Annotated in this window: 46 protein-coding genes and 1 pseudogene (1 of these 47 running past the window's edge); 23 read left to right on the top strand and 24 right to left on the bottom strand. The window is 43.6% G+C overall.

Annotation, left to right across the window (positions count from 1 at the left end):
* Window positions 1-152 precede the first annotated feature (152 nt).
* Both Aso01_RS11155 and Aso01_RS11150 read left to right on the top strand, forming a co-directional pair.
* Window positions 153-827, top strand: a complete 675-nt coding sequence (locus tag Aso01_RS11155) for a hypothetical protein (RefSeq protein WP_004941895.1) — start codon at window positions 153-155, stop codon at window positions 825-827.
* A 33-nt stretch (window positions 828-860) separates the two neighbouring features.
* Window positions 861-1,172: an ankyrin repeat domain-containing protein gene (locus Aso01_RS11150; protein WP_004941891.1), complete on the top strand. Its 312-nt coding sequence runs from the start codon at window positions 861-863 to the stop codon at window positions 1,170-1,172.
* A 256-nt stretch (window positions 1,173-1,428) separates the two neighbouring features.
* Here Aso01_RS11150 and Aso01_RS11145 read toward each other — a convergent pair whose 3' ends face one another.
* The 4 genes from Aso01_RS11145 to ribF all read right to left on the bottom strand — a co-directional run bounded on the left by Aso01_RS11145 (window position 1,429) and on the right by ribF (window position 6,339).
* Entirely contained in the window at window positions 1,429-1,911 is a 483-nt protein-coding gene (locus tag Aso01_RS11145; RefSeq protein WP_004941888.1) for an FKBP-type peptidyl-prolyl cis-trans isomerase, read from the bottom strand.
* On the bottom strand, window positions 1,904-2,443 hold the full coding sequence (gene lspA / locus Aso01_RS11140) for a signal peptidase II (protein WP_004941885.1): 540 nt from the start codon (window positions 2,441-2,443) through the stop codon (window positions 1,904-1,906). Before lspA ends, Aso01_RS11145 begins: the two co-directional genes overlap by 8 nt.
* A complete protein-coding gene (gene ileS, locus Aso01_RS11135; protein WP_004941882.1) occupies window positions 2,436-5,273 on the bottom strand; it encodes an isoleucine--tRNA ligase in 2,838 nt (945 codons plus the stop codon). Before ileS ends, lspA begins: the two co-directional genes overlap by 8 nt.
* A 64-nt stretch (window positions 5,274-5,337) precedes the next feature.
* Window positions 5,338-6,339, bottom strand: coding sequence for a riboflavin biosynthesis protein RibF (ribF, locus tag Aso01_RS11130; RefSeq protein WP_004941880.1), 1,002 nt, complete (start codon window positions 6,337-6,339; stop codon window positions 5,338-5,340).
* A gap of 417 nt (window positions 6,340-6,756) precedes the next feature.
* Here ribF and rutD point away from each other — a divergent pair, with 417 nt between their 5' ends.
* Window positions 6,757-7,572, top strand: coding sequence for a pyrimidine utilization protein D (gene rutD, locus Aso01_RS11125; RefSeq protein ID WP_004941876.1), 816 nt, complete (start codon window positions 6,757-6,759; stop codon window positions 7,570-7,572).
* A gap of 1 nt (window position 7,573) precedes the next feature.
* Here rutD and Aso01_RS11120 read toward each other — a convergent pair whose 3' ends face one another.
* Window positions 7,574-8,188 carry a TetR/AcrR family transcriptional regulator gene (locus Aso01_RS11120; protein WP_004941873.1) on the bottom strand — a complete coding sequence of 205 codons (615 nt, stop codon included), beginning with the start codon at window positions 8,186-8,188 and terminating at the stop codon, window positions 7,574-7,576.
* A 449-nt stretch (window positions 8,189-8,637) separates the two neighbouring features.
* On the opposite strand from Aso01_RS11120, the gene rutA reads away from it, so the two are divergent.
* From rutA to rutG, 5 genes are all read left to right on the top strand, one after another.
* On the top strand, window positions 8,638-9,747 hold the full coding sequence (rutA, locus tag Aso01_RS11115; protein WP_004941870.1) for a pyrimidine utilization protein A: 1,110 nt from the start codon (window positions 8,638-8,640) through the stop codon (window positions 9,745-9,747).
* Window positions 9,744-10,478, top strand: coding sequence for a pyrimidine utilization protein B (rutB, locus tag Aso01_RS11110; protein ID WP_004941866.1), 735 nt, complete (start codon window positions 9,744-9,746; stop codon window positions 10,476-10,478). The genes rutA and rutB overlap by 4 nt, the downstream gene beginning before the upstream one ends.
* 11 nt (window positions 10,479-10,489) lie before the next feature.
* Window positions 10,490-10,876 (top strand): pyrimidine utilization protein C, encoded by a 387-nt coding sequence (gene rutC / locus Aso01_RS11105; protein ID WP_004941863.1) that lies wholly within the window; start codon window positions 10,490-10,492, stop codon window positions 10,874-10,876.
* A 69-nt stretch (window positions 10,877-10,945) separates the two neighbouring features.
* Window positions 10,946-11,512 (top strand): NADH-dependent FMN reductase RutF, encoded by a 567-nt coding sequence (gene rutF, locus Aso01_RS11100; RefSeq protein WP_004941860.1) that lies wholly within the window; start codon window positions 10,946-10,948, stop codon window positions 11,510-11,512.
* A gap of 27 nt (window positions 11,513-11,539) precedes the next feature.
* Window positions 11,540-12,904, top strand: coding sequence for a pyrimidine utilization transport protein G (rutG, locus tag Aso01_RS11095; protein WP_004941858.1), 1,365 nt, complete (start codon window positions 11,540-11,542; stop codon window positions 12,902-12,904).
* A gap of 62 nt (window positions 12,905-12,966) precedes the next feature.
* On the opposite strand, the gene Aso01_RS11090 is transcribed toward rutG, so the two are convergent.
* The 11 genes from Aso01_RS11090 to ubiG form a co-directional block, all read right to left on the bottom strand.
* Complete coding sequence (locus tag Aso01_RS11090) at window positions 12,967-13,761, bottom strand: ABC transporter ATP-binding protein (RefSeq protein ID WP_004941855.1); 795 nt, start codon at window positions 13,759-13,761, stop codon at window positions 12,967-12,969.
* 12 nt (window positions 13,762-13,773) lie between these two features.
* Complete coding sequence (ssuC, locus tag Aso01_RS11085; RefSeq protein WP_004941853.1) at window positions 13,774-14,574, bottom strand: aliphatic sulfonate ABC transporter permease SsuC; 801 nt, start codon at window positions 14,572-14,574, stop codon at window positions 13,774-13,776.
* Window positions 14,571-15,755 carry an FMNH2-dependent alkanesulfonate monooxygenase gene (ssuD, locus tag Aso01_RS11080; RefSeq protein WP_004941849.1) on the bottom strand — a complete coding sequence of 395 codons (1,185 nt, stop codon included), beginning with the start codon at window positions 15,753-15,755 and terminating at the stop codon, window positions 14,571-14,573. Before ssuD ends, ssuC begins: the two co-directional genes overlap by 4 nt.
* Before the next feature lie 27 nt (window positions 15,756-15,782).
* Window positions 15,783-16,778 carry an aliphatic sulfonate ABC transporter substrate-binding protein gene (locus Aso01_RS11075; RefSeq protein WP_004941847.1) on the bottom strand — a complete coding sequence of 332 codons (996 nt, stop codon included), beginning with the start codon at window positions 16,776-16,778 and terminating at the stop codon, window positions 15,783-15,785.
* Window positions 16,779-16,795: 17 nt separating this feature from the next.
* Window positions 16,796-17,770, bottom strand: a complete 975-nt coding sequence (locus Aso01_RS11070) for a sulfonate ABC transporter substrate-binding protein (protein ID WP_004941844.1) — start codon at window positions 17,768-17,770, stop codon at window positions 16,796-16,798.
* 401 nt (window positions 17,771-18,171) lie between these two features.
* Window positions 18,172-19,524, bottom strand: a complete 1,353-nt coding sequence (argA, locus tag Aso01_RS11065) for an amino-acid N-acetyltransferase (protein WP_004941842.1) — start codon at window positions 19,522-19,524, stop codon at window positions 18,172-18,174.
* A 109-nt stretch (window positions 19,525-19,633) separates the two neighbouring features.
* Window positions 19,634-19,939, bottom strand: coding sequence for an RcnB family protein (locus Aso01_RS11060; RefSeq protein WP_004941838.1), 306 nt, complete (start codon window positions 19,937-19,939; stop codon window positions 19,634-19,636).
* Between the two features lie 182 nt (window positions 19,940-20,121).
* Window positions 20,122-20,523, bottom strand: a complete 402-nt coding sequence (locus tag Aso01_RS11055) for an RcnB family protein (protein ID WP_004941836.1) — start codon at window positions 20,521-20,523, stop codon at window positions 20,122-20,124.
* Window positions 20,524-20,831: 308 nt separating this feature from the next.
* A complete protein-coding gene (locus Aso01_RS11050) occupies window positions 20,832-21,578 on the bottom strand; it encodes a YciK family oxidoreductase (protein ID WP_004941833.1) in 747 nt (248 codons plus the stop codon).
* A 31-nt stretch (window positions 21,579-21,609) separates the two neighbouring features.
* Window positions 21,610-22,320: an HAD family hydrolase gene (locus tag Aso01_RS11045; RefSeq protein WP_171063775.1), complete on the bottom strand. Its 711-nt coding sequence runs from the start codon at window positions 22,318-22,320 to the stop codon at window positions 21,610-21,612.
* Window positions 22,320-23,030 (bottom strand): bifunctional 2-polyprenyl-6-hydroxyphenol methylase/3-demethylubiquinol 3-O-methyltransferase UbiG, encoded by a 711-nt coding sequence (gene ubiG, locus Aso01_RS11040; protein WP_004941828.1) that lies wholly within the window; start codon window positions 23,028-23,030, stop codon window positions 22,320-22,322. The genes Aso01_RS11045 and ubiG overlap by 1 nt, the downstream gene beginning before the upstream one ends.
* 179 nt (window positions 23,031-23,209) lie before the next feature.
* On the opposite strand from ubiG, the gene Aso01_RS11035 reads away from it, so the two are divergent.
* Window positions 23,210-23,830, top strand: coding sequence for a thiol:disulfide interchange protein DsbA/DsbL (locus Aso01_RS11035; protein ID WP_004941825.1), 621 nt, complete (start codon window positions 23,210-23,212; stop codon window positions 23,828-23,830).
* 80 nt (window positions 23,831-23,910) lie between these two features.
* Here Aso01_RS11035 and Aso01_RS11030 read toward each other — a convergent pair whose 3' ends face one another.
* Window positions 23,911-24,546 (bottom strand): TetR/AcrR family transcriptional regulator, encoded by a 636-nt coding sequence (locus Aso01_RS11030; protein WP_004941821.1) that lies wholly within the window; start codon window positions 24,544-24,546, stop codon window positions 23,911-23,913.
* A gap of 129 nt (window positions 24,547-24,675) precedes the next feature.
* Window positions 24,676-25,311, bottom strand: coding sequence for a TetR family transcriptional regulator (locus Aso01_RS11025; RefSeq protein WP_004941819.1), 636 nt, complete (start codon window positions 25,309-25,311; stop codon window positions 24,676-24,678).
* A gap of 191 nt (window positions 25,312-25,502) precedes the next feature.
* On the opposite strand from Aso01_RS11025, the gene Aso01_RS11020 reads away from it, so the two are divergent.
* From Aso01_RS11020 to Aso01_RS10975, 10 genes and pseudogenes are all read left to right on the top strand, one after another.
* Window positions 25,503-26,525, top strand: a complete 1,023-nt coding sequence (locus Aso01_RS11020) for a flavin reductase family protein (RefSeq protein WP_039910158.1) — start codon at window positions 25,503-25,505, stop codon at window positions 26,523-26,525.
* A gap of 32 nt (window positions 26,526-26,557) precedes the next feature.
* Window positions 26,558-27,712, top strand: a complete 1,155-nt coding sequence (locus Aso01_RS11015) for a fatty acid desaturase family protein (protein WP_004941814.1) — start codon at window positions 26,558-26,560, stop codon at window positions 27,710-27,712.
* Between the two features lie 111 nt (window positions 27,713-27,823).
* Window positions 27,824-28,540 carry a ribonuclease PH gene (gene rph, locus Aso01_RS11010; protein WP_004941812.1) on the top strand — a complete coding sequence of 239 codons (717 nt, stop codon included), beginning with the start codon at window positions 27,824-27,826 and terminating at the stop codon, window positions 28,538-28,540.
* Window positions 28,541-28,752: 212 nt separating this feature from the next.
* Window positions 28,753-29,196, top strand: coding sequence for a PAAR domain-containing protein (locus Aso01_RS11005; RefSeq protein WP_004941810.1), 444 nt, complete (start codon window positions 28,753-28,755; stop codon window positions 29,194-29,196).
* Window positions 29,189-29,785 (top strand): PAAR domain-containing protein, encoded by a 597-nt coding sequence (locus Aso01_RS16030; RefSeq protein ID WP_004941809.1) that lies wholly within the window; start codon window positions 29,189-29,191, stop codon window positions 29,783-29,785. The genes Aso01_RS11005 and Aso01_RS16030 overlap by 8 nt, the downstream gene beginning before the upstream one ends.
* A gap of 2 nt (window positions 29,786-29,787) precedes the next feature.
* Window positions 29,788-30,333: a type VI secretion system amidase effector protein Tae4 gene (locus tag Aso01_RS10995; RefSeq protein WP_004941806.1), complete on the top strand. Its 546-nt coding sequence runs from the start codon at window positions 29,788-29,790 to the stop codon at window positions 30,331-30,333.
* Window positions 30,330-30,707: a T6SS amidase immunity protein Tai4 family protein gene (locus tag Aso01_RS10990; protein ID WP_004941804.1), complete on the top strand. Its 378-nt coding sequence runs from the start codon at window positions 30,330-30,332 to the stop codon at window positions 30,705-30,707. Before Aso01_RS10995 ends, Aso01_RS10990 begins: the two co-directional genes overlap by 4 nt.
* 44 nt (window positions 30,708-30,751) lie before the next feature.
* A pseudogene (locus Aso01_RS10985) lies at window positions 30,752-31,078 on the top strand (hypothetical protein); the annotation flags it as partial.
* Window positions 31,075-31,563 carry a hypothetical protein gene (locus Aso01_RS10980; protein ID WP_004941801.1) on the top strand — a complete coding sequence of 163 codons (489 nt, stop codon included), beginning with the start codon at window positions 31,075-31,077 and terminating at the stop codon, window positions 31,561-31,563. The pseudogene Aso01_RS10985 and the gene Aso01_RS10980, both read left to right, overlap by 4 nt.
* Window positions 31,564-31,783: 220 nt before the next feature.
* Entirely contained in the window at window positions 31,784-31,966 is a 183-nt protein-coding gene (locus Aso01_RS10975; RefSeq protein WP_004941799.1) for an ABZJ_00068 family colistin stress protein, read from the top strand.
* Here Aso01_RS10975 and nadC read toward each other — a convergent pair.
* The gene (gene nadC, locus Aso01_RS10970) at window positions 31,963-32,808 is read right to left on the bottom strand and encodes a carboxylating nicotinate-nucleotide diphosphorylase (protein WP_004941797.1); all 846 of its coding nucleotides are present in this window, start codon (window positions 32,806-32,808) and stop codon (window positions 31,963-31,965) included. The two genes, Aso01_RS10975 and nadC, sit on opposite strands and share 4 nt — an antisense overlap.
* Window positions 32,809-32,985: 177 nt before the next feature.
* Here nadC and ampD point away from each other — a divergent pair, with 177 nt between their 5' ends.
* Together ampD and murJ are read left to right on the top strand one after the other, a co-directional pair.
* Entirely contained in the window at window positions 32,986-33,576 is a 591-nt protein-coding gene (ampD, locus tag Aso01_RS10965; protein ID WP_004941796.1) for a 1,6-anhydro-N-acetylmuramyl-L-alanine amidase AmpD, read from the top strand.
* Window positions 33,577-33,628: 52 nt separating this feature from the next.
* Entirely contained in the window at window positions 33,629-35,176 is a 1,548-nt protein-coding gene (gene murJ / locus Aso01_RS10960; RefSeq protein WP_004941795.1) for a murein biosynthesis integral membrane protein MurJ, read from the top strand.
* Window positions 35,177-35,275: 99 nt separating this feature from the next.
* Here murJ and bamJ (Aso01_RS10955) read toward each other — a convergent pair whose 3' ends face one another.
* The 5 genes from bamJ (Aso01_RS10955) to Aso01_RS10935 form a co-directional block, all read right to left on the bottom strand.
* Window positions 35,276-35,968: a BamJ family beta-barrel-assembly machinery protein gene (gene bamJ, locus Aso01_RS10955; protein WP_039910156.1), complete on the bottom strand. Its 693-nt coding sequence runs from the start codon at window positions 35,966-35,968 to the stop codon at window positions 35,276-35,278.
* A 64-nt stretch (window positions 35,969-36,032) separates the two neighbouring features.
* A complete protein-coding gene (gene bamJ, locus Aso01_RS10950; protein WP_004941793.1) occupies window positions 36,033-36,740 on the bottom strand; it encodes a BamJ family beta-barrel-assembly machinery protein in 708 nt (235 codons plus the stop codon).
* A gap of 181 nt (window positions 36,741-36,921) precedes the next feature.
* Window positions 36,922-39,114: a polysaccharide biosynthesis tyrosine autokinase gene (locus tag Aso01_RS10945; RefSeq protein ID WP_004941792.1), complete on the bottom strand. Its 2,193-nt coding sequence runs from the start codon at window positions 39,112-39,114 to the stop codon at window positions 36,922-36,924.
* A 23-nt stretch (window positions 39,115-39,137) separates the two neighbouring features.
* Entirely contained in the window at window positions 39,138-39,566 is a 429-nt protein-coding gene (locus tag Aso01_RS10940; protein WP_004941791.1) for a low molecular weight protein-tyrosine-phosphatase, read from the bottom strand.
* A gap of 1 nt (window position 39,567) precedes the next feature.
* A complete protein-coding gene (locus tag Aso01_RS10935; RefSeq protein WP_004941790.1) occupies window positions 39,568-40,671 on the bottom strand; it encodes a polysaccharide biosynthesis/export family protein in 1,104 nt (367 codons plus the stop codon).
* Between the two features lie 465 nt (window positions 40,672-41,136).
* Between Aso01_RS10935 and rfbB the strand changes: the two genes are divergently transcribed.
* A complete protein-coding gene (gene rfbB / locus Aso01_RS10930) occupies window positions 41,137-42,219 on the top strand; it encodes a dTDP-glucose 4,6-dehydratase (protein WP_004941787.1) in 1,083 nt (360 codons plus the stop codon).
* A gap of 13 nt (window positions 42,220-42,232) precedes the next feature.
* Window positions 42,233-42,382, top strand: the 5' end (the start) of a protein-coding gene (gene rfbD, locus Aso01_RS10925; protein WP_004941785.1) for a dTDP-4-dehydrorhamnose reductase. 759 nt of this gene lie beyond the right edge of the window; 150 of the gene's 909 nt are visible here — the first part of the coding sequence; the start codon lies at window positions 42,233-42,235; its stop codon lies off the right edge, out of view.

Raw genomic sequence — 42,382 nt, 5'->3', positions numbered from 1 at the left:
GAAAATAAGTGGAAAAACGTATATAAAAATTAGCTTTGTAATTCAGAAACTGTCTTATTTTGTATTCTTGATTTGAAGTTTAGACTTTTATATAAACGATAAGCGGTTTAAAGTTTTATATACTAATTCCTTATTAATATTATTTAATCTCTATGAAAGAATTGGATTGGAAAGATGAGGCTAAATTTTTCGCTAAGATAAAAGATCGCTATGTTGATGGATTAGACTTTTGTAGAATAGCCTATGATCTATTTGAATATGTTAAAGAGCATGACCAACATGGTTATGAATTGAGAAAAAGGCCTCGTAACATAAAGGAATTAATAGAAGAAATTCTTCCAATTTCAGTATATATAAAAACTAAATATAGATTAGGGAATTACATTCAAGTATGTTGGACATCGCGCACTGCATGTTTTGATGCAGAAATTAAAGTACTTGAGGATACTTATTTTTTAGAAGTAACTTGTGCTGTACATCCTAAGGAATATCTAGTGAGAGAACTACTAGATAAACAAGGATATTGTTATGCAGCTGATGGAGTTGATAAGTCTAACAAAGTTATAAAATCAGAATGTATTAGCTATAATAATTCAAGTTTCATTGAACATTTTATAGATTTAATTGCTCTAAGAATTCATAAGAAAAACAGTAAAAACTACCCAAAAAATACTATTTTAATTATTTGTTGTGAGTTAGATATTATATATTTTTCAAGAGAATGGAGCATCTTAGAAGAAAAAGTTAAAGCTTTAAATATTAAACATAATTTCGAAGAGATTTTTATATATGATAACTTAACTGAAAAATCATTTACTATAAATTAAATTGATTCAACTTATAATACTAGGATAATGATAATGAAGCTCAACTCTTTCTCTCCAATTCCCAAAGAAGATGACGAAATCAATCTACCTGAACTCGTGTACTGGGCATCACTTGGTGATACAGCGCGGGTAAGGCAATTACTCGCAGACGGTATCGATCCGAATCAGAGCGATGAAGAAGGTTACAGTGCCCTTCAGGCTGCTGCTGAAAATGATCATCTGGATGTTGTAAAGCTTTTGGTCAGTAAAGGTGCCGATATCAGTTTTAAAGGCCAATATACGGCACTGGAACTGGCAGAAATGGCACAAAATACACAGATTGTGCAGTACCTAAAAGATTTATAACCATATATAAAAATAACAGCCAAAAAAGAACCCCCTATCATCCTGACAGGGGGTTCTTTGTATTCCGATTATTGTGTCGTTAATGTCCTATTCACGACCACGTCCTGTGTATTTTTATTTTCAATGAGACTTCCTGTCTCTCTATGTTTTGTATCTTAGTTAAAAATTCTTAATCACAACATGGGTGATTCACCATGATGCGTGTAGGCTTTTGCTGACAACGTGATAAAAAAGCACTCCGAAGAGTGCTTTTGATTTACATCAGTTTAATGCCTTGCTGGCCAGCAGGTGTTACCTTAAAGATTTCAACTTCGAAAGTAATATTTTTTCCTGCAAGTGGATGATTAAAGTCGATTTCGGTAATACTGTCGTCGACCGATTTCACCACACCAAATAAGGTGGCTTTCGCTTTATCTTCAAACTCGATCATATGGCCGACAATCGGTCGTTGCTCGAATTTGACCGTATCAAACTTTTGTATGTTTTCTGGATTCCATTCACCAAAAGCGTCTTCTGGTGGTAAATGTACCGTGCGGCGATCACCAGCACGTAATCCAAACAGCGCTTTTTCGAAGCCTGGCAGTAAGTTGCCATCGCCAATGGTAAGGCTAACAGGCGCTTCACGACTGCGGGTATTATCAATTTCAACGCCATTTTCAATGGCCACTGAAAAGTGCAAATCGACTTTTGCACCTTCTTCAATACGAATTTCTTCGTTAGGTTGGATAATCTCAGTCATGTTTGGCTTCTGCACGTTGGATGCGTTGCTTTTCTAGAAAGAACGTATCGATTAACAATAAAATAGTACCCAGAGTGATCGCACTGTCGGCAATATTAAACGCGGGAAAGTGGTGATCTTGATAGAACACATGGATAAAATCGACCACATAACCTAAGGTCACACGGTCAATCAGATTGCCCAATGCACCACCCAAAATCAATGCAATCGCAGCAGGCAGCACAACGGTCTGTTTAGGCATGCGCATCAGCCAAAACACAAAAATGATGGATACAATGCCTGCTAAACCTGTAAATAGATAGTGCTGCCAGCCTCCTGCATCGGACAGAAAGCTAAATGCTGCGCCATAATTATGCAGTAAGGTCCAGTTTAAAAAGGGCAAAACTGGCACCGGATCTGCATAATTTAGATGGGTGCTGGCAATCCACTTGGTCCACTGATCCACCACAATGGCCAGCACAGAAAGTGCGAGCCAAATCAGGTTATGAGGATAAAACTGGAATAAGCCCTTTTTTGCTTGAAGCTTAGGCATATTTTCTCACTTCGCCACTGCCCGTGACGTTAATAATACAACGACCACATAAACCTGGGTGATCTGCATGTGTATTGACATCTGGAAGTACGTGCCAGCAGCGCACACATTTTTCACCTTCAGCCGCAGTCACTTTGACACGTAGGCCATCAAGCTCTGTCGCTTCACCGTGCTCTGCATAGGCATAAACATGCACTTGCGATGTAATCAGTACAAAACGGAGTTCATCACCCAACTGGTTTAAAACGCTTTGAATGTCATCTTTGGCCCAAATTTCAACTTTGGCAGAAAGATTACTTCCCACGATCTTAGCGTTACGTGCCGCTTCAATCTGCTTATTAATTGCTGATTTTACGTTAATTAATGTTTGCCAGTCGGCCTCAGACACCAAGTTTGCACTGCTTGCGACAGGAATATCGTACCACTCGGTAGTAAAGACATATTGCTCGCTTTGCTCTGGAATTAACGGCCATGCTTCTTGTGCAGTGAAGCTTAAGATTGGTGCCATCCAGCGTACAAATGCCTGAACCAAATGATACAAAGCGGTTTGTGCAGAATGACGTGCTTGTGAGTCTGCTTTGGTGGTGTACTGACGATCTTTGATGATATCAAGATAGAAACCACCCAAGTCATTGATACAGAAGTTAGTCAATGCACTGCACACGATATGAAAGTTCATATCTTCGTAAGCTTGCTGAATGGTTTTTTGAACCTCAGCAGCACGTTGCAAGATGTATTGATCCAGTGCAATCAATTGATCGACAGGCAATGCATCTGTAGACGGTTTGAAGCCATTGAGGTTGGCCAGCAAGAAACGCAAGGTATTACGAATACGACGATAACCATCTGAGGCACGGCTGAAAATTTCTTTACCTGCGGTCATCTCATAACGGTAATCACTTGACGCAATCCAGAAACGTAAGCCATCTGCACCCATGTCTTTGATGATGTCTTGAGGGGTAATGATATTGCCTAAAGACTTCGACATCTTACGGCCTTTTTCATCGACCACGAAACCGTGCGTCAGTAAGCCTTTGTAAGGTGCACGCTGATTAATCGCGACAGAAGTGAGCAGAGATGACTGGAACCAGCCACGATGCTGGTCAGACCCTTCAAGGTACAAATCTGCTGGATCGGTTAATTCTTCACGCTGGCGCAAAACCGCATAATGTGTTGTACCTGAGTCAAACCAGACGTCTAGTGTGTCTCGGACTGCATTGTAGTGCGCTGCATCTTCACCAATGAAGTCTTTGGCATCACGGTTGTACCATGCATCGATGCCTTCTTGTTCGATCAGTTTGGCAACTTCTTCGATGAGTTCAGCGGTGCGCGGATGCAATTCATTGGTATCTTTATGTACAAAGAATGGAATTGGAACGCCCCATGTACGCTGACGTGAGATACACCAGTCTGGACGACCTTCAATCATAGATTGAATACGGTTTTTACCCCAATCAGGTACAAAACTGATCTCATTTTCGATAGCATTCATTGCACCGTCACGTAAGCCTTTTTGGTCCATACTGATGAACCATTGCGGTGTTGCACGGAAAATGATTGGTGTTTTGTGGCGCCAGCAATGTGGATAGCTGTGTTTGATCGGTTGATGTGCCCACAAGCGTCCAACACTGCCCAATGCCTCAATGATTTGCGGATTGGCTTTGTAGATGTGCTCACCGGCAAAAATAGGTGCGCTTGGTAAATAAACCCCGTTTCCACCCACTGGGTTATCTACTTTTAAGTTGTATTGCAAGCCAACTTTGTAGTCGTCTGCACCATGGCCCGGCGCGGTATGCACTGCACCCGTACCGCTCGTGGCAATGACGTGTTCGCCCAAGATCACAGGAACCTGACGATCCACCAGTAATGGATGTTGCAGCTTGAGATGCTCAAGTGCTGCACCTTTAAAGTCTGCCAGTACGACTGGATTTTCAAGCTTGTAACGCTCAATCGCCGATTCGACCAGATCTTTGGCCAGAATAAAGTTTTGCAAACCACGTTCGCCTTGAACTTGTACCAGTTGGTAATCAATCTCGGCGTTCAGTGCAACCGCCTGATTGGCAGGTAATGTCCATGGAGTAGTTGTCCAGATCACAATATCGGTTGGTGCGGTGACATCTGCATTGACACGTTGTGCTAAATCGTGAAGATCGACCACGCCAAAACCAACGTCAATGGCGTCGGATTTTTTATCTTCGTATTCCACTTCAGCTTCTGCCAATGCAGAACCACAGTCGATACACCAGTTCACAGGTTTTAAACCAGGTTCGATATGGCCTGCTTTTTGAATTTCACCCAAGGCACGCACAATATCAGCTTCTTGTTTGAAGTTCATGGTCAGGTACGGATCATTCCAGTCACCAAAAACGCCCATCCGGATAAAGTCTTTACGCTGTAAGTCGACCTGACTCATGGCGTAGTCACGGCAGGCTTTACGGAAGCTCGATGCATCGATTTTAACGCCGACTTTACCGACTTTTTCTTCAACTTTAAGTTCGATTGGCAAGCCGTGGCAGTCCCAGCCGGGTACATACGGCGCATCAAAGCCGTCCATCACGCGGCTTTTAATAATGATGTCTTTGAGTACCTTGTTGACTGCATGACCCAAATGAATCTGACCGTTGGCATACGGAGGGCCATCGTGTAATACATATTTTTTCTTGCCAATACGCGATTCACGAATCTTCTGATAAATGTTGTCGGCGTACCACTCTTCTAACCATTTTACTTCGCGTACGGCCAAGTTTGCTTTCATTGCAAATTCGGTGCCCGGTAGGTTTAACGTGGCTTTGTAATCCACTGCATTTTCAGGAGTTTGCTTATCGCTCATGCAAGTCGTCTTCCAGTTCAATCAGCTCGAACGCTGACGTGTTTTACTATCAAAAAATTCGAAATTAAAAAGGGTGTTGTGAATGTTGCTCACGATATTCGAGCAAATCTTCAACATCTTGGTCAATGCCGGCCTTGAGTGCTTCAAGCGAAGGGTAAGGTCGTTCACCATGTAAATAGTGCAAAAACGTCACCCGCATCAATAAGCCATACAGATTAGCAGAAACTTGTGGAAAGTGTACTTCCAATCGCCATTCGGGATGAGTTTGCGCAATGGCAGGACGGGTACCCATATGGCCTGCGCCAAACAGGCTGTCACTTCGATAACCAGCTACGCCGGGTTGCTCCGGATTTTGCGCACGAACTTTTTCATTTAAGGCGGTGGTTTCGCAGACCACGTCTACGGCATAAATGCCACTTAAACAAGGCTTATGGCGCCCAAGACGAACATTGATGGTCGGAAAGTTTAGGGTACGACCAATCTGGTCACCATACTGAACCCGACCAATAATACTATACGGACGCCCCAAAAGCTGCGCAGCCAGTGCCAGATCGCCTTCGGCCAGAACCTGACGGATACGGGTAGAACTGACGCGGTCACCTTCAAAATTGATGGTGTTTAAGTTGGTTACATCAAAGCCGTAATCGCGTAAAAACTCGCTATTGCCTTGACGGTTTTTACCAAAATGAAAATCGTCCCCCAAGACCAGATGCTGGGCATTGAGTTTAAATTTGAGCAAATCTGCAAATTCGGTGGCATTTAGGCTGCGAAAGAACTGATCGAATTTAGCAACCGCAATATAATCGACACCCAGTTCAGTCAAATATTCGACTTTTTCGCGAAGAGAACTGATACGTGGCGGAGCATCGTAGCCTTTAAAATATTCAAGCGGTTGAGGCTCAAAAATCATGACCAGCGTTTTTAATCCCTCAGCCTGAGCCAATGCTTTAAGCTGTGAAATCATCGCTTGGTGTCCCAAGTGAACACCATCAAAATTGCCGATCGTGACCGCAGTTGGAGCTAACTGAAAATCTGGCGATAATGCGTTAAGACGAAGCAACTTCATGAGCGTTAAATACTGAGAATTTTGCAGAGGCTTTATATTGCCATAATCTAACGCATTCGTCTTGTTGTTGTGTTTTTATGCAAAGGAAAACTTTCTCTTTTTATTGTTATAGATCAGTATTTCTAATGTTTTTATGAGTCATTAATCAGTTTTCCTGTTTTTCATGATAAATATACGCACTGCATCGGGTCAATCTGAATCGATCCCATCGGCATATACATAATCCAATACTGCTTGTGATGAAAAAGGATAAATACGTATTTCTATGATCTGATGGATAGGTGATCCTTCATAAAACAGTGTAGTGCACGATTTTTGATATTTCGATTAGGCTTGCTCATAAAAGATTTTCATATGCTATAAAACGGCATAAATTTTGCTGATCATTTCAATCATGATTTTACCAAATGGTTGAAAATGTACTATCAGGTTTATCCAAATATGACCAAAGAGGCCGATTATGTGGTGCTGGCCTCGGGTTTAGGTGGTCATGCCAGTTTCTGGCAACCGCAAATACAGGCCTTGCAAGCATACTTTCATGTGGTGGTCTACGATCAGGAAGGCTGTCATGCCGACAGCGCGGCTTTGCCTAAAGACTATTCTTTTTTTAATCTTGCCGAGCAGGTCGAGCAGTTACTCTGTCATTTGCAGATCAAACGCTTTCATTTTATTGGTCATGCCTTGGGTGGTTTTATTGGCGTGGAATGGGCATATCGATTTGCGCAAACCAGCGCCCAGATGCTCAGTCTGAGTCTGATTAATGCCTGGCAATCTCTCGATGCGCATACGCGGAGATGTTTTACCACTCGGCGCACCTTACTTGAGCAGGCCGGGGCTGAGGCTTACTTACATGCCCAGGCCCTATTTTTATATCCACCCACTTGGATTTCCAGTCATAGCGCGATACTGATTGAACAAGAAGCCAAGTTGCAGCAAGATTTTCCACCACATGGCAACGTTCTGGCGCGCCTAAATGCCTTGATGCACTATGTTTTGGATAAACCGCGCTGTACCGCTCTAGACTCACTTCCGATTTTACTGTTGTGCAATCAGGACGATATGCTGGTGCCCTATACACAATCTTTGCAATTGTATCGGGCGCTGTGTCATGCAGAGCTGGTGATTTTGCCGCAAGGCGGTCATGCCTGTACGGTCACGCAAGCTGGACAGGTCAATACTTGTCTGGTTGAGTTTTTGAATCAAACAGATAATGCTCAGCTCAAATCAGCTTGAATCAGGTACGCGGCAGTACACCATAGAGCATCATGTGCACGGTATGTTCGATCGCGCGCTGATGCATACTTTTATTTTTCAGAGTTTTGCCGGTGACCATGTCCATTTGCGTGCTGAAATCGGCATAGTTTTGGGTAACGGCCCAAATATTCAAGATCAGTAATTCTGGGTCGATCTCTGCCGAGATTTTGCCTTGTTCCTGCCAAGTCTGGATGACTTTGGCTTTACGCTTAAATAGTTTTTTCAGCGGCCCTTTTAGAATTTCCAGAATATGCGGCGCACCCTGAATAATCTCAAGCGCAAACAGTTTGGATGCCTTTGGCTGGGTACGTGAAACTTCAATTTTTTGAATCAGATAATGAGCCAAAGCCTCGGTTGGCTCCAGCTCAACTTCAAGCGTCTGTAAAGGCGCCAGCCATTTTTGTAAAACAGTGGTCAGCACCTCAACGTAAAGTGCTTCTTTATTTTCATAATAATAAAAGATGTTGGACTTATGCATTTGTGCCAATTGTGCAATTTCGTCCAGACTCGCCCCACTAAAGCCATACGTAGAAAAGACATCCAGAGCGGCATTGAGAAGCTGATTACGTTTTTGCGTACTCTTTTTTTGTTCCATTGATTTAACAAACTGGGGAAAGTCAGCTCATTGTAAGGGAAATCGAATGATTTGTGCACAGTTCTTGGCGATTTTCTTTCGCTTTATGTCCGCTTAAGTCGCTCATCTGTTTAGAGATTATCTAGTTTGATTAGGAAGTAAACACATGCTGCATACAACGGGTTGTAGTCGGCTATTTCGCAGCCAGATTTTCTGCTGCGCGATTTTTGCACACTATTGAATCGCTGTACACAAAAACAGTGCATCTGAATGCCACATTATTTTACTAAATGGTAAAAACTGTTTGACCGTATGTTTTTATTAAATATATGAAAAATAATATTTATTTAAAGTTGGCACGTTGTATGCAATATAAAAAATTAAGAATTGGCCATTCTGCGTACCACGATTATTAATCTAGGCGATCACGCACAGCGTGACCTATTGCCGTCATAAGAAGGATGGGTAGTATGAAAATTGGTGTTTTTTGTCCTATCGGAAATAACGGCTGGCTGCTTTCGGAAAATGCGCCTCAATATATGCCGACATTTGAACTGAATAAAAAAATTGTACAACGCGCTGAACATTACGGCTTCGATTTTGCGCTCTCTATGATCAAGCTTCGTGGTTTTGGCGGAAAAACTGAATTTTGGGATCATAACATGGAGAGCTTTACCCTCATGGCAGGGTTGGCTGCGGTCACCAGTAAAATCAAAATTTATGCCACTGCTGCAACACTGGTGATGCCACCAGCCATTGTGGCGCGAATGGCATCAACCATTGATTCGATTTCGAATGGTCGTTTTGGACTTAATGTCGTGACGGGCTGGCAAGCACCTGAATATAGCCAGATGGGAATGTGGCCAGGCGATGAGTATTTTGCCAAACGCTATGACTATCTATCTGAGTATGTACAGATCCTGCGTGAACTCTGGGCGACAGGACAATCCGATTTTAAAGGGGAACACTTCCAGATGGACGATTGCCGCGTGAGCCCTGCGCCGCAAGCCGATATGAAAATTATTTGTGCGGGTCAATCCGATTCGGGGCTGGCATTTTCGGCACAACATGCCGACTACAATTTTGTGTTTGGCAAAGGCCTCAACACCCCGACTGCCTATGCCGCAATTAATGACCGTTTAAAGCAGTTTACCGATCAAACCGGGCGTGATGTACAAACTTATGTGCTGTTTATGGTGATTGCGGCAGAAACTGATGCTGAGGCCATGGCCAAGTGGCAACATTACAATGCCGGTGCAGACGTTGAGGCGATTAACTGGCTGATGAATCAAGGCAGTAAAGATACACGCTCAGGCGCAGATACCAATGTACGTCAGATGGCTTCGAGTGTTTCACCAGTCAATATCAATATGGGCACATTGGTGGGCTCGTATGCCAGTGTGGCTGCCATGCTCGATGAAATTGCCCAGATTCAGGGGACTGAAGGCATCTTGCTCACCTTTGATGATTTTGTCCAAGGTGTTGAAGATTTTGGTGAGCGCATCCAACCGCTGATGATGTCGCGCCAAGATGCAGTTGCTGAATATCGTCCACTCACCGCATTGGAGAAAAGCGCATGAATACCGTTGTTGCTGATTTTACCGAACGTGCCGGAACGGGATGTGTACTTAAAGCCGAGCCAGAAGCCATCCAATTGGCACCTGAGCATACCGCGCTGATTGTGATTGATATGCAAAACGCTTACACCTCGATTGGCGGTTATCTGGATTTGGCCGGATTTGATGTCTCGAAAACCAAACCTGTGGTCAAGAATATTCAAAAAGCCGTCGCGGCTGCGCATGCTGCGGGTATACAAGTCATTTATTTTAAAAACGGTTGGGACAAGGCCTATGTTGAGGCAGGGGGTGCTGGATCTCCGAACTTTCATAAATCCAATGCCTTAAAAACCATGCGCAAACAACCCGAATTACAAGGCAAATTACTGGCAAAAGGTGGCTGGGATTTTGAGCTCATTGATGAACTGACACCGCTGGCACAAGACATCGTGATTGAAAAGCCTCGCTATAGTGGCTTTTTCAATACCGCGCTAGACAGCATGCTACGTGCACGCGGCATACGCAATCTGGTTTTTGTGGGTATTGCCACCAATGTCTGTGTGGAATCGACTCTGCGAGACGGCTTCTTTTTAGAATATTTTGGTGTTGCACTGGAAGATGCCTGCTATCAGGCTGGGCCAGTCGAGATGCAACAGGCCAGCATGTACAACATTAAAACCTTTTTTGGCTGGGTATCGGATACCCAGACCTTTGTCGAAACTTTCGATCAATCTCATTTAGCCAAAACTGCCTAGCGAGTCGCCGTATGCCAAAAGAAATTATTTTACCCACCGGAACACCAGCCCCACTGGCACCTTATGTACCTGCCACCAAGGCAGATCATATTGTCTATGTTTCCGGTATTTTACCGCTCGATGCACACAACAACGTGGTACATGTCGGCGATGCCGCAGCCCAAACCCGACATGTGCTTGAAACCATTCAAGGCATTGTCAGTCATGCTGGAGGAACGCTCAAAGACATCACCTTTAACCATATTTTTTTACGTGACTGGTCTGACTATGCGGCGATTAACGCCGTATATGCCGAATTCTTTCCAGATGAGCGTCCAGCACGCTACTGCGTACAGGTGGGTTTGGTTAAGCCCGAAGCCTTAATCGAAATTGCATCGGTGGCTCATGTGGCCCCTTAAAGTATTAAAATCTTAAAGCGAACGGCGTATGAGATACCGCGCTAAGCCCAGTGAGGCAGGAGATAGGTTATGACCGTATTAGAAGATACTGCAAAACATATTGAAACGTTGATTCGTCACAGTTCACCACTTGAACGTTCGACCACTTTACACGTCGACTCACAGGTTTTTCGACAGGGAATGTCTAATTTGGGTGCCGCCGTCCACGTGATTACCACCGATGGCATTGCAGGAAAATCCGGCTTTACAGCTTCGGCCGTATGTAGCGTCACCGATTCTCCACCGACCTTACTGGTATGTCTGAATCGGGGGGCATCGGTGTTTAAAACCTTTGAGCAAAATAAGGTGCTCTGCGTAAATACACTGGCAGCTCATCAGGCACATCTGTCAAATTTATTTGGTGGTAAAACCCCAATGAGCGATCGCTTTGCGCAGGGGGAGTGGGATTGTTTGCTTACGCAATCACCCGTATTGCAAGATGCGCTGGTGTCGTTTGATTGTGAGGTCGTGAACAGTGTTTCGGTGGGCAGTCATGATGTACTGATTTGTGAGGTTCGTGCCATACAGCAATGTCAGGGCAAAAATCCCTTGATGTATTTTAATCGTCACTATTGTGAACCACATGCTGTGGCTTAAAGCAGCTAAAGAGCAGGAGTAATCGTCATGTCGCAACATGAATCGTGGTTTACCAAATTTAAACCTTATCGAGGCGACCTGAATCATCAGCCGGTTCAAATCGATGAATATCTTCCCGCAGGAAAAAGTGTGGTTTTAGGTATGCAGCATGCCTTTGCCATGTTTGGTGCCACGGTGCTGGCACCCATGTTGATGGGTTTTGATCCCAATCTGACCATCTTGATTACCGGATTTGGCACCATCTTATTTTTTCTGCTCACTGGCGGGCGGATGCCCAGCTATTTAGGTTCAAGCTTTGCCTTTATTGCGGCGGTTGCTGCTGCCACAGGATACAATGGGGTGGGTGCCAATCCCAATATTGCATTGGCACTGGGTGGTACAGTGGTATGTGGTCTGATTTATGCTGCGATTGGTCTGATCGTGATGCGAACAGGAACAGCATGGATTGAAAAACTGATGCCACCGATTGTCACGGGTGCGATTGTGATGATTATTGGATTAAATCTGGCACCTGTCACCATCAAAAGTGTCTCTGCTAATGGCTTTGATACGTGGATGGCGGTCCTGACCATTTTGTGTATCAGTGCCGTTGCCGTCTTTACGCGAGGCATGTTGCGGCGCTTATTGTTACTGGTCGGGCTATGTTTGGCGTATCTGGCTTACTTTGTTTTGGCCAACCTAATGGGATTGGGTAAAGCCATCGATTTTGCGCCAATTGCTCAAGCCGCGTGGATAGGTTTGCCCACATTTCATCAGCCTGTATTTCAGGCAAATGCCATTTTGTTAATTGCACCTGTCGCCTTAATTTTGGTGGCTGAAAATCTGGGACATTTTAAAGCAGTTTCGGCCATGACTGGTCGTAACCTTTCGCCGTATATGGGGCGTGGCTTTTTTGCCGATGGAGTCTGTACCACCTTGTCGGCTTCTGTAGGCGGCACCGGCATGACCACTTATGCAGAAAATATTGGTGTGATGGCGGTGACCAAGGTTTATTCCACCACCATCTTTTTATTTGCAGGTGTCTTTGCGATTTTACTGGGTTTATCTCCAAAATTTGGCGCGATTATTCATACCATTCCGGTAGCACTGCTGGGTGGTGCATCGATTGTGGTATTTGGCTTGATTACAGTGGCCGGAGCCAAAATCTGGATTGATCATCGAGTTGATTTTAGTCAAAACAGCACGCTGATTATCGCGGCGGTCAGTTTGATTATGGGGGCCGGTAACTTTAGTTTGCATATTGGAGCATTTGATTTGGGCGGTATTGGCACGGCTACGCTGGCGGCGATTGTATTGAATTTGCTTTTAAACCGAACTCAGCAGCAGCCTGTCGCAACAATGAATGCATCGACCGAAAAAACGATTCATCCTGCAACACCGCATTCCTCCTAAAAAGAAAAATAAAAAAAACAGCGTGCCAGATGACACGCTGTTTTTTATTTGGGCAGTAGTATTTAGGTGGCTAAAACGGCTTCAAGCACCTGTTGCTCAAGCTGGGCAAACTCTAGACTTTTCTGGCGCGGACGCGGCAATTTCACCTCAAAACTTTGTGCAATATGGCCTTTATCGAGCAGGATGATGCGGTCTGCCAGTTGCACCGCCTCACTGACATCATGTGTAACCAAAATAGCCGTAAAGCCTTGCTCAGTCCATAAACGTTCAATCAGGCTTTGCATCTCAAGGCGCGTCAGGGCGTCGAGCGCGCCAAGTGGCTCATCTAGCAATAAGATGCGTGGGGAATGTGAAAGCGCGCGTGCCAAGGCTGTACGCTGGCGCTGACCACCCGAAAGCTGCGACGGCCATTGTTCTGCTTTGTCTTTTAAGCCGACTTTTTCAAGCAAGGTAGCGGCATGATGCTGCTGTTCTTTCTTTAAACCCAACTGCACATTATGCACAATACTTTTCCATGGCAACAGGCGTGGATCTTGGAACATGACCCGAATGTCGTCTGATGTAATGCCTTCACGGAAATTGCGTGCCGATTTAAATTTGATTTCACCGTAACTGGTGTCTTCAAGCCCTGCAATGAGGCGTAGCAGGGTGCTTTTACCACAGCCGCTACGCCCAACAATCGCAATAAACTCGCCGGGTTGAATGTGTAAATCCAGATCTTCGAGTACTTTAACTTGACCATAAAACTTATGCAGTTGTTCGATTAAAATTTCTGCACCGATAGGCGCTTTTGTATCATCTGGAGTGGCTGCTGTGTTTGACTGATCTAGATACAGCGGGACATTTAAATTGCTCATGATCATGACCTCTTATTGTTGATAGCCTGCATGCCAGCGCAGCAAATAACGTTCTAGGCTTTGTGCCAGCACATCTGCCAATTTGCCCAGTAAGGCATAAAGTAAAATGCCTACTAGCACGACATCAGTCTGCAAAAATTCACGTGCGTTCATGGTCATATAGCCAATACCTGCTTGTGCAGAGATGGTTTCAGCCACAATCAGCAATACCCAAACCAGACCTAAAGAAAAACGTAAGCCCACCAAAATCGATGGCATTGCACCCGGTAAAATAATTTCTTTATATAACTGCCAGCGACTCAAACCATAACTTTTACCCATCTCGATCAGCTGAGGATCGACAGAGCGAATACCGTGATAGGTATTGATATACATTGGAAAAAATACCCCGACGGCCACCAAAAACAGTTTGGCAGACTCATCGATACCAAACCACAAAATTACCAGTGGAATCAGCGCCAGTGCAGGAATGTTACGAATCATTTGTAAGGTGGTGTCGAGTAGGGTAGAGGCGATTTTGGACGAGCCATTGAGCAGCCCCAAAAATAACCCCAGTCCACCCCCTATTAGTAAGCCAATCAGTGCACGACCAGCACTCACCTTGACATGGTGCCAAAGCTCACCACTGATCAGAAGCTGCCAAAATGCACTCACCACGGCACTCGGTGCGGGTAAAACACGGCTTTGCAACAGGCCCACGCTCGATGCAAATTGCCAGACTGCAATCAGCACCACCGGGAATACCCAAGGCAGCAATTGCTGCCCGAGTGCTTTGGTTCCACGTGAAACATTCGATGTATTCGATCGACTCATGCGGGCTCCTTGACGACCTGATTTTTGGGTTCGTCCTTTTGCTGGTTCGGAACATAGTTATTGGCAATAATCTCGCCAAATGGTCCAGTCAGATTCGGTTGGGTCAGTTTTTCACGGGTTTTAAGCGGCAGCAGTGGAAACACCAGTTCGGCAAAACGAATCGACTCTTCTAGGTGCGGATAACCAGAGAAAATAAAGGTATCGATACCAAGGTCGGCATATTCTTGAATACGCGCGGCAACGGTTTCAGGATCACCGACCAGTGCAGTTCCCGCACCGCCGCGAACTAAACCAATCCCTGCCCACAAGTTGGGTGACACTTCAAGCTTATCGCGGCGTCCGCCATGCAAGGCTGCCATACGCTGTTGTCCCACCGAATCCATCTGGGCAAATTTCTTTTGTGCAGCGGCAATGGTGTCATCGTCTAAATATTGGATCAGTTCATTGGCTGCAGCCCATGCTTGCTCGTTGGTTTCACGCACAATCACATGCAAGCGAATTCCATAATTGAGTGTGCGGCCTTTGGCTTGTGCACGCGCTTTCATGGCGTCTACTTTTTCTTTCACTGCCGCTGGAGGTTCACCCCAAGTCAGATAAGTATCGACTTGTTCGGCAGCCAGTTCGGCAGCCGCCTCAGATGAGCCACCAAACCAGAGCGGTGGATACGGCTGCTGAATAGGCGGATAAAGCAGCTTGGCATCATCGACACTTAACCGTTCGCCGTGAAAGGTCAATGACTCGCCTGTGTGCGAACGGGTTAAAATTTCGCGCCAGATTTTGACGTATTCGGTGGCCGTCTGATAGCGCGTGTCATGGTCTTCATACAAACCATCGCCTTTGAGTTCCTGTTCGTCGCCACCGGTGACCAAGTTCAGCAAAACACGTCCGTTCGAAAGTCGGTCGAAGGTGGCTGCCATCCGCGCCGCTAGCGCTGGTGTGGTAATGCCCGGGCGCAGCGCCACCAAAAACTTGAGCTGCGTTGTGGCATCGATGAGGCTGGCGGCCGTAATCCATGGGTCTTCACAAGAACGACCTGTCGGAATCAGTACACCGGTATAACCCAGTTGATCGACCGCAACAGCAATTTGCTTCATATAGCCATGGTCGACCTGACGTGCGCCTTTGCTGGTTCCGAGGTAGCGACTGTCACCGTGAGTGGGAATAAACCAGAAAATATTCATACTAACATTCCTTACAAGTTGCTAAATCTAGGGCTTCGCAGTCCAGATGGTCTGGCTCACGTTGATGGTTTTGGGAATAAGCTGCACCTGCTGAAACAGATCTGCAATCTGCTGCTGCGCTTGCGTTACTTCGGCATTGATGGGTTGAATTGGAGACGGTTTGGCACGCTTATCCAACACCGCCTTCGCCACTTGCGTATCTAGACCCGTACTCTGCGCATAAATACTTAAACCTTGATCTTGATGCTGAACAAACCATTGATCGGCTTTATTCAAACCATCTAAAACTTTCTGTGCTGCATCGGGGTGTTGCTGAATAAAACGAGGATTGCCGATATAAAATGAATAGGTGGTTGGAAACGCACGGCCGTCAATCAGTGATTTTGCATGGCCTTTCAGCTCGGTAGTGCTTAAGTACGGTTCCCAGATCGACCATGCATCAATGGCACCTTTGTCAAAAGCCGCACGCGCATCGGCAGGTGGGAGCCAAATGGGCTGAATATCGCTCCAGCTCAGCCCCGCTTTTTGCAATACTTTGGCCAGTAATTCATGCGCACTCGATCCTTTTTGAACGGCAATGCGCTTGCCTTTTAAATCGGCAATGGACTGAATGCCACTGTTTGTTGGAATCAAGATGGCTTGCGAATCGGCAGGAACTACTTCATATCCGACATAGCTCAGCGGTTTATCGGCTGCCTGAGCAAAAATAGGCGGTGTATTGCCCACAGCGCCAAAATCGACTGCACCTACGGCCAAGGCTTCAAGCATTTGTGGCCCTGCAGGAAATTCACGCCATTCAATTTTGGCGCCCGGAAACTCTTGTTCATAAATTTTTTGTTGTTTGGCAATCAAGAGATTCAGCGATGATTTTTGAAAGCCAATGGTCAGGGTTTTCACTGCGCTTTCGGCTGCGGGCGTGGTTTGGTTTTTATTTTCTGTGCCTGCGTCATGCTTTTGGCATGCGGTCATTACTACGCTAAGCCCCAATGCACCGATTACGCCGAATGTTTTCAATATGGTCATGATGAATGTTGCCCCAATTATTTTATTTGACCAGTTAAAATGGCATCTTGAATTTTGAGTGGTTGTGGAATCAGTTTTTGTTGATAAAAGGCATCTGCAACGTATTGCTGCTGCTGAATCACTTCAGATGAAAGTGGTTTAACCCCAAAGCCCATACGCGAAATGGACGTTTTTAAAATATTGAAATCCAGCGCGGTCGGTTTTTCTAATAAACGAGCTGCATCGTCCTGATGGGTTTTGACCCACTCGGTGGTTTGATTGAGCTGTTGCACTACGGTCTTAAGTACTTCTGGATGCTGCTCGGCAAATTTGCGATCGGCTAAATAAAACTGATGGTTACTGACCAGATTTTGCCCGGTGGCCAGTACACGTGCGTCAATTTGCTGCTCTGCTGCTGCAAAGAATGGATCCCAAATCACCCATGCATCCACCGCACCTTTTTCAAAGGCTGCACGGGCATCGGCAGGTGGCAAATACACCACTTGAATATCCTGCAGCGTGAGCTGGTTTTTCTCGAGTAATTTAAGCAGCAGATAATGCACGTTTGAGCCTTTGTTCAGCGCCACGCGTTTGCCTTTTAAATCTTGAATACTTTGAATAGGCGAGTTTTTTTGAACAATCAGTGCCTCGGCGTTTGGTGCAGCAGGCTGATTAGCCACGTACACCAGATTAGGGCTGGCAGCTTGTGCAAAAATAGGAGGTGCCTCGCCCGACTCACCAAATACGACACTTCCGACATTTAAGCCTTCAAGCAGTTGCGGGCCCGCCGGAAACTCGACCCATTTCACCTGAATACCCTGTGCTTTCAGGGCCTGATCCAGATCGCCACGTTGTTTCACGATGGGCAATAAACCGTATTTTTGAAAACCAATATTTAAAGTGGTGAGTGCTTGTTTTTGTTCTTTGGCACAGCCGCTAAGCATCATCATGCCGGTGATTCCTGCTGCAATCACTGAAAACTTAAACCATGAAGAAGATGCGATACTGGCCATGATGCGTGCTGCCTCGAAAAAGTGAAAAGATCGAACTAGAGGGCACACCTTAGAACCAATTGCTTTGCATAAAAAATAAGATTTTTAACATTACTTATGTAAAAAATAGATAAATAAAAAACTGCAAAGCTTATCTGTATTTGTCATTTATAAAATTATGATGGCATTGAATTTTATTAAAATAAGTGTTTGAATTTTATGTATTTTCAATACATTAATAATGTCATCTTAAAACTGAATAAAGCGGTGAAGGCAGGCAATAGCGCTGATTTGACTAAAGATTGCATGAATAAAGATATAGCAAGTTCTGCTAAAGCCAAATGACTCACACAATCTGACATGTAGCGAAAGGCAAAGGGCAGTCTGGCTCTGACTTGCACGCGACTGCCCAACAGTTGGCCTTACATCAGGATTTTTTTAAAGACCAACGAGTTGCGCTGAAAATTGTAAAGTGCTTGGCGCGCGTCGGGTAATTCGTCCACGCTGGCATGCGAAAAGCCATGCTCTAAGAACCAGTGCGCTGTACGTGTGGTCAGTACAAATAACTGTAAAATTCCGTCTTGGCGCGCTTTTTCTTCTAAAAAGTGCAAAATCTGGCTACCCCGGTTGGATTTGCGATAGGCCGGATCGACCGCTACACAGGCAATTTCGGCCGAACGAATTTCGCCTTTTGCGGTTGGTATTGGATATAGCGCTGCACACGCCAGAATCATGCCATCACGTTCAATCACAGCAAACTGAGCAATCTCGCTCTCCAGTCGTTCGCGTGAGCGGTACACCAAAATTCCTTCTTGCTCGAGTGGGCGCAGCAAATGAATCAAACCACCGACATCTTGAATGTTGGCGATACGCACCTCTTCATAATGTGCATCGGTAATAAGCGTACCAATCCCGTCACGGGTAAACAGCTCCTCAATTAAGGCACCATCATGAAAATAAGGAATTAAATGCACACGATGCACGCCTGAAAGCGAAGCCGTTTGGGCACTTTGTAGCGGAATGACATGCTCAAGCCTTTGTGCCTTTTGCTGAATGTAGCGATCAAGCTGATGCGGTGTCAGCTCGCGCAGCAGTTTACCTTCATCGTTGACCAAGCCTTGCTGATCGGTCAGAAAAATTAGTTTATCTGCTTTGAGCGCAATGGCCGTACGGGTGGCCACTTCTTCGGCCATTAAGTTGAATACCTCACCTGTGGTGGAATATCCCGTTGGGCCCAGTACCACAATATTATGGTTATCGAGGTGACCTCTGATCGCATCGGTATCAATACTTCGTACTTCACCAGTCAGCTGAAAATCGATACCATCCCGGATTCCATAAGGCTTGGCAGTAACAAAATTGCCAGACACCGCATCAATGCGTGCGCCGTGCATCGGCGAGTTGGCGAGCCCCATCGACAGCAGCGCTTCAATTTGCAAACGAATTGAACCCACCGCATTCATGACACTAGCTAACGATTCACGTGTGGTGACACGGCGATGCTGGTGAATAGGCGTATATAATGATTTTTCTTGAAGATTCTGGTTAATTTGTGGGCGAGCGCCATGTACCAGAATCAGACGGATGCCCAGAGAGTGCAGCAGGGCAATATCGTGAATAATATGCTGGAAATTATGATGTTGAACGGCTTCACCACCAAACATTAAAACGAACGTTTTATTTCGATGCGCGTTGATGTACGGAGCTGAGTTTCGAAACCAGTGGACATACTGTTGGGTTTGAGTGTGTTCAGAATGATTTTCTGGAAGCGACATAGAAGGCTCAGCATAAAGAAAGCATAGTTAGGATTCTAAACAAAATCGCTGATCCTTCAATAAAAAAATGCCCAAACCGTCATGGCTTGGGCATTTTTGAGAGATTCAATTAGCGAACGACTTGAATAATTTTGTGGTTGTGATCGTTGATTAAAAGATAATGGCCGTTGGCTTTAATCCAGTGTTGGCCGCGCCCTGGCTTATGAAGCTTTTTATATCCGCGGTGATCGACTTTATAACGGTCGGATACGTACTGTTTTGGTGCGAACTGACCCGGACGCCAGTCGGCTTTTTTATCCTGATACGCAGCATGATGCTCATGACGCATGTCGTTGTGATCGTGTGGTGCAGCCATAGCCGAAGTGGTCACAATACCTGCTGTTGCTAAAATAATAGCAGTAGTTAATTTACGCATGATGTTCCTCATTTATCTTTATCGATTTGATAAATCTAATGTAATGAATAATTTAAGATGAATGATGAAGACACGTTGTGAAAATGTGAACTTGATGGATAAAAATTGGATCCAAAAAATTTCTTAAATAAAAAAAGCCTGAACGTGGGTTCAGGCGAAATCTGACTTTTTGAGGAGATCGATTAAAAATTCATGATGCGCACAATATCGTTGCTGTCTGAATTGACCAGAATAAAGTCATTGTTAATTTTATACCACTGCTGGCCACGGCTCGGACGGGGCAGATTAAACTCGCGATAGTCGGCTTTATAGGCATCGCCGCGATAATGCTGCGGCATGATGTAACCTGTCTGCCAGCGATGCTGTTTTAAACGCTGCACGCCTTGTTCTTGACGAAAGCGGCGCTCCGAACGAATCGAGTCATCCTGATCGCGATCAAAACGATTTGAGCGATCAAAACCTTGACCGCGATCACGGGAAGGTCCCCCCATATCTGATCCACGATCAAAATTAGGTGCTGCGATCGTGACAGTGCTTGTGAGCGTAGCAAGTGATACGACTAAGCTTGTCAAAATCTTTTTCATGATGCATCCTCGACGACACAAGTATTCTCTGTGAATGGGTATTTGTACGAGCCTTTAATGTACAAAAAAAATGCAGAGAAACTGTGAAGATCATTCAATAATTCTATTAAAAATATGGAGATATCTTTTTTGTTTATCAGGCTAAGGTGCTGAATTTTTTCGGCTTAGATCCGGCTTGTATATCATAAGATGCAATATTTTTATTTGATCATGATCTTCACTTTAAATGGATCTGATTGCATACGCAACCAGACCTAGACCAATGTGTAAGTGACCGAACACATGCTGTTCAAGATTCGCTTTATTCGTTAATCCTGCGCGTCGATACTGACGCCGTTTAAATCGAGACTATCATCACCCATCAAGTACAGATAGGCGGGCATGATCGATTCGGATGTTGGTAAAGACAGTGGATCTTCTTCAGGATAGGCTTTGGCACGCATGGCGGTACGAGTTGCCCCCGGATTAATGCAGTTAAAGCGAATATTCGGATAGGTATGTTCGCTGGCAAAAATTTTGCTGACAGCTTCAATGGCAACTTTTGAAACCGAATAAGCCCCCCATAATGCGCGCGCTTCACGGCCCACACCGGAGCTGGCAAACACTACCGATGCATTTTGCGATTTTTCAAGCAAGGGCAATAGTGCCTGCGTTAATACAAAAGGAGCGCGCAGATTTACTGCCATGACATCATCCCATACGTCGGCAGGATAATGCGCCAGCGGAACACGTTCACCCAAGATGCCCGCATTGTGCAAAATACCGTCTAGGCGACCAAACTGGTCTTCAAGAGTATTAAACAGTAATTCGTAATCACGATCTGAAGCACTTGAAAGCTGTAACGGCAAAATGGCCGGTTGCGGTGCACCCAGACTCTCAATTTCGTCATAAATGACTTCAAGTTTGTTTAGGGTACGGCCATGCAATACTACGGTAGCGCCGTGCAAGGCATAACTTAGTGCTGCTGCACGCCCAATGCCATCGCCAGCACCCGTGATTAAAATAATGCGGTCTTTGAGTAAATCGGTACGAGGTTGATATTCTGAATATTTCATTGTGGAACCTCCTTAAAATTGAGTGTTGTTATCAAGCATGCTGTTGCATCTGTTCAGCTGGATTTGATTTTAAACCCAGCTGCTGCAAAATTTTTGTTTCCAGTTCTGTAACTGTGTGCACAATCGCATCGGCTTGCCATGCAGCCAGATCGTCTTTGTAGGCCAGCGGTAGGTAACCATAAGCGGCCAGAATCGTATACATGTTGGCTGCACGTCCTGCATCGATATCACGCGGATGATCACCCACATAAATAATTTGCTCGGCTGGAACCTGAAGCTGCTCGGCCGCTAGAAACATGGGTTCTGGATCAGGTTTGGCATGTTTGACATCTTCTGGGCATACCAACACCGCACAGCGCTCGGTCAGATCAAGTCGCTTTAATAGCAATTCGGTCAGATAACGTGGTTTATTGGTGACAATACCCCACGGAATCTGCTGCGCCTCTAACTGTTCGAGTAAAGATGTCATCCCGCTAAACAGGTCGGTGTCGACGACAATATCTTGCTCATACAAATCGAGAAAGCGCTGACGATGCGCGAGAAAGGTCGCATCATCGGCGGCCAGTTCTGGATAGACCAACTTCACCATGGCACGAGCGCCTTCAGACACTTGAGTGCGAATCAAGTCGGCATCGACTACATCACGCTGTTCTTCACGGCACATGGCCTGAATGATGCGAATAAAGTCAGCCGCTGTGTCAATCAGGGTACCATCAAGATCAAAAAGAACAGCGCTCATGATTATCCTTGTTTTACCGTATGAACCATGTAGTTAACATCGACATTTGGCGCGAGCCAGTAACGCTTGGTCAGCGGATTATAATGCAGACCGATCATATTTTTGAGCGTGAGCCCCGCATGGCGAATGTCTTGCGCCATTTCGGACGGTCGGATAAATTTGTGATAGTCATGCGTGCCTTTTGGCAGCAAACGCAAGATGTATTCGGCACCTAAAATGGCAAATACATAAGACTTTGGATTACGGTTAATGGTGGAGAAAAAGACATGTCCACCCGGTTTAACCAAAGCCTGACAAGCACGAATAATCGATGCAGGATCTGGCACGTGTTCCATCATTTCCATACAGGTCACGACATCGTACTGACCGGCTTGTTCTTTGGCCAAGTCTTCCACCAGTACCTGACGGTATTCGATGTTGCTGACGTTTTCTTGCTGGGCATGCAAACGACCCACATTCAGCGGCGCCTCACCCATATCGATCCCGAGTACGTCTGCACCACGGCGTGCCATGCTTTCGGCTAAAATACCGCCCCCACAACCGACATCGAGCACCTTTTTACCCGCCAAACCGCCTGCATGCTCGTCAATCCAGTTCAGACGCAATGGATTGATCTGATGCAATGGTCGAAATTCAGAATCCTGATCCCACCATTGGGCCGCAAGTGCTTCAAATTTTGCAATTTCTTGTGGATCAACATTCAACTGTGACATGCGGGTGACCTCAGATTAAAATGGATTGTCATGATTTTGATATATTGTTTAGTGTAGCGATAATTCTAGAAAAAGCGATAAATTCAGAAAAAATCTTCACACAACGAAACGAAAATTGAATATTTGTTTTATATTTAGCGCATACACTCAGCATAACGATTCAGAGGATAATACGGACAATGAAAAAATTTGTTTTGGGCGGACTTTCTGCTGCAATAATGGCCTTTTCGGGCACCACGATGGCAGCCGACTTTGTGGCAGGCAAGGACTACACCGTGATTGCAAACCCGGGTAAAGTCGCGGTACCGGGCAAAATTGAAGTACGTGAGTTTTTCTGGTACGGCTGTCCGCACTGTTATAAGCTTGAGCCATACATGCAAACATGGTTAAAGCAACTGCCAAAAGATGTGAATTTCTTGCGCACGCCGGCTGCCATGAATAAAGTCTGGGAGCAGGGTGCTCGTGCCTATTATGTGTCTGAAGCGCTGGGTGTACGTCAAAAAACGCATCTCCCGTTGTTCCATGCGATCCATGCCCAAAACCAGCAAATTTTTGATCAGGCATCTTTGGCCAAGTTTTATGTGAACTATGGCGTGCCAGAGCAAAAGTTCAACAGCATGTTTAACTCTTTCCCGATTACGGCCAAAATTGCTGAATCGAACAAACTGGCGCAGCAGTATCAATTAACGGGCGTGCCGGCTGTGGTGGTCAACGGCAAATACGTGGTACAGGGTGAAGATGGTAAAGTGGTTCAGGTGGTGAACTATCTGGTGCAAAAAGAGCGCGCTGCGAAAAAATAACCCACAAAATTGCGATTAGCCCTCATAAAAAGGTTTCTGAATATCAGAAACCTTTTTTGTACATGCTGCTTTTGCAAGGGTTAGGCATCTTTGAGTTCAATCTCGAATGCATCCAGATTGATCGACTGCGCAGGTAAAGAAAGCGCCTGATTGATATACAAGTTGATCAGTTTTTGTCGTGAGCCAATCGAACGCTGATAATAGCTCGAATTGAGCAACAGTGCCGCACCATACGTCAGTGACCAAATGTACGACAGGTAATCACGAATCGACATATCGTAATTGACCGATTTCAAATAGGCCTCAGTAATGTCCTTAATGGCCAGAATACGTGCCTGACGAATCTCATAGAGCGCTTCAAATAGGTGATTCAGCTTCGATTCGGTCATGGTCAGATTTTCTTCAAGTTGATGCAGCAAGATGGTACGTGCAGGCGCCGTCAAATGGTGCAACATGTAGGTTGGTGCATATTCCTTGAAATCACGATTATGCTGTTGGGAAATCTCAAGCAAACGCTTTTCATTTTGAATCACCAGCTCTAAAAGTAGCTCGTTTTTACTTTTAAAATGTTTGTAGAGGGTGCCTTTGGCGATATCAAGCTCTGCCACCAGCTCGTCTAGGGTAATTTCCTGATTGTTTTCCAATAACAGCTTTTCGGCGACACTTAAGATGCGTTCTTTACGGATTAAAAATTGTTGATGGCGATCTGGATTCATGAGTATTCCTGTCACTGTTTTGATCACACGCCAGCATCCATTTGCTTTGGGCGAAATTATCTGTTGTCTTTGGTGATACCTCCCATCTATAGCATGTTGCATCACCTGTCATCAACAAAAAAAGCCACGCTATTCCCAGTTTGCAACGCCTCTGAACAATAAGCGCACTTGGGTTGTGGCATTTTCAACAAAGTTATGCTGCTGATCAGACAACATAGGCTCTTGTAATTGACGTGGCAGGCTTAGCCATGTCATGGCCCAAGTAAAAGACATATTAATCAAAATATCGGAAAGCACTTTTAAATCTTGAGAATGCTGAATATGTTCAAACATCGGCAGTTTACGCAGGTCGCTGGCCAGATCTTCAATCAAATCGTCGATTTCGCGTGCAATGGCCTGACGTACTGCCGCAGAGCCGCCCCAACGCTCAGCAATCATAAATTGCCATTCTAAAGGGCTGCGGTTGATGGCTTGAAAAAACAGCTCAATACTGGTTTGCGGATGTGAATTGGCTTGTTGCAGATAACTTTGACCGAGCTGATGAATCAGACTTTTAATATGAAGCGCAACTTGATCGACCAGTTCTTGTCCTAATGCATCCATATCTTGAAAATGCCGGTAAAACGCGGTGGGAACCAAACCGACCTCGCGGGCCACTTCGCGCAGACTAATACTGCTAAATGAACGACCCCCTGTACTCAGTTGTAACGCGGCATCGAGTAATGCCTGACGACTTTGCTGTTTACGTTCATCCCGGATCGACATGCCCATGACCTAATAAAAACCTGCCACGAGTCTATCAAAAAGCATCGGTATTTCAAAAAAGTAAAAATAAGCAATCAAAAAACCAGTGAACACCTGTTGACTGAAATAAAAAAAGAGCCTATTGTGTACAAGTGTTCACTAAAAGCACATTTGTTCACTCATATAAATAGCCAGATACAAACGAGGAACGTATGAACATGTTAGCCCGCTACCAGCCGCAATGGATTCGTGAAGACTTTGTCGATTTTGTACTCGAACAGGTCAACCCAATGTGGTCGTGGAAGAAAGCCAAAGCACAGGTGGTTGCGGTTGAAGCCGTAGCGCCTGATTTTTATCAAGTGTCTTTATTACCGAATACTCATTTTAATACACAGCAGATCCGTGCCGGACAAAGCATCTTGGTCACGCTGGTGCTTGAGGGTGTTCATCAGCAGCGCAGTTATTCGATTATGCGTAGCCACCCCAATGGTCAGATTGATTTAGGCGTTAAGGTACAAGGCAAGGTGTCTCGCGCAATGAGCCAGCTTAATGTGGGGCAGGTGATTGAGATTTCGCAGCCGCAAGGTGACTTTATTTTGGCGCCGGCAGCGAATCGTGTATTACTCATTGCCTCTGGCAGCGGCATTACGGCCATTTATGCCTTGTTAGAGCAAGCACTTTTTCAGCAATCTGAGCAAATCGATGTGGTTTACTTCACCCGCGACGATGCCTTTCATGCCATGTTGCAGCAGGTGGCCGATCAGCACGAAACAGTCCGCTATCATCACATCAATACTGCACAGCAGCCACAGCATCTGAGTTTGGATTTTTTAAATCAACGCATATCCGATCTTGCACAGTGTCAGGTTTATGCCTGTGGTGCCTCGGCGATGATGCGTGCAGCAGATGACATTTTTACCCAGTTAGGGTGCCGCGACAGATTGCATATGGAGTATTTCCAGACCCAAGTGGATGAATCGCTTGAGGCACAGCCAGTGACTTTTATGCGCGCACAGCAGCAATTTGAGGCCCGAGGTAACTTGCTTGAAAGTGCCGAGCAGGCTGGACTACGCCCTGCGCATGGCTGTCGTATGGGAATTTGCAATACCTGCACATGCACCAAAGTCAGCGGAAGCACCAAAAATATACTGACCGGTGAAATTGATCATGGCAGCAATACCCAGATCAAACTTTGCGTTAGTCAGGCGGTCAGTCCTGTCGTGATTAACCTATAAAACGTTACAAGATCAGGATTCGGAGAAAAACAATGAATATGTCGGTTAAATTTCCTGAACACAGTAAATCGAGCTATTTAAGCCCTGAACAAATCGAGGCCTTTGGCCAAGAGATTGAAACGATTCGCCGTGAGGTGATGGATCACTTAGGCGAAGCCGATGCACTGTATATCTATAAAATTCGCAACTTTGTCCGCTACAGCGAAATTGCTTCACGTGGCATGCTGATGTTTGGCGGCTGGATTCCACCTGTATGGCTTCTCGGAACAGGGCTATTGGGTGTCTCTAAAATTGTAGAAAACATGGAACTCGGACACAACGTCATGCACGGTCAGTTTGACTGGCTCAATGATCCGAGTTTGAACGGCGCCAATTACGACTGGGACACCATTGCTACAGGCGACGACTGGAAACACACGCATAACTATGTGCACCACACTTACACCAATATCGTCGGTAAAGATCACGATGTCGGTTATGGCTTACTACGCGTGAGTGAGCAGCAAAAATGGGAACCGCGCTTTCTTTTGAATATCCCGATGGCAGCGCAGCTGATGCTGTTTTTTGAATGGTATGTTGGTGTGCAAAATCTGCACCTAGAAGATGCCTTGGTGTATAAAACCAGAAGCTGGAAACAGGTCTGGCTGGACTCTGCCAAACTGCGCAAAAAAGTGGTGCGTCAGGTGGGCAAAGACTATGTATTTTTTCCACTCATTGCCGGCCCAAATGCGATTCCTGTCTTTATGGGCAATGCTGTCGCAAATGTGATTCGTAATTTATGGTCTTCTGCGGTGATTTTTAATGGTCACTTTACCGAAGATGCTGAAACCTTTGAAGAAGACCATACGGCTACCGAAACACGCGCGCAGTGGTACTTACGCCAAATTCGCGGATCGAGCAACTTTAGTGGTGCTGAATGGTTACACATTTTAAGCGGTAACTTGAGCCATCAGATTGAGCATCACTTGTTTCCAGACATGCCGGCCAACCGTTATGCCGAGGTTGCACCAAAAGTAAAAGCCTTATGCGAAGCGTATGGCGTACATTACAACGAAGCCAATTTTACCCAACAGTTTTGGAGTGTATGGGTTCGCCTCGCTAAATGTTCGTTACCCAATGATGTATCGATCAAAGTGACTGGACGCTGGCAGAAAATCAAACAGCGCTTGTTGGGTGGGTACACCTGAGTCAGTTGCTGTTTTGTACAGTTGTAAGAGGCGCTGAAAATTTGTCCAATCTTCAAAGTCAGGTTTGCTATACTATGCAGCAATTTGAATAGTGGCTATTAAGGATAAGTTATGCGTATTGACCAACGTGCTCTCGATCAATTACGTGATGTAAAAATTACGCGCAATTATACGCGTTATGCAGAAGGTTCCGTATTGGTTGAATTTGGTCATACCAAGGTCTTATGTACTGCTAGTATCGATCATTCCGTGCCGCGTTTTCTAAAAGGCCAAGGCCAAGGCTGGGTAACCGCTGAATACGGTATGTTGCCGCGCTCAACGCATACACGTAGCGACCGTGAAGCGGCGCGTGGCAAGCAAAGTGGACGTACACAGGAAATTCAGCGTCTGATTGGTCGAAGCCTGCGTGCTATGGTCGATTTGAAAAAGCTGGGTGAAAATACCATCACCATCGACTGCGATGTGATCCAAGCTGACGGTGGAACGCGTACTGCTGCCATTACGGGTGCTGCTGTGGCGTTGGTCGATGCGATGAACGTGTTACTGGAAAAGAAAAAAATCAAGCATGATCCACTTAAAGGCTTAGTGGCTGCAATTTCTGTAGGCATGTATCAAGACGAAGTCTTGCTCGATTTGTGCTATGAAGAAGATTCAAACTGTCAGACTGATCTAAACGTCGTCATGACTCAGTCGGGCGAATTTATTGAAATTCAGGGTACAGCAGAAGACAAGCCGTTTACCCGTACACAAGCCGATGCCATGTTGGAAATGGCTGAAAAAGGAATTCAGCAGCTCATTAAAAAGCAGCAAGATGCACTAGGCTGGTAAAATAGTTTCAATAGAAAACGTATCTTAGGATGCGTTTTTTTATGCTTGTGTTGCTCAGATAAATAATTGTTATAGAAATATCAAAATCGTGAATATCCTTTTAATGAATCAAACTTCTCACTGAAGCTAATAATAAGATCTATGTTTTTTACCAAACTTCAAAAGTTTGTTATGCTAGATACTCAAAAATAAAATGAGATATGAACTCATATATGACAAGTCCAACTTTTTTATATGAACTACCGCTCGAACAATTACAACGAATGTCTCAGGAAGATATTGAACAAACCTCAAAGGCTGAACAGCTCTATTTTCAACACCGCCCTAAAACAACGTATTGCCTTGCTGTCAATGGATCAAAAACAAAGTACGGTGGTCTTGTAAAAGCCAGTGCGACACAAGGAAAAATTGGAGGCCTGTCGATTGCTCGTATTGGCGATGATGTGATTTATGCCGATGGCACAGTTGCCAAGATCATTTCAGGTGCAGGAAAAGTCTGTATTGTTGAAGGGCTTTCTGCTGCATTGGTCGGGAGTCAACTGAATAACGGTGATGAAATTATCGATAGTCCAAACCGTACAGTCGCAATTAATATTTTTAAAGGTGAAACATTACCTGAAGGATTTTTAATTCCTGAAGGAGCTGATCATGGCTAAAGGCTTTGCGATTCATAATGCACCAACCAACCATGGTGGCATCATTCCGTCAACTCAAGTAAGAAGTTCACAACAAGGAAATTTATTTGTACGTGCTGGAGATGGTCACTTTTGTCCTAAATGTAAGCGTTGGTCTACAGTTATTAAAAGTCATGATCATGTCATTATGGATGGTAAGCCCGTGGCTTATGCTGGCGATAAGTTAACCTGTGGTGCAACGATTCAGCCTCAACAGAGTCATGTGGTTGGGGATAGTGGTAGTTATTATTCTCATAGTCCCAGTAACAATGAAACTAATAGTTTTATAGAACAAACTAAGGAAAAAATTGTAAAAGAGATCTACTGGAGTTATGGTGAGAATTTTATCTTATTACAAGATAAATCTAGATTTTATAATGATTTAAATATACATATTAAAACTGTTGGCTATTCCTCAGGAGAATCTCTCTCTATCAATATAGAACCTGAAGATTCAGAAATTGATACATTTCAACCGTTTACCATATTCGTAAAAATTGATAACCGGGGTGAAGGAGTTGCTAGAAATGTATTTTTAGGAAAATTCATAACAATAGATACGGAATACTAAATATGGGGACAGGTATAAGAGCAACAGTAACTGATAGATCAACATCCATTCAGGCAAATCGTCCTTTATTTTCATCATTATGGATCAATTATCCTGTGAAAATGGCTGCACCAGATGTCTATAAAAATGTAGGAGGGCAAGCTCTTGTTTTATTTCAAGATAACCCTACTGGTTATGCAAATGCATGTGCCTTAAGATTAAGTAAAGCATTAAATTATGGTGGCATGCCTATTAAACAAACAACTAAAGGGTATAAGGTTAAAGGAGGGGATAACAAAATTTATCTATTGCGAGTAAAAGAAATGATCGCTTTCATTGAAAATAATTTAGGAAAGGCCGACGTCACACTAAAACCTAAAAATAATCAAGATGTATCAAGCCAACTCGTGAATAAAAAAGGAATTATTATATTTAAAGTTAGTGGTTGGGGAGATGCCTCTGGACACGTTACTCTTTGGAATGGCAATGATTGCGGTGATAGTTGTTATTTTACTCATAACCAACCTAATGTTATTACAACAGAAATACTATTTTGGAATCTAAAATGATTAAATTTTTATTTATATTTCTAACAACTGTCTTCATAAGTTGTGTGCATGCTCAAAATTTATCAACATCAGAAATGAATGATCATGAAATTAATTTGAAGAATTTTGGATTCACTTACTGTCTTACAAAATCAAATAATGAAGGATTAATAGATGAAGCATCATTAGCAATGGGAGGATATTTCCAGAATGGTTCATATGATGAAAATGCTTATAAAAATATTAAAAACTTCATAGATCAAGAGTTACTACGATATAATAAAATTTATAAGTCGACTGGTGCTACACCTATCATGATGAACTGTTTGGATTTATATAATTCTTCAAAATATAATAAAATTATAAAAAATCAGAAGAAGTTTTTTATTAATTAACTCGAATCTCGGATAAGAATTGATCTGAAAAAAGAAATGTCCACCTCTTCTTGAAGTTCACATTGTATGCTCAGAAACATTCAAGGAATAAAGGGGTTGAAATGATTACAGAATTAGCTAAGGATAGTTTTACTGCACGCATGGCAATTTCTAAAAATAATTTTGGTGAGATTATAGATATAGCATTGTCAAATGCTAGTAAGCCTGTATTAACAGCCAATGCTTTAGCTACCTTCACTAACAATGGACCATATGGAATCAATGAATACATGTAAAAAAATGTATTTGGTCGTCCATATGATAGAGCAACACTATCTCAATATATTCAAAATTACCAATACACACCACCTAAAAACCATTTCTCACTATGAAACTTACTTTAATACCAATATTTATCCTTTCCTGCGTTTTCTTAACTTCATGTAAGGCATCGACAGATAAAGAAGCCATTGACAACTATGTGAAAGTAGATTTAAAAAACTACGCAACAGACAATTATCGATTATTCATTGAAGCAAATAAAAATGTAAACACTGAACCAGCACTGAAGAACTCTTTATTTAATAATACATATGTTAAACTAGAAACAGCTCGAAGCCTATTAAATGAAGAATATAACGATTGGATTGAAGGTTTGGAGAAAAATGATTATGACTATGGGGATCTTAACACCATATTTTGGATGACGGTATTCATGGAAAACTATGTAAATAATATTGAAGGACAATATAAAAAAGATCTTAAATATGAAACCTTAAATGATGTTCATCATCTTTATAATGAAAGACAGAAAATCATTAAGTTACGTGATAGTAAGGACAAGACCGCTAAAAGTTTTGTAGCGGTTTGCAAGTAGTAGCTATTCTATTAGAGCGTGTAAATAATTTTGTGTAATTGTTTTTCATAGTTTTAGATTTAGTTTTTCATTCTTTAATTTAAGATTACTTTACAAGATTTCAAATTGTTTCACAAAGCGTAACTTTTTGTATTGAAGCACCTACACTCTCTGCCCATCCTGATCATGCTTACTCATTAAAGTTGTTCAGCATTGAAATTGAGAAATAGGGGAGCCAACTATGCTACAAATATTTATTGTGATTTGTGCGGTGATTACGTTTACCGTGATGGCAGCCGATCCGCGCCCGAGCCAAGATCAGCAATCGGCTTCTGCATGGCAAAAACCGGATCAGTCGAAACCGTCACAGGCCACTCAAAAAATTATTGAGCAGCCGAATAACTCAGCACATGAAGATGCTTAAGCGTTAAAACGCATCGATAAATCGATGGCAGTGACATCTTTGGTTAAAACACCCATCGAAATATAGTCGACACCCGTTGTTGCCACTTCGCGCAAGTTATCTAGCGTAATATTACCTGAGGCTTCAAGTTTGCAGCGACCTGCTACATGCTTTACCGCATCAATCATTTGCTGTTGAGAAAAATTATCGAGCATTACAATATCGGCACCCGCCTCTAAGGCCTGTTCCAGCTCATTCCAAGTTTCTACTTCTACTTCAACAGGCTTGTTCGGTGCAATCTGGCGCGCCTGCGCGATGGCCTGTGCAATTCCACCGGCTGCCATAATATGATTTTCTTTAATTAAAAAGGCATCGAATAAACCGAGGCGATGATTTTGTCCGCCACCAATGGCTACTGCATATTTTTGTGCGATACGTAAACCAGGTAGGGTTTTACGTGTATCAAGCAGTTTGGTGTGCAAGCCATCGAGTTGTTTCACATAAAATGCAGCTTTGGTCGCCACTGCCGATAAAGTTTGAATAAAATTCAATGCAGAGCGCTCGACCGTTAGAAGGCTACGTGCCGAACCTGCCAATTTTAAAAAAGCTTCACCCGCCTGAACGTGTTCACCTTCGGCTTTGAGCCACTCCACTTTGACTCGATGATCATAGTGTTCAATAAGCGCATCAACCCACGGACGACCGGCTAAAATCATGTTTTCACGTGTAATAATGGTCGCAGTTGCTTGTTCGTGTTCTGGGGTGAGCAATGCCGTAATATCGCCATCACCAATATCTTCGTTCAACGCCTGTTGGATATTGAGTTGAATCGATTGTTCAAGCAATGATTGTGGAATGCTCATAAGTACGTCCAAGATGTAACCCAGAAAATTGAGCGATATATTAGCATTGTCGTTTTAAAAAATAAGTATTCTTGGCACAATATTCCTAAAATGCAGATACCGCTCGGCAGTTTCAATCTGTCGATACGTGATGGATGATGTTGCGAATGCTATGGCGAAAAAAGAGAGTTGTTTCAGATGATGCCGCGTTTTGAAGTCAAAGATGGTCAGTTAATCGGGGCAAAGCAGTTGCCTTCGCCAAATTTTAATCAGCGTCCGCCACACACCGAGATGTGTTTGCTGGTGATTCACAATATCAGTTTACCGCCTTCACAATTTGGTGGCGGTTACATTCAGCAGTTTTTTCAAAACCAGTTAGACTGGTCGCTGCATCCTTATTTTAAAGAAATTGAAGGCATGTGCGTTTCGGCACATTTACTGATTTTACGTAGCGGTGAGGTGATTCAATTTGTAAACTTTAACGATCGTGCATGGCATGCCGGTCGCTCACAGTATCTTGGTCAGGTCGAGTGTAACGATTATTCGATTGGCATTGAACTGGAGGGCAGTGACGATCAGCCCTTTGAGCCAGAACAGTACGAAACACTGGCCGATGTCACATGCTGTTTGCAGCGTGCGTATCCTAAAATCCAGACACATATTGCGGGGCACTCCGATATCGCACCCGTCAGAAAAACCGATCCGGGGCCTTTTTTTAACTGGCCTCATTTTCGCGCAAAACTTCATGCAAAAAAAACTGCTGCTAGACATGATTTCGCAACGAAATAATATCCAAGTTTCATTACAATAACGACTTTGTGTTTAGGCGTGGGTAGAGGCGATGGCATTGTGGCGATCGACGTTTATTGTCAGTGCAATGACGATGTTATCTCGCATATTGGGTTTGGTCCGCGATATGGTCCTGCTCAATGTGTTTGGGGCAGGAAAAGATTTTGATACCTTTGTGGTGGCGTTTCGGATTCCAAACTTTTTTAGGCGCTTGTTTGCTGAAGGCGCATTTTCACAAGCCTTTATTCCTATTTTGACCGAATATAAAACGGGTCGTGCTCATGCTGAAGTACAAATACTGATTAGTCGGGTGTTTGGTTGCCTACTGATGGTGATGAGCTTACTTACCTTAGTGGCCATGATCATTGCACCGGTGATTATTTATGCCTATGCCCCCGGTTTTCACAACGATCCAGAAAAGTTTGATCTGGCTGTCGGAATGTTTCGTCTGACCATTCCTTACTTGATGTTTATGTCGCTGACCGCATTTGCCAGCAGTATTCTCAACAGTTATGGCTCGTTTGCTTCACCCGCTTTTTCTCCCGTTTTGCTTAACGTGGCCATGATTGCAGGGGCGTGGTGGCTCACGCCGTATATGCAGCAGCCGATTATGTCGTTGGGTTGGGCCGTACTTGGGGCGGGTATTTTGCAGCTTGCGATCCAGATTCCAGAGCTTTGGCGTAAAAAACTCCTGATCCCACCAAAAATTGACTTCAAGCATGAAGGGGTCGAGCGCATCATGAAACTGATGTTACCGGCCTTGTTTGGTGTTTCGGTTACTCAGATTAACCTGTTGCTCAACACTATTTGGGCATCGTTTATGCAGGATGGTTCAGTCTCGTGGCTCTATAGTGCCGAGCGTATGACCGAGCTACCGCTCGGACTCATTGGTGTTGCCATTGGTACAGTGATTCTGCCTTCTTTATCTGCCCGCCATGCCGAGCAAAATCAGGAGAAGTTTCGCGGGATGCTGGACTGGGCTGCACGCGTGATTGTATTGGTGGGTTTACCTGCCAGTATTGCACTGTTTATGCTGTCGACACCGATTATTCAGGCGCTGTTTCAGCGCGGTGAATTTACTTGGGAAGACACCAAAATGACAGCACTGGCCCTACAATGTATGAGTGGTGGCGTGATTGCCTTTATGTTAATCAAAGTGTTTGCACCGGGTTTTTATGCACAGCAAGATACCAAAACTCCTGTTCGAGTGGGCTTGATTGCTGTTGCCACAAATGCGCTTTTAAACGTGATATTTATTGGGCTATTTAAGCTGATCGACTGGAAAGCCGAACATATGGCACTGGCGCTGGCCTCATCAGGTTCGGCTTTGGTGAATGCCGGAATGCTGTATTTTTATCTGCACAAGCGTAATATTTTCCGTTTTGGCGGACACTGGAAAAAACTCGCACTCCAGTATGCTGTCGCTAATTTAGCTATGATTGGGGCACTTTGGGGCGCACTGCATTGGTACGATGGACAGTCTTCTCAGCTGATGCGCATCATCGAAGTGATTGTTTTTTGTGTAGTGGGTGTGGCTGCCTATGCAATCGCACTGTTTGCAACGGGTTTTAGACCTCGCCACCTAAAGCATGAGACATAAAATAAAGCAGCGCGTGGCAATACATGAATTGCGCTTTATTTTTTGTCGCAAGACAACCGAAGCGTTAAAAAACTGCTGTGATGACAGCAGTTTTTTTAATTATTTGGCTGGTAATACTTCGAGTAATTCAATATCAAAAATCAGCGTACTGTTTGGCCCAATTGCATCACCACTGCCGACTTCGCCGTAGGCCAGTTTGGCAGGCACAAACAAACGTGCTTTTTCACCTTCTTTCATCAGTTGTAAGCCTTCGGTCCAGCCCGGAATCACTTGGCTGAGTTGAAACTCGACCGGATGATTACGCGCAATCGAACTATCGAATACGGTGCCATCGAGTAAGCGGCCTTCATAATTCACTTTTACTCGTGATGTGGCTTTAGGTGATTTACCTTTACCTGCACTCAAAACTTGATATTGAAGACCTGATTTAGTGGTGATCACACCTGATTTCTTCGCATTTTCTGCCAAGAATGCATCGCCACTTTTCAGGTTTTGCTGAGCCAGTTGCTGATAGGCATACAGTTGTTTGGCTTCTATTTGCTTTTTATACTGACTAAGCACCCTAGCCATATCTTCATCCGTCAAAGCGGCATCTTTGCCTTGTGAACCTTCTTTGAGGCCCTGTACAAAAGCTTCAATATTGAGATCTTTTAGGGTATCGGCATTGGTACGACCCATCACGTATCCATAGCTATAGCCTAATTGGTCTTTTTGCGGGCTATTTTTGGTAATTGCTGCAAAGCCTGAAACAGACAGACTGGTTAAAACCAAACCGAGCACAGTTTTTTTCATCATTTTTATCCAAATTATGTGTCATATAAAAAACAAGGAGAGTACATGACTCTCCTTTGAGCGATTATTTTACTTCGAGAAGCTCAACATCAAAAATCAGGGTGCTGTTGGCCGGGATCATGCCTGGAACACCTTGTTCGCCATAACCGAGTTTTGCCGGAATATAAAAAGTCGCTTTGCCGCCTTCTTTGAGCAGTTGCAAACCTTCGGTCCAGCCCGGAATCACTTTATTGAGCGGGAATTCAACTGGCTCGCCGCGATCATACGAGCTATCGAAGACCTTACCATCGGTGAGCTGACCTTTGTAGTGTACTTTGACCACAGACGTGGCTGTTGGACGTTTACCTGTACCCTCGGTAATAATTTTGTATTGCAAGCCTGATGCTGTGGTTTTAACACCTTCTTTTTTAGCATTTTCGGCTAAGAAGTCATTGCTACTCGATTCAGACTTTTTGGCATGCTCAAGCTCTTTTTGCTGCGCTTCTTGCTGGTAAGCAGTATAGGCGGCTTGAAGCTGCTCTTGCGTGTAGGCTGCAGGTGTATGAGCATGACCATCACGAATACCTTGTACAAATGCATTAACATCAAGCTCTGCAGGTGTTTGGTTGGCAACTTCATAACCGAGCGCATAGCTGATTTTTTGCACCGGAGACGCATTTTGATCAGCCTTGCTGCCTACGTTTGTTGCAGGATGCTGAGTCGCGTAATAAACAGGAATAAGTGCAGCACCGCCTAAAATGATAGCGACAGCAACGGGTAAGGCTTTACTCATACAATGTTCCAAAAAAGATGTTTATTTGATCATGTTGAAAATACATGTGATCTTAGCATGCATCCGTTTAGCATATAATGTTTGTAAAAAAAAACGAGTGGATTTTTATACTGTTTGCGTTGTTTAAACGAAAAAGCCGAATCATGTGATTCGGCTTTTTTGAGTTTATTAGATTAGATGATCAATCATCTTTTGCCGCGGTATAGCTATAGGCATAGTTGTATCCATAGCCGCCACTCGACTTCTCGATATCATTTAAAATAAAGCCATTCACTTTCACGCCTGCCTGTTCGAAGCGACTTACGGTTAATTCAAGCTCTTTCATTTGCGTCTTATTATGACGTGCAATGATCAGGTTTACCCCTGCATATTGTGAAATGATAATACCATCGGTTACAGCAAGTACTGGCGGCGTATCAATCAAGATATGATCATAAAGCGGCATGATTTCATCAAGAAAGGCTTTAAATTTAGCAGAGCCGAGCATTTCAGACGGATTCGCCGGGCTTTTACCTCGAGTAATCATGTCTAAACCAGCCACTTCAGAATGATGAATGATCGACTCAAAGCTGGCCTCATCACTTAAATATTCCGATAAGCCAGGTTTAATCTCGACATTAAAGTATTTGTTTAGGTACCCACGGCGTAAGTCTGCATCAATCAACAGCACGCGTTTATTACTCTGTGCCAATATCGCCGCCAAGTTCACCGAAACAAACGACTTACCTACTTCAGGCGCTGGGCCTGCAATCATAATCAAATTATTTTTTGCATTTGCCAAAGCAAAGTGAATAGCGGTACGCATACTACGCAAGCTTTCAATTGCAATATCGTCGCTGTTTTTAATCGATAAAATTGGAATACTTTTATTCTTTTTAAGCAATTTGATTCGACTTTCCTGAATAGGCGAGCGGGGTACCGTTGCATACACAGGCAGGTCGAGTTCATTTTCGATTTGTGCAGAGTCTTTAATGCCTGTACGGAGCATTTTACGCATCAATGCAATCAGTACACCAATAAAACCCCCCACAAAAAGAGATAAAATTAACACAATTAATTTCTTAGGTTTAATTGGTTTCACAGGTTCGATTGCGGTATCGATCACTCGTACATTGCCAATCTCACCTGCATTCGCAACTTTAAGCTGCTGATAGTTATTGAGTAAATTGGTATAGAGTTCCGTATTGACCTTTACATCACGATAATATTGCAGATACTGGCGCTGTAACTCTGGTAGTCTTTTAATCGTGGCATTTAACTCGGCAGACTTTTTATTCACAGCATCGAGCTGAGCATTGATTTCAGCCATGAGTGGATGATCACTGGTATATTTTGCTGCAAGTTCGGCTTGTTTTTGTTTGAGCTCGATTTTTGTAGTTTCGAGTGCAATATTTTGCTTCAAGAACAGTTCAGATTCCTGTGTGACATCAACTGTATTGTATTGTTCACGGAATTTATTAAACTTAAGCTCAGACTCTTCAAGCTGCTTTTTAAGTTCTGGCAATTGTTTGTCTAGAAAGCTTAGCGTTTGCTGTGCCTCTAAAGACTTACGCTCGATATTTTGCGCATGGTACACCGTTAAAATATTGTTGAGTACTTGCGTAATATGTACAGGATCTTGGCCTTGGTAAGTGAGCCCCACTACACCAGTGAGTTTGCCTTTTTCAGCCACTGCGTAGTTTTGAGTGAGTTCTTTCACTGCTGTCGGGACAGATAAACGACGAAGTATAAAAGTACGATTAAAAGGTACTTGACTGTCGATTCGTACCTGCCATGTGCCTTTAGCATCTTTAAGAATATTCTCTTTGTTTAACGTGCCTTCAAAAACAGGCATATCCTTATAGCTCAAACTAAATTGCTGCGTTTGAGGTTTAAATTCTAAGTTTAAGGGTTTATCAAGATAGTACTCAGGTACATCTAAACGTTGAATAAAGAAAGCATGTGTTGGATCTTTATATTCTACGCCTTTGTGTGAGTAATCGATTTGAGTATTATCACCATTAAACAGTCGGTGAAGAAGTGTATCTTGGGTATCTGTTATTTGAATATTTAAATTTAAATTTTGAATAACATTACCAAGCACTAATCTGGACTTTAAAATTTCAATCTCAGCGTCTGCTGGGGATTTTTGACCTGCACCACCAGCGATGTTTCCAAGCTCGCCTAAAAGTGCTTGAGATGCAGCGCTTTTACTGTCTTCAACTTGTATCATGGCATCTGTCGCATAAATACTTGGAGAAACCCGCAGATAAAGAAGGGCGCAAATAAGACAGAATAAGGTGCAGACGGCAATCAATTTCCATTGTGCAATTAAGGAGAAGAGCAACTCTTTTAGATCGATTGTGTCTTCATTGGTATTTGAATTTTGGCTCATAGTGTCGATGTTACTTCTTCAAATTATAGATGTGATGCCCAGTCCGCGACATACGACTGAATGTTGATACAAGTTTGGTCAAAAAAGGCCTGATCATGCTGATATGGGTCGGGTACATTCTGCCCTTTCCAATGCCCAAGTCGAAAGGTTTTGCCCTTGGCAAATGGCCAAGTCTGCTCAATGTGCTTTTGCTGATTATTGCTCATGACTAGCACAAGATCGGCTTTCTTGATCATCTCTGCATTCAACTTACGTGCCACATGGTTGCGCATATCAATATTTAAGGCATCCATACATTGAATGGCTTTATCATCTGCACTATGGCCAGTCAAACCAGAAATACCGGCCGATTCTATATGTAACTCAGGATGCTTTTGTTTTAGCAGATATTCGGCCATCGGGCTGCGGCAAATATTACCCACACAAATGACCAAAACATTTTGGATTTGCATTTTAGTTATTTCCAAGAATCTTAAATGAATAAATTGCGCTTGCGAATGGAACGATTTGCCCAATCACACGTTGCCAGCGAGTCAGGCCCGTTGCATCGATATACACAATATCATTTTTTTGCATCTGGAACTGATTGGCCAAAGCCAAGTTGCCGAGGTTAGACAAATCTAAATGATACAGCTTTGACGTACGATCTTGTAAGTTCGTACGCATCACGTAAATTCGGGCAGCACTAGCCGAATATGGGTTAATCCCTTCGCTTTCACCCAGTACATCACTTAAAGTCATGCCCTGATCGCGTAAAGCAAGTGCTTGACTTTTGTTCGACTCACCCATCACGTAAAGTTTCTGATTTTGTTTGGTATTTACAAAAATCGTATCGTTGGGTTGAATCAATAAATTGTGTAAAGAATAACCCTGTTTTTCTAGGCTTATTGCATTTAAATCGAAGGTTTTACCATTACGAATGAGCTGAATAGAGGTATTGTCACCTGTTTCGGTATTTACGCCACCGGCCATACTGAGCGCTGTGTAAATACTGATTGGCTGATCATTTAAGGTATATTGTCCGCTTTTCATGACTTGGCCATTTACAAAGTAACGGCTACCTTCATAAGAGAGTACACGAACCACGACATCTGGCGCTTTTAAGTACTGAGCAAATCTGGAGCGGAGGTGCTGAGTCAGCTCGGAAACACTTTTACCCTGTGCTTGTACTTTTCCAATTAAGGGTAAGTAGATACTCCCATTACTATCAATAGGGTAACCAATGCCTTTAATGTTATTTCCATCTTGAAGAGGAGGTGTAATTTCAGGATAGGCCCAAAGCTGTATAGATAAAACATCACCTGCTCTTAAGCGGTATAACTGGTGTGATGTTCTAAATAAAGCTGCAATATCCGATTGATAGCGAATATTTTCAGCGGGCTGTAGTTTAGGCAAATTGGTTTGGTTGAGCTGTACAATTGAAACCTGAGCGCCCTGATCGGTTACATAAGTGCCTTGTTCAGGTATGTCGTGTGTTTGCAAACCTGAAGTAACGGCACAACCTGATAAACCTATAAAACAGGACGATAAAAAAAGTAAAGTGCTTTTATACTTCACATTGAAACCCTTAGATTGTAAGCTTTAGCGTGATATTTTAAAATGTCGTTATAACGCGACATTCTAGACCATAATTTATGAGAGTTATAGCGTTTTCAACTTAAGTTTGTATGTTTAGCGAAAAAATGAGTCTGAACGAAAAAGCCTTCACACTATTGGCAAAATGATCTTCTCTCGTCATTTTTTACTTTTTTACAACTATAGTGCTCATGCTTGAGAAAATTGCTTTAAATGCTTGAAGTTTTCTATTTAAAAACCTTGAAATCGAAGCTATTATTTGCGGCTAAGTTAAATATGAATTTAAGTTGTAAATTAAATTTTTTAAAGAGATAAAGGCCAGATAACGGTTTTTATCAAATATGTCATAAACATATTCTATTTTAAACATAGATAAAGACGATTTCTTCCATAAGATGAATCAACCAACTGATAGATCAAGCATTTAAGTCGTATTACAGGAAATATATGAAAATATTAATTACAGGTGGCGCGGGTTTTATTGGTTCAGCCGTTATTCGTCATGTTATTGAAAATACAGAAAACGAAGTATTAAATGTCGATAAACTCACCTATGCAGGCAACTTAGAGTCACTTGCTTCAGTCGCACATCATCCACGGTACACATTTTCACAAACCGATATTTGTGATCGTGCTGCTTTAGATGAATTATTTGAAAATTTCCAACCCGATGCTGTGATGCATTTAGCTGCTGAATCGCATGTCGACCGTTCAATTACTGGCCCTGCGGCGTTTATTGAAACCAATATTATTGGTACCTACCAACTACTTGAGGCAGCACGCCATTACTGGAATCAACTAGATCAAAATAAAAAACAAGCATTTCGATTTCATCATATTTCAACAGATGAAGTGTATGGCGATTTAGAAGGTACAGAAGATCTGTTTTTAGAAACAACACCTTATGCTCCAAGTTCACCTTACTCTGCCAGTAAAGCCAGTTCGGATCACTTGGTTAGAGCATGGTACCGTACGTACGGCTTACCAGTTGTACTCACCAATTGTTCAAACAACTATGGGCCGTTCCATTTCCCTGAAAAACTCATTCCGCTGGTGATTTTAAATGCACTGGCGGGTAAGCCACTACCTGTATATGGAAATGGTACACAAATTCGTGACTGGTTGTATGTAGAAGATCATGCCCGCGCACTTTATAAAGTAGTCACAGAAGCAGCAGTGGGTGAAACTTACAACATTGGCGGTCACAACGAGCAAAAAAATATTGATGTGGTAAAAGCAATTTGCGAACTTTTAGAAGAGCTTGCTCCAAACAAACCTGAAGCTTTAGCACGTTATCAGGACCTGATCACTTATGTGACAGATCGTCCGGGACATGATTTGCGCTATGCGATTGATGCAAGTAAAATCCAGCAAGATTTAGGCTGGGTGCCGCAAGAAAGCTTTAAGACAGGCCTTAGAAAAACAGTGCAGTGGTACTTAAACAATCAAGACTGGGTACAGCATATTCAAAGTGGTGAATATCAAAACTGGATTCAGCAACAGTATACAACCACCGAAAAGATGAATTAAGTTGCGTGAAACTATGAAAATACTGTTGCTTGGAAAAAATGGTCAAGTTGGATGGGAGTTGCAACGCGCACTCCAACCGCTTGGCGAAGTGGTTACACTTGATCGTAATATGTCATCTGAAGGCTTCAGTGGCAATGTTGCAGATTTTGCTGCCATTTCTGAT

It is taken from the genome of Acinetobacter soli, from assembly GCF_000760595.1.
Taxonomy (GTDB): Bacteria; Pseudomonadota; Gammaproteobacteria; order Pseudomonadales; family Moraxellaceae; genus Acinetobacter; species Acinetobacter soli.
The sequence above is the reverse complement of the archived record's forward strand: the minus strand, read 5'-3'. Positions and strand labels throughout refer to the sequence as shown.

Excerpts from the sequence above, each read along its gene's own strand:
- Aso01_RS11155 (WP_004941895.1), top strand. The coding sequence starts at position 153 with ATGAAAGAATTGGATTGGAAAGATGAGGCTAAATTTTTCGCTAAGATA.
- Aso01_RS11150 (WP_004941891.1), top strand. The coding sequence starts at position 861 with ATGAAGCTCAACTCTTTCTCTCCAATTCCCAAAGAAGATGACGAAATC.
- Aso01_RS11145 (WP_004941888.1), bottom strand. The coding sequence starts at position 1,911 with ATGACTGAGATTATCCAACCTAACGAAGAAATTCGTATTGAAGAAGGT.
- lspA (WP_004941885.1), bottom strand. The coding sequence starts at position 2,443 with ATGCCTAAGCTTCAAGCAAAAAAGGGCTTATTCCAGTTTTATCCTCAT.
- ileS (WP_004941882.1), bottom strand. The coding sequence starts at position 5,273 with ATGAGCGATAAGCAAACTCCTGAAAATGCAGTGGATTACAAAGCCACG.
- ribF (WP_004941880.1), bottom strand. The coding sequence starts at position 6,339 with ATGAAGTTGCTTCGTCTTAACGCATTATCGCCAGATTTTCAGTTAGCT.
- rutD (WP_004941876.1), top strand. The coding sequence starts at position 6,757 with ATGTACTATCAGGTTTATCCAAATATGACCAAAGAGGCCGATTATGTG.
- Aso01_RS11120 (WP_004941873.1), bottom strand. The coding sequence starts at position 8,188 with ATGGAACAAAAAAAGAGTACGCAAAAACGTAATCAGCTTCTCAATGCC.
- rutA (WP_004941870.1), top strand. The coding sequence starts at position 8,638 with ATGAAAATTGGTGTTTTTTGTCCTATCGGAAATAACGGCTGGCTGCTT.
- rutB (WP_004941866.1), top strand. The coding sequence starts at position 9,744 with ATGAATACCGTTGTTGCTGATTTTACCGAACGTGCCGGAACGGGATGT.
- rutC (WP_004941863.1), top strand. The coding sequence starts at position 10,490 with ATGCCAAAAGAAATTATTTTACCCACCGGAACACCAGCCCCACTGGCA.
- rutF (WP_004941860.1), top strand. The coding sequence starts at position 10,946 with ATGACCGTATTAGAAGATACTGCAAAACATATTGAAACGTTGATTCGT.
- rutG (WP_004941858.1), top strand. The coding sequence starts at position 11,540 with ATGTCGCAACATGAATCGTGGTTTACCAAATTTAAACCTTATCGAGGC.
- Aso01_RS11090 (WP_004941855.1), bottom strand. The coding sequence starts at position 13,761 with ATGAGCAATTTAAATGTCCCGCTGTATCTAGATCAGTCAAACACAGCA.
- ssuC (WP_004941853.1), bottom strand. The coding sequence starts at position 14,574 with ATGAGTCGATCGAATACATCGAATGTTTCACGTGGAACCAAAGCACTC.
- ssuD (WP_004941849.1), bottom strand. The coding sequence starts at position 15,755 with ATGAATATTTTCTGGTTTATTCCCACTCACGGTGACAGTCGCTACCTC.
- Aso01_RS11075 (WP_004941847.1), bottom strand. The coding sequence starts at position 16,778 with ATGACCATATTGAAAACATTCGGCGTAATCGGTGCATTGGGGCTTAGC.
- Aso01_RS11070 (WP_004941844.1), bottom strand. The coding sequence starts at position 17,770 with ATGGCCAGTATCGCATCTTCTTCATGGTTTAAGTTTTCAGTGATTGCA.
- argA (WP_004941842.1), bottom strand. The coding sequence starts at position 19,524 with ATGTCGCTTCCAGAAAATCATTCTGAACACACTCAAACCCAACAGTAT.
- Aso01_RS11060 (WP_004941838.1), bottom strand. The coding sequence starts at position 19,939 with ATGCGTAAATTAACTACTGCTATTATTTTAGCAACAGCAGGTATTGTG.
- Aso01_RS11055 (WP_004941836.1), bottom strand. The coding sequence starts at position 20,523 with ATGAAAAAGATTTTGACAAGCTTAGTCGTATCACTTGCTACGCTCACA.
- Aso01_RS11050 (WP_004941833.1), bottom strand. The coding sequence starts at position 21,578 with ATGAAATATTCAGAATATCAACCTCGTACCGATTTACTCAAAGACCGC.
- ubiG (WP_004941828.1), bottom strand. The coding sequence starts at position 23,030 with ATGTCACAGTTGAATGTTGATCCACAAGAAATTGCAAAATTTGAAGCA.
- Aso01_RS11035 (WP_004941825.1), top strand. The coding sequence starts at position 23,210 with ATGAAAAAATTTGTTTTGGGCGGACTTTCTGCTGCAATAATGGCCTTT.
- Aso01_RS11030 (WP_004941821.1), bottom strand. The coding sequence starts at position 24,546 with ATGAATCCAGATCGCCATCAACAATTTTTAATCCGTAAAGAACGCATC.
- Aso01_RS11025 (WP_004941819.1), bottom strand. The coding sequence starts at position 25,311 with ATGTCGATCCGGGATGAACGTAAACAGCAAAGTCGTCAGGCATTACTC.
- Aso01_RS11020 (WP_039910158.1), top strand. The coding sequence starts at position 25,503 with ATGAACATGTTAGCCCGCTACCAGCCGCAATGGATTCGTGAAGACTTT.
- Aso01_RS11015 (WP_004941814.1), top strand. The coding sequence starts at position 26,558 with ATGAATATGTCGGTTAAATTTCCTGAACACAGTAAATCGAGCTATTTA.
- rph (WP_004941812.1), top strand. The coding sequence starts at position 27,824 with ATGCGTATTGACCAACGTGCTCTCGATCAATTACGTGATGTAAAAATT.
- Aso01_RS11005 (WP_004941810.1), top strand. The coding sequence starts at position 28,753 with ATGACAAGTCCAACTTTTTTATATGAACTACCGCTCGAACAATTACAA.
- Aso01_RS16030 (WP_004941809.1), top strand. The coding sequence starts at position 29,189 with ATGGCTAAAGGCTTTGCGATTCATAATGCACCAACCAACCATGGTGGC.
- Aso01_RS10995 (WP_004941806.1), top strand. The coding sequence starts at position 29,788 with ATGGGGACAGGTATAAGAGCAACAGTAACTGATAGATCAACATCCATT.
- Aso01_RS10990 (WP_004941804.1), top strand. The coding sequence starts at position 30,330 with ATGATTAAATTTTTATTTATATTTCTAACAACTGTCTTCATAAGTTGT.
- Aso01_RS10980 (WP_004941801.1), top strand. The coding sequence starts at position 31,075 with ATGAAACTTACTTTAATACCAATATTTATCCTTTCCTGCGTTTTCTTA.
- Aso01_RS10975 (WP_004941799.1), top strand. The coding sequence starts at position 31,784 with ATGCTACAAATATTTATTGTGATTTGTGCGGTGATTACGTTTACCGTG.
- nadC (WP_004941797.1), bottom strand. The coding sequence starts at position 32,808 with ATGAGCATTCCACAATCATTGCTTGAACAATCGATTCAACTCAATATC.
- ampD (WP_004941796.1), top strand. The coding sequence starts at position 32,986 with ATGATGCCGCGTTTTGAAGTCAAAGATGGTCAGTTAATCGGGGCAAAG.
- murJ (WP_004941795.1), top strand. The coding sequence starts at position 33,629 with ATGGCATTGTGGCGATCGACGTTTATTGTCAGTGCAATGACGATGTTA.
- bamJ (WP_039910156.1), bottom strand. The coding sequence starts at position 35,968 with ATGAAAAAAACTGTGCTCGGTTTGGTTTTAACCAGTCTGTCTGTTTCA.
- bamJ (WP_004941793.1), bottom strand. The coding sequence starts at position 36,740 with ATGAGTAAAGCCTTACCCGTTGCTGTCGCTATCATTTTAGGCGGTGCT.
- Aso01_RS10945 (WP_004941792.1), bottom strand. The coding sequence starts at position 39,114 with ATGAGCCAAAATTCAAATACCAATGAAGACACAATCGATCTAAAAGAG.
- Aso01_RS10940 (WP_004941791.1), bottom strand. The coding sequence starts at position 39,566 with ATGCAAATCCAAAATGTTTTGGTCATTTGTGTGGGTAATATTTGCCGC.
- rfbB (WP_004941787.1), top strand. The coding sequence starts at position 41,137 with ATGAAAATATTAATTACAGGTGGCGCGGGTTTTATTGGTTCAGCCGTT.